The sequence below is a fragment of the Kitasatospora sp. NEAU-69 genome, from assembly GCF_057158765.1.
Genome location: NZ_JBWXUE010000040.1, coordinates 1 through 55,199, shown reverse-complemented (window position 1 = coordinate 55,199; position 55,199 = coordinate 1). Strand labels below are relative to the sequence as shown.

61 protein-coding genes and 2 pseudogenes (1 of these 63 running past the window's edge) are annotated in these 55,199 nt (G+C 70.6%); 28 read left to right on the top strand and 35 right to left on the bottom strand.

Annotated features, from left to right (window positions below; genetic code table 11):
* Positions 1 to 298, bottom strand: partial view of a zinc-binding dehydrogenase gene (locus tag AC060L_RS32285; RefSeq protein ID WP_483802541.1) — the beginning only. It extends 551 nt beyond the left edge of the window; 298 of the gene's 849 nt are visible here — the first part of the coding sequence; the start codon lies at positions 296 to 298; its stop codon lies off the left edge, out of view.
* A gap of 791 nt (positions 299 to 1,089) precedes the next feature.
* Here AC060L_RS32285 and AC060L_RS32280 point away from each other — a divergent pair.
* On the top strand, positions 1,090 to 1,533 hold the full coding sequence (locus tag AC060L_RS32280; RefSeq protein WP_483802529.1) for a hypothetical protein: 444 nt from the start codon (positions 1,090 to 1,092) through the stop codon (positions 1,531 to 1,533).
* A 306-nt stretch (positions 1,534 to 1,839) separates the two neighbouring features.
* Here AC060L_RS32280 and AC060L_RS32275 read toward each other — a convergent pair.
* Positions 1,840 to 1,923 (bottom strand): annotated as a pseudogene (locus AC060L_RS32275) (integrase); the annotation flags it as partial.
* 129 nt (positions 1,924 to 2,052) lie between these two features.
* Here AC060L_RS32275 and AC060L_RS32270 point away from each other — a divergent pair.
* Positions 2,053 to 2,643, top strand: a complete 591-nt coding sequence (locus tag AC060L_RS32270; RefSeq protein WP_483802528.1) for a peptidase inhibitor family I36 protein — start codon at positions 2,053 to 2,055, stop codon at positions 2,641 to 2,643.
* Between the two features lie 60 nt (positions 2,644 to 2,703).
* Here the strand turns inward: AC060L_RS32270 and AC060L_RS32265 are convergent, their stop codons facing one another.
* From AC060L_RS32265 to AC060L_RS32255, 3 genes are all read right to left on the bottom strand, one after another.
* Positions 2,704 to 3,711, bottom strand: a complete 1,008-nt coding sequence (locus AC060L_RS32265) for a helix-turn-helix domain-containing protein (RefSeq protein ID WP_483802527.1) — start codon at positions 3,709 to 3,711, stop codon at positions 2,704 to 2,706.
* 384 nt (positions 3,712 to 4,095) lie between these two features.
* The gene (locus tag AC060L_RS32260; RefSeq protein WP_483802526.1) at positions 4,096 to 4,434 is read right to left on the bottom strand and encodes a hypothetical protein; all 339 of its coding nucleotides are present in this window, start codon (positions 4,432 to 4,434) and stop codon (positions 4,096 to 4,098) included.
* Positions 4,431 to 4,724 carry a hypothetical protein gene (locus tag AC060L_RS32255; protein WP_483802543.1) on the bottom strand — a complete coding sequence of 98 codons (294 nt, stop codon included), beginning with the start codon at positions 4,722 to 4,724 and terminating at the stop codon, positions 4,431 to 4,433. Before AC060L_RS32255 ends, AC060L_RS32260 begins: the two co-directional genes overlap by 4 nt.
* On the opposite strand from AC060L_RS32255, the gene AC060L_RS32250 reads away from it, so the two are divergent.
* Both AC060L_RS32250 and AC060L_RS32245 read left to right on the top strand, forming a co-directional pair.
* On the top strand, positions 4,609 to 5,274 hold the full coding sequence (locus tag AC060L_RS32250) for a transposase (RefSeq protein WP_483802525.1): 666 nt from the start codon (positions 4,609 to 4,611) through the stop codon (positions 5,272 to 5,274). The two genes, AC060L_RS32255 and AC060L_RS32250, sit on opposite strands and share 116 nt — an antisense overlap.
* A gap of 283 nt (positions 5,275 to 5,557) precedes the next feature.
* Positions 5,558 to 5,851 carry a DUF7489 domain-containing protein gene (locus AC060L_RS32245; protein ID WP_483802524.1) on the top strand — a complete coding sequence of 98 codons (294 nt, stop codon included), beginning with the start codon at positions 5,558 to 5,560 and terminating at the stop codon, positions 5,849 to 5,851.
* A 745-nt stretch (positions 5,852 to 6,596) separates the two neighbouring features.
* Here the strand turns inward: AC060L_RS32245 and AC060L_RS32240 are convergent.
* The 4 genes and pseudogenes from AC060L_RS32240 to AC060L_RS32225 form a co-directional block, all read right to left on the bottom strand.
* Positions 6,597 to 7,222 (bottom strand): annotated as a pseudogene (locus tag AC060L_RS32240) (IS5 family transposase); the annotation flags it as partial.
* Positions 7,223 to 7,646: 424 nt separating this feature from the next.
* Positions 7,647 to 9,185 carry an AMP-binding protein gene (locus tag AC060L_RS32235; protein ID WP_483802523.1) on the bottom strand — a complete coding sequence of 513 codons (1,539 nt, stop codon included), beginning with the start codon at positions 9,183 to 9,185 and terminating at the stop codon, positions 7,647 to 7,649.
* Positions 9,182 to 9,778, bottom strand: coding sequence for a terpene synthase family protein (locus AC060L_RS32230; RefSeq protein WP_483802522.1), 597 nt, complete (start codon positions 9,776 to 9,778; stop codon positions 9,182 to 9,184). Before AC060L_RS32230 ends, AC060L_RS32235 begins: the two co-directional genes overlap by 4 nt.
* A 328-nt stretch (positions 9,779 to 10,106) precedes the next feature.
* Complete coding sequence (locus AC060L_RS32225; RefSeq protein ID WP_483802521.1) at positions 10,107 to 10,256, bottom strand: hypothetical protein; 150 nt, start codon at positions 10,254 to 10,256, stop codon at positions 10,107 to 10,109.
* On the opposite strand from AC060L_RS32225, the gene AC060L_RS32220 reads away from it, so the two are divergent.
* From AC060L_RS32220 to AC060L_RS32210, 3 genes are all read left to right on the top strand, one after another.
* Entirely contained in the window at positions 10,255 to 10,620 is a 366-nt protein-coding gene (locus tag AC060L_RS32220; RefSeq protein WP_483802520.1) for a hypothetical protein, read from the top strand. The genes AC060L_RS32225 and AC060L_RS32220 overlap by 2 nt on opposite strands.
* 412 nt (positions 10,621 to 11,032) lie before the next feature.
* Entirely contained in the window at positions 11,033 to 11,209 is a 177-nt protein-coding gene (locus AC060L_RS32215; RefSeq protein WP_483802519.1) for a hypothetical protein, read from the top strand.
* A 232-nt stretch (positions 11,210 to 11,441) separates the two neighbouring features.
* A complete protein-coding gene (locus AC060L_RS32210; RefSeq protein ID WP_483802518.1) occupies positions 11,442 to 11,738 on the top strand; it encodes a DUF3303 family protein in 297 nt (98 codons plus the stop codon).
* A 73-nt stretch (positions 11,739 to 11,811) separates the two neighbouring features.
* Here AC060L_RS32210 and AC060L_RS32205 read toward each other — a convergent pair whose 3' ends face one another.
* From AC060L_RS32205 to AC060L_RS32175, 7 genes are all read right to left on the bottom strand, one after another.
* On the bottom strand, positions 11,812 to 12,537 hold the full coding sequence (locus AC060L_RS32205) for a hypothetical protein (protein ID WP_483802517.1): 726 nt from the start codon (positions 12,535 to 12,537) through the stop codon (positions 11,812 to 11,814).
* 494 nt (positions 12,538 to 13,031) lie between these two features.
* Positions 13,032 to 13,415 carry a hypothetical protein gene (locus AC060L_RS32200; RefSeq protein ID WP_483802516.1) on the bottom strand — a complete coding sequence of 128 codons (384 nt, stop codon included), beginning with the start codon at positions 13,413 to 13,415 and terminating at the stop codon, positions 13,032 to 13,034.
* Positions 13,416 to 13,723: 308 nt separating this feature from the next.
* Complete coding sequence (locus tag AC060L_RS32195) at positions 13,724 to 14,200, bottom strand: hypothetical protein (RefSeq protein WP_483802515.1); 477 nt, start codon at positions 14,198 to 14,200, stop codon at positions 13,724 to 13,726.
* 1,316 nt (positions 14,201 to 15,516) lie between these two features.
* Positions 15,517 to 16,353 (bottom strand): hypothetical protein, encoded by an 837-nt coding sequence (locus AC060L_RS32190; protein WP_483802514.1) that lies wholly within the window; start codon positions 16,351 to 16,353, stop codon positions 15,517 to 15,519.
* Between the two features lie 426 nt (positions 16,354 to 16,779).
* Entirely contained in the window at positions 16,780 to 17,586 is an 807-nt protein-coding gene (locus AC060L_RS32185) for a GrpB family protein (protein WP_483802513.1), read from the bottom strand.
* 74 nt (positions 17,587 to 17,660) lie between these two features.
* Positions 17,661 to 18,431, bottom strand: a complete 771-nt coding sequence (locus tag AC060L_RS32180) for an SDR family NAD(P)-dependent oxidoreductase (protein WP_483802512.1) — start codon at positions 18,429 to 18,431, stop codon at positions 17,661 to 17,663.
* A gap of 43 nt (positions 18,432 to 18,474) precedes the next feature.
* On the bottom strand, positions 18,475 to 19,176 hold the full coding sequence (locus AC060L_RS32175; RefSeq protein ID WP_483802511.1) for a DUF4386 domain-containing protein: 702 nt from the start codon (positions 19,174 to 19,176) through the stop codon (positions 18,475 to 18,477).
* An 86-nt stretch (positions 19,177 to 19,262) separates the two neighbouring features.
* Here AC060L_RS32175 and AC060L_RS32170 point away from each other — a divergent pair, with 86 nt between their 5' ends.
* From AC060L_RS32170 to AC060L_RS32135, 8 genes are all read left to right on the top strand, one after another.
* Complete coding sequence (locus AC060L_RS32170; protein ID WP_483802510.1) at positions 19,263 to 19,784, top strand: MarR family winged helix-turn-helix transcriptional regulator; 522 nt, start codon at positions 19,263 to 19,265, stop codon at positions 19,782 to 19,784.
* Positions 19,785 to 19,853: 69 nt separating this feature from the next.
* Positions 19,854 to 21,002, top strand: coding sequence for a hypothetical protein (locus AC060L_RS32165; protein WP_483802509.1), 1,149 nt, complete (start codon positions 19,854 to 19,856; stop codon positions 21,000 to 21,002).
* A gap of 94 nt (positions 21,003 to 21,096) precedes the next feature.
* Positions 21,097 to 21,540 carry a hypothetical protein gene (locus tag AC060L_RS32160; RefSeq protein ID WP_483802508.1) on the top strand — a complete coding sequence of 148 codons (444 nt, stop codon included), beginning with the start codon at positions 21,097 to 21,099 and terminating at the stop codon, positions 21,538 to 21,540.
* Positions 21,541 to 21,719: 179 nt separating this feature from the next.
* The gene (locus AC060L_RS32155; RefSeq protein WP_483802507.1) at positions 21,720 to 22,319 is read left to right on the top strand and encodes a ferredoxin family protein; all 600 of its coding nucleotides are present in this window, start codon (positions 21,720 to 21,722) and stop codon (positions 22,317 to 22,319) included.
* A 1,345-nt stretch (positions 22,320 to 23,664) separates the two neighbouring features.
* Entirely contained in the window at positions 23,665 to 23,958 is a 294-nt protein-coding gene (locus AC060L_RS32150; protein ID WP_483802506.1) for a transposase family protein, read from the top strand.
* 146 nt (positions 23,959 to 24,104) lie between these two features.
* Entirely contained in the window at positions 24,105 to 24,251 is a 147-nt protein-coding gene (locus tag AC060L_RS32145) for a hypothetical protein (RefSeq protein WP_483802505.1), read from the top strand.
* Positions 24,252 to 24,265: 14 nt separating this feature from the next.
* On the top strand, positions 24,266 to 24,889 hold the full coding sequence (locus AC060L_RS32140; protein WP_483802504.1) for a helix-turn-helix domain-containing protein: 624 nt from the start codon (positions 24,266 to 24,268) through the stop codon (positions 24,887 to 24,889).
* A gap of 30 nt (positions 24,890 to 24,919) precedes the next feature.
* Positions 24,920 to 26,068 carry an NsdA family TPR-like regulatory protein gene (locus AC060L_RS32135; RefSeq protein ID WP_483802503.1) on the top strand — a complete coding sequence of 383 codons (1,149 nt, stop codon included), beginning with the start codon at positions 24,920 to 24,922 and terminating at the stop codon, positions 26,066 to 26,068.
* Here the strand turns inward: AC060L_RS32135 and AC060L_RS32130 are convergent.
* The gene (locus tag AC060L_RS32130; protein ID WP_483802502.1) at positions 25,995 to 26,654 is read right to left on the bottom strand and encodes an HAD family hydrolase; all 660 of its coding nucleotides are present in this window, start codon (positions 26,652 to 26,654) and stop codon (positions 25,995 to 25,997) included. The genes AC060L_RS32135 and AC060L_RS32130 overlap by 74 nt on opposite strands.
* 355 nt (positions 26,655 to 27,009) lie before the next feature.
* On the opposite strand from AC060L_RS32130, the gene AC060L_RS32125 reads away from it, so the two are divergent.
* Both AC060L_RS32125 and AC060L_RS32120 read left to right on the top strand, forming a co-directional pair.
* Complete coding sequence (locus AC060L_RS32125; protein ID WP_483802501.1) at positions 27,010 to 27,816, top strand: hypothetical protein; 807 nt, start codon at positions 27,010 to 27,012, stop codon at positions 27,814 to 27,816.
* Positions 27,817 to 28,096: 280 nt separating this feature from the next.
* Positions 28,097 to 29,161, top strand: a complete 1,065-nt coding sequence (locus AC060L_RS32120) for a tetratricopeptide repeat protein (RefSeq protein WP_483802500.1) — start codon at positions 28,097 to 28,099, stop codon at positions 29,159 to 29,161.
* Positions 29,162 to 29,640: 479 nt separating this feature from the next.
* Here the strand turns inward: AC060L_RS32120 and AC060L_RS32115 are convergent, their stop codons facing one another.
* From AC060L_RS32115 to AC060L_RS32105, 3 genes are all read right to left on the bottom strand, one after another.
* Positions 29,641 to 30,465, bottom strand: coding sequence for a hypothetical protein (locus AC060L_RS32115; protein ID WP_483802499.1), 825 nt, complete (start codon positions 30,463 to 30,465; stop codon positions 29,641 to 29,643).
* Between the two features lie 109 nt (positions 30,466 to 30,574).
* The gene (locus AC060L_RS32110; RefSeq protein WP_483802498.1) at positions 30,575 to 30,955 is read right to left on the bottom strand and encodes a DUF402 domain-containing protein; all 381 of its coding nucleotides are present in this window, start codon (positions 30,953 to 30,955) and stop codon (positions 30,575 to 30,577) included.
* Between the two features lie 534 nt (positions 30,956 to 31,489).
* Positions 31,490 to 31,789, bottom strand: coding sequence for a hypothetical protein (locus AC060L_RS32105; RefSeq protein WP_483802497.1), 300 nt, complete (start codon positions 31,787 to 31,789; stop codon positions 31,490 to 31,492).
* 59 nt (positions 31,790 to 31,848) lie between these two features.
* Between AC060L_RS32105 and AC060L_RS32100 the strand changes: the two genes are divergently transcribed.
* The 4 genes from AC060L_RS32100 (at position 31,849) to AC060L_RS32085 (ending at position 34,371) form a co-directional block, all read left to right on the top strand.
* Positions 31,849 to 32,241, top strand: a complete 393-nt coding sequence (locus tag AC060L_RS32100; RefSeq protein ID WP_483802496.1) for an ATP-binding protein — start codon at positions 31,849 to 31,851, stop codon at positions 32,239 to 32,241.
* A 96-nt stretch (positions 32,242 to 32,337) separates the two neighbouring features.
* On the top strand, positions 32,338 to 32,856 hold the full coding sequence (locus AC060L_RS32095) for an Imm21 family immunity protein (RefSeq protein ID WP_483802495.1): 519 nt from the start codon (positions 32,338 to 32,340) through the stop codon (positions 32,854 to 32,856).
* Positions 32,857 to 33,001: 145 nt separating this feature from the next.
* Positions 33,002 to 33,376 carry a hypothetical protein gene (locus tag AC060L_RS32090; protein ID WP_483802494.1) on the top strand — a complete coding sequence of 125 codons (375 nt, stop codon included), beginning with the start codon at positions 33,002 to 33,004 and terminating at the stop codon, positions 33,374 to 33,376.
* A 26-nt stretch (positions 33,377 to 33,402) separates the two neighbouring features.
* Positions 33,403 to 34,371 carry an SMI1/KNR4 family protein gene (locus AC060L_RS32085; protein WP_483802493.1) on the top strand — a complete coding sequence of 323 codons (969 nt, stop codon included), beginning with the start codon at positions 33,403 to 33,405 and terminating at the stop codon, positions 34,369 to 34,371.
* A gap of 22 nt (positions 34,372 to 34,393) precedes the next feature.
* Here the strand turns inward: AC060L_RS32085 and AC060L_RS32080 are convergent, their stop codons facing one another.
* The 4 genes from AC060L_RS32080 to AC060L_RS32065 all read right to left on the bottom strand — a co-directional run bounded on the left by AC060L_RS32080 (position 34,394) and on the right by AC060L_RS32065 (position 38,258).
* Positions 34,394 to 35,122 (bottom strand): hypothetical protein, encoded by a 729-nt coding sequence (locus AC060L_RS32080; RefSeq protein WP_483802492.1) that lies wholly within the window; start codon positions 35,120 to 35,122, stop codon positions 34,394 to 34,396.
* Between the two features lie 253 nt (positions 35,123 to 35,375).
* The gene (locus tag AC060L_RS32075; protein ID WP_483802491.1) at positions 35,376 to 36,143 is read right to left on the bottom strand and encodes a DUF4097 family beta strand repeat-containing protein; all 768 of its coding nucleotides are present in this window, start codon (positions 36,141 to 36,143) and stop codon (positions 35,376 to 35,378) included.
* A gap of 52 nt (positions 36,144 to 36,195) precedes the next feature.
* The gene (locus AC060L_RS32070; protein ID WP_483802490.1) at positions 36,196 to 37,536 is read right to left on the bottom strand and encodes an FtsX-like permease family protein; all 1,341 of its coding nucleotides are present in this window, start codon (positions 37,534 to 37,536) and stop codon (positions 36,196 to 36,198) included.
* Entirely contained in the window at positions 37,533 to 38,258 is a 726-nt protein-coding gene (locus tag AC060L_RS32065; RefSeq protein WP_483802489.1) for an ABC transporter ATP-binding protein, read from the bottom strand. The genes AC060L_RS32070 and AC060L_RS32065 overlap by 4 nt, the downstream gene beginning before the upstream one ends.
* Before the next feature lie 156 nt (positions 38,259 to 38,414).
* On the opposite strand from AC060L_RS32065, the gene AC060L_RS32060 reads away from it, so the two are divergent.
* The 3 genes from AC060L_RS32060 to AC060L_RS32050 all read left to right on the top strand — a co-directional run bounded on the left by AC060L_RS32060 (position 38,415) and on the right by AC060L_RS32050 (position 40,864).
* Complete coding sequence (locus AC060L_RS32060; protein ID WP_483802488.1) at positions 38,415 to 39,590, top strand: sensor histidine kinase; 1,176 nt, start codon at positions 38,415 to 38,417, stop codon at positions 39,588 to 39,590.
* A gap of 33 nt (positions 39,591 to 39,623) precedes the next feature.
* The gene (locus tag AC060L_RS32055) at positions 39,624 to 40,292 is read left to right on the top strand and encodes a response regulator transcription factor (RefSeq protein ID WP_483802540.1); all 669 of its coding nucleotides are present in this window, start codon (positions 39,624 to 39,626) and stop codon (positions 40,290 to 40,292) included.
* A 254-nt stretch (positions 40,293 to 40,546) separates the two neighbouring features.
* Positions 40,547 to 40,864 carry a hypothetical protein gene (locus AC060L_RS32050; RefSeq protein WP_483802487.1) on the top strand — a complete coding sequence of 106 codons (318 nt, stop codon included), beginning with the start codon at positions 40,547 to 40,549 and terminating at the stop codon, positions 40,862 to 40,864.
* Between the two features lie 313 nt (positions 40,865 to 41,177).
* Here the strand turns inward: AC060L_RS32050 and AC060L_RS32045 are convergent, their stop codons facing one another.
* From AC060L_RS32045 to AC060L_RS32010, 8 genes are all read right to left on the bottom strand, one after another.
* The gene (locus AC060L_RS32045) at positions 41,178 to 42,923 is read right to left on the bottom strand and encodes a M48 family metallopeptidase (protein WP_483802486.1); all 1,746 of its coding nucleotides are present in this window, start codon (positions 42,921 to 42,923) and stop codon (positions 41,178 to 41,180) included.
* Positions 42,924 to 43,076: 153 nt separating this feature from the next.
* The gene (locus AC060L_RS32040) at positions 43,077 to 43,580 is read right to left on the bottom strand and encodes an HIT family protein (RefSeq protein WP_483802485.1); all 504 of its coding nucleotides are present in this window, start codon (positions 43,578 to 43,580) and stop codon (positions 43,077 to 43,079) included.
* A gap of 109 nt (positions 43,581 to 43,689) precedes the next feature.
* Positions 43,690 to 43,917, bottom strand: a complete 228-nt coding sequence (locus AC060L_RS32035; protein WP_483802484.1) for a DUF6087 family protein — start codon at positions 43,915 to 43,917, stop codon at positions 43,690 to 43,692.
* A gap of 35 nt (positions 43,918 to 43,952) precedes the next feature.
* Positions 43,953 to 45,086, bottom strand: a complete 1,134-nt coding sequence (locus AC060L_RS32030; RefSeq protein WP_483802483.1) for a methyltransferase domain-containing protein — start codon at positions 45,084 to 45,086, stop codon at positions 43,953 to 43,955.
* Complete coding sequence (locus AC060L_RS32025; RefSeq protein ID WP_483802482.1) at positions 45,083 to 45,232, bottom strand: hypothetical protein; 150 nt, start codon at positions 45,230 to 45,232, stop codon at positions 45,083 to 45,085. Before AC060L_RS32025 ends, AC060L_RS32030 begins: the two co-directional genes overlap by 4 nt.
* Positions 45,233 to 45,864: 632 nt before the next feature.
* Positions 45,865 to 46,713, bottom strand: coding sequence for a helix-turn-helix domain-containing protein (locus AC060L_RS32020; RefSeq protein ID WP_483802481.1), 849 nt, complete (start codon positions 46,711 to 46,713; stop codon positions 45,865 to 45,867).
* Positions 46,714 to 46,752: 39 nt separating this feature from the next.
* On the bottom strand, positions 46,753 to 47,280 hold the full coding sequence (locus AC060L_RS32015; protein ID WP_483802480.1) for a DUF6879 family protein: 528 nt from the start codon (positions 47,278 to 47,280) through the stop codon (positions 46,753 to 46,755).
* A complete protein-coding gene (locus AC060L_RS32010; RefSeq protein ID WP_483802479.1) occupies positions 47,234 to 47,515 on the bottom strand; it encodes a hypothetical protein in 282 nt (93 codons plus the stop codon). The genes AC060L_RS32015 and AC060L_RS32010 overlap by 47 nt, the downstream gene beginning before the upstream one ends.
* A 765-nt stretch (positions 47,516 to 48,280) precedes the next feature.
* On the opposite strand from AC060L_RS32010, the gene AC060L_RS32005 reads away from it, so the two are divergent.
* Together AC060L_RS32005 and AC060L_RS32000 are read left to right on the top strand one after the other, a co-directional pair.
* Positions 48,281 to 48,715, top strand: coding sequence for a HEAT repeat domain-containing protein (locus AC060L_RS32005; RefSeq protein ID WP_483802478.1), 435 nt, complete (start codon positions 48,281 to 48,283; stop codon positions 48,713 to 48,715).
* Positions 48,716 to 48,759: 44 nt separating this feature from the next.
* On the top strand, positions 48,760 to 49,206 hold the full coding sequence (locus AC060L_RS32000; RefSeq protein WP_483802477.1) for a hypothetical protein: 447 nt from the start codon (positions 48,760 to 48,762) through the stop codon (positions 49,204 to 49,206).
* A gap of 132 nt (positions 49,207 to 49,338) precedes the next feature.
* Here AC060L_RS32000 and AC060L_RS31995 read toward each other — a convergent pair whose 3' ends face one another.
* From AC060L_RS31995 to AC060L_RS31985, 3 genes are all read right to left on the bottom strand, one after another.
* Positions 49,339 to 49,920, bottom strand: a complete 582-nt coding sequence (locus tag AC060L_RS31995; protein ID WP_483802476.1) for a hypothetical protein — start codon at positions 49,918 to 49,920, stop codon at positions 49,339 to 49,341.
* Between the two features lie 6 nt (positions 49,921 to 49,926).
* Positions 49,927 to 50,301, bottom strand: a complete 375-nt coding sequence (locus AC060L_RS31990; protein WP_483802475.1) for a hypothetical protein — start codon at positions 50,299 to 50,301, stop codon at positions 49,927 to 49,929.
* A gap of 396 nt (positions 50,302 to 50,697) precedes the next feature.
* Complete coding sequence (locus AC060L_RS31985; protein ID WP_483802474.1) at positions 50,698 to 51,927, bottom strand: recombinase family protein; 1,230 nt, start codon at positions 51,925 to 51,927, stop codon at positions 50,698 to 50,700.
* 859 nt (positions 51,928 to 52,786) lie between these two features.
* On the opposite strand from AC060L_RS31985, the gene istA reads away from it, so the two are divergent.
* Both istA and istB read left to right on the top strand, forming a co-directional pair.
* Positions 52,787 to 54,262, top strand: a complete 1,476-nt coding sequence (gene istA, locus AC060L_RS31980; protein WP_483799923.1) for an IS21 family transposase — start codon at positions 52,787 to 52,789, stop codon at positions 54,260 to 54,262.
* 60 nt (positions 54,263 to 54,322) lie between these two features.
* Entirely contained in the window at positions 54,323 to 55,096 is a 774-nt protein-coding gene (gene istB, locus AC060L_RS31975) for an IS21-like element helper ATPase IstB (protein ID WP_483799922.1), read from the top strand.
* Positions 55,097 to 55,199: the final 103 nt, after the last annotated feature.

Genomic DNA, 55,199 nt, shown 5'->3' with positions numbered 1-55,199 from the left:
CGCGCAACGCCAGACCCTTGCCGACCGCCGGCCGGCGGAACGCAGCGGGCTCGCCACTGAGACCGCCGTACACCACGACGATGCCACCCGCAGCGGTGGCCCGGGCCAGGGCCGTCTCCACCCAGGGACCGGCCACCGGGCCCAAGACCACCCGCACACCCACGCCGCCGGAGACCCACAGCCGACGCCTCGGCGAGGATCCGGTAGCCGCCGACCATGCACGCGGACCCGCCCCATCGCCACTCCCCCCACCCAGACCGGACCGGACCCGGGGCGACAGCCCCGACCCCACCACCATGAACCGGCCACCCATCCGCCCCCGCACCCGGTTACCGGGCCGACCGGATGGGCCGACCCCCGCCGGTGGCGAAATCGGCATACCGAGCGGGGGCTGGGGCGACTCGACGAGGGGCATGGTGGCGTTCATCAGGAAGCGTGCACCCAGCATGACCCAGCGCCCGCGGTAGCGCCGCCGCCACCTGTCTGCAGGTCCTGCTGGTCGCTACGGTGCAGCACGAAAATCCGGGCCAGCGCCACCAGGCTCGGCCCGCACAGCAACGTCGCCAGCCACCACACGTCCCGCGCCACGAACACCCCCGCGCTGGCTTTGTTCACGGAACATGAATGCCGCCGGGATTCTTCGCGAGGCCCGGTTTCAGCGGATCCGGGACCGCGAGAGCCACGGAAGCGGCAGGTGACCGGAAGGGTCCGTGGGCCGCGCGTCACTGTCACACCCCGACCGGGCGCGCTCCCGGCCCGACACCGGCACCACACGCTCTCCCGCGGCTACCGTTCGCCCCGACCGACACCGGCGAGCAGGCCGCCCGGCAGCGCATCCGCGCCCCCCAGGCCCTCGCCGGCGGCCACCCGCCGGTCCGCCCGGACGCCGGGGCGGGGCGGGGCGGCAGTGCTCGGCGCACTACAGCGTGGGCCGCAGCCATCCGGCGGTGGCGATCGCATGCCGAGATCCACTTCAACTAGCCGCAGGATGTTCAAGTTGACGGTGCCTCACATTCAGATGGCATGTGAAATATCACATTGCAACGGCTCTGGATGGGTCCAGCAGCCCCCACGAACCAGGAGAACCCCATGACTCGCACAATCCTGACGGCGGCCGGCATGCTGGGCGCCATGGGCATCGCTCTGGCCGGCGCGGTTCCGGCCGGTGCCGCGACGGTGTCCTCCGCCACCACCACGACCACGACCTGTGGCAGCTACGGCCTCCAGGCGGGCCTGGGGACCAAGCTGTGTGCCACGGTGACCGACGGCACCGTCCAGCTCACGGGCCGGCTCGGCCTGGCCGGCCCCGCCCCGCTGCAGGAGGACGTCGTGGTCACCCTGACCGGCAACGTCGCCGGCGGGGACACCCTCGGGACGGTTCAGCAGTCGCTTCACTTCCAGGGCCAGACGCTGCAGGTCGCCGGCGTGGGCGGGACCGTGCCATGCGGCTCGACCGTGCACGGCTCGTTCTCGGTCGCCTCCTTCGGGAAGTTCAACACCCCGGTCACCATCGATGTGCCGGTGAACTGCTGAAGTAGCGAGCGAGCGTGTGAAGGTGGCGAGTGAGCGCGGTCGGCGCCGATGCACGGCCGACCGCGCTCACTCGCTTCGCCCACCCCTCCCCCGCCCCTGATGGCCCGGGGGGGTCGGACCCGTCCCGGACAAGGCCGGCGCCCGCTCCCGCCACGCCCGCCGGCGTCCCGCCCGGGGCATTCGGTGGGACACCACACCGGGCCGACTCCGCGCCACTCGTCGCCACCAGGTCTGGAGAGCGCAGCGCGGCGCAGCCCACCGGGGGCCGCGAAGACCGGCCGGGGAACACCCCGAGTCGATTCCGGTGACGTCGAAGTGGCGGGCGTCGGCGTTGCGCCGGCGCAGGTAGGCGTACAACGCGCGGGTCTGGACGGTGTGGTTCGCGTGGTTCGGCGGCGGGCGGGCCGGGGCAGCGCTCTGTGCGAAGGAAGTCTGCGCTCCCTGCTAAGGGCCGGGGCAGTCGGGCGGGGCACAGTGGTGGCCACCACCATGCGCAACCTGACGCAGAAAGGTGACTCCGTGACAGACCACAGCTCCCCCAAGACCACCACGTGGGGCAAGGCCCTCGTCGCCCTGATGATGGCGCTCCTCGCCTTCGCCACCACCGCCGGTACGGCCGGCGCGGCCACCGGCGGCTCCCACCCGGACTTCTCCGCCCAGGCCAGGAGCCTGGGGCTGACGAGTGCCCAGGCCAGGAGCCTGCAGAGCCGGGCCGCCGGATACATCGCCAAGACCGGTGGCACCCAGGTGGCTGTCAACAAGATCGCCCTGGCGGGCGGTGGAGTGCTGCTGCTCGCCCTGCCCGGCGAGCAGCGCGCCCGCGAGCTCACCGCGAACAGCGCCGCACCGTTCGCCTCGACCTGCCCCTACACCTACGTGTGCGCCTACAGCGCCCCGAACTTCCAGGGCGACTCCATCCAGCTCTTCACCTGCAACACCCTGACCCCGATCCCCTGGTATGCCAACGGGTCCTGGATCAACAACCAGCGCTCCACCCTGTACGCGAGGTTCTACCGCAGTGACGGGACCGTCGGCTGGACCTCGCCCGGCGGCTACAGCTCCGACCCCAACGCCCCCTGGAGCTGGGTCTACTGGCTCAGCCCCTGCTGACGGATGTGACCCGACCGGGCCCCGGCTCACCGCTCAGGCGGTGAGCCGGGGCCCCGCCGTTCACCGCCTCGGGTCCACCGGGGCCTGCCTGCGGAACTCGCTGGGCGCCACCCCGTACGCGGCCCGGAAAGCCCGACTGAAGTCGGCCGGATGCCGGAACCCCCAGCGAGCGGCGGTCTCGCCGACCGTCCGGTGACGCAGGCGCCGGTCGGCCAGATCCGCCCGACTGTGTTCCAGCCGCAGACGGCGGATCCTGGCACCGACCGTCTCCGCCTGCTGCCGGAACAAACCGTGCAGGCTGCGGACCGAGATGTGATGGTGCGCCGCGACAACAGCCGGGCTCAGGTTCACATCGGCGAGGTTGTGGTCGATGAAGGCGTCGATCCGCGCAAGCAGCACCCGGGCCCGGGGCTCGGCCGGCAAGGTGGCCGAACCGTCCAGCCGGGCAGCCAGGAAAGCGACGGCCAGGTCGAACCCGACGGCCCCCAGGCGCTGCAACTCGGTCGCCTCGCACTGGGCGGCATCGGCACGCAGCCCCGCCAGGTAGCCCACGAGCAGGGCCCCCGAGCCCGCCCGGACCGGGAGGCGGGTGGCGAGCAAACCATCCACCCGGCCCTGGGGCAGCGGCAGGTCCGCCCTCGACAGTCGGATCAAGGTGACCCGCGACTGCCGGCCATGATCCTCGAACTCGCAGGCCAGCGGATGCGAGGTATCGAAGAGAGTCAGCTCACCACCCCGCAACCTGGTATTGGCGCCGCCCTGCTCCAACCTCACCGGGCTGCCATGGACGAGCAGCAGGAAGTAACTCTCCGAATCCGCCTGCCGGATATGCGCGGGCGTCCGCCGCCACGACATCGGTGAGAACGAGAACGCGGCCACCTCGGTGCGGGCGGCCCGCAACGCGACCGCCGTCCCCCGGAAACAGTCGGCGTAGGCGGTGGAAATCGTCAACGGCGCGACCACCCGCCCCACCATCCGCTGCCACCACACCAATCCCTCCCGCGCGCTGACACCCTCGACAGCGACCGGGCACGGCGGCTCGGGCACATCCGCCCAGCTCGTATCCATACGCACTTTTGCCCCCCGTGGCCGTGCGAACACAGTCCATGGTTCGACGAGGCGCCACCCCCGGAAAGCACCATCCCAGCCAACTCCCAAGCGGCGGAGAGTGGCGGGGATGACCGAATTGCGGCCACCACCGGGTGGCGGCCCCCGCGCGGGGAGCCGGTTCGGGCGGATTTCGCAGGGAATGGGACACGCCGCAAGACCGCAGGGCAGGTCGACTGGTGTCCCCGCGTCAGCCTCCGATGGCCGAAAGCCGCCAGGAGACCGCCCCGCGCAGACGGCGCCGGACCCGACCCGCGGTGGACCGTAGTGGCGGTTCCTGACGAGGAGTCGGATCCCTGCGCCCGCCGCCCCGGGCAAGAGGCCGGGGGGCGGCGGGCCGGGTGGTCAGGCCTGTGCGGTGCCCGGCCGGTGGCCCGGGGCGTCAGCGGCGGCGCGCTTGAGGACGGCGGTATCAGCGGTGACGGTGCCGGGCTTGACCCCATTGGCCTCGGTGACCCGGACGCTGCGCTCGCCCAGGAAGGCGTACGAGGTGCGGTCGAAGACGATCTCATCGCGGGAGCCACTGGCGGTGTCGGTCCGGGCGATGGCGATACCGGTACGGCCGGCGGCATCGGTGGCGGCGTCGACCAGGACGACGCCCGGGATACCGGCCGCAGCCTGGCAGAGCGCGGCGGCGAGCCTGCCGGGCACCGCCTGTTCGCGGATCAGGTCACCGATGGTCACGAAAGCCTCCTGATCCGCACTGCTGCCGGCCCCTCCGTCTCGGCATAGATCTTCCGCAGCAGTTCCCGCGGGCCGGTCGGCAAGGTGCGCAGGCAGTCGTAGGAGGGAACGTTCAGCGAAGCACCGGCACCCGAACCGAGCACCTCGCCGCCCTCCGGGGTCCGGCCCTCCTCCGTGAACCAGCCGGTGCGGCCATCGGCCGAAGACCACACCCGCCGCCGGTGCGGCCTGTCGACCCACACCCGCGACGCGCCACTACTGAAATCGACCGAGCCCGCGAGATGGGACACGGCGCTCCCGACGCAGACCTACCACCCCAAACGCACGACAAGGCCCGGCACCGCCCGCACGGCCAAAGAGACCCCCGCGACCGCCCACGGGCACGACGAGATCCGGAGGATGAAGACCGCAACCGTGGCCAAGCTGCCCTTCCCGCACGCCGCCCAGGCCCTGCAGGCCGTGCGCCGCCGACGCATCGTGGCCACCGGCAGGGTCAGCCTCGAACACGTCTACGCCGTCACCAGCCTGACCGCCGATCAGGCGAGTGCGGGCGAGATCGCCCGCCGGGCGCGGGAACACTGGGGCATCGAGAACAAGATCCACGTCAGGGACGTGACCTACGGCGAGGACGCCTCTCGCGTTCGCCGCGGAAACGCACCCCGCGCCATGGCCGCCCTTCGCAACCTGGCCATCGGCGCACTCCGACTGACCGGCCGCAGCAACATCGCCGCCGGTCTACGCCACCATGCACGCGATGCCACCCGTCCGCTCATCACCTTGGCATCATGTGATCGAACCGGACACACCGCGAGAACGACGCCGCCATGGTCACCGAGGTGATGCCGATCGGTGAAACCAAGCGGCGCATTCACCGTCCGGCAGTCGGCACCGCTGACATCCTCCACGGTCCTCGTCGTTTCCATGTCGCTTCGCACCACCGGGCACCGGCCCCCGTGCCGCCCTCCCCGGCGCGCCACGTCACCGCCCACGCCCCGACTGCCGTACGGGCGCGGCCTGCTGGCCCGGATCGACTCGCCCGCCGAGGATTTAGACTGCCAGGAGTAGCGCCCGTACCGCAGTCGGGGCGTGGGCGGGCGCGGAGAATGCGTGGCAGGGGGCTGTGGTGGTCACAACGAGCGTGGTACTCGTCCTGTGGATCATCCTCCTGTGGGTCCGGAGCGCGCGGGCGCGCGCCCGGCACGAATCGGCCCGGGTCTACGAGGGTGTGGTCGTCGGGCGCCACAGCACTCGCGTCCTGCTGACCAGCGGTAACACCCACACCGAACACCGGCTCCTGGTTCGCTGCGACGATGGCACTGAACAGAGCTACCTGGTGGACAGCGCCACATGGGCCGCCCTCGGGGAAGGCGACCGCATCGTCAAACGCGCGGGGGAGCGCCGGCCGGTGAAGGGCTGACCGCAGGCTCCCAGGCGGCCAGCGCGCGGAGCCGGCGAACCGGCCTTCCGGTGATCATGAGGTGTCGAGTCCCTGATCACCACGACGGAAGACCGTGCCTGCCCGCTCATCATCCCGTGCCCGCCTCCATCTCAGCTTCGGGCAGCCAGCCGCGAAACATCGCAATCTACCTGATCAACCATCAACTCGGACAGAACGCGAGAACGACGCGGCTCTGCCGGCGCTATGAGCTCGTAACAGGAGCAAGATGGTTTTGTGGTCGGGAGCCACCGCAGACGGCCGAGCCCGGAAGCGACGGGGACGCGCCTGGGGTCGGGCTGGTGGAAGGCCGGCCGTGCCGGGGCATGGACATGGCTGCCCGCCCGGTGACCCGGGCTACCGTGGCGGTGGTGCGGAGGCTATACGGGGTGCCCCCGCCGACAGGCGCCGACGGGGATTGGGGGGCTGACATGGCCCGCCGCCTGACCGGCTCGAGCACGCCCACCAGGCGCGACCCGCAGGCGGCGAGCACATGAGCATCCAGCCCCTCCTCGACGTACTCGACCTCCAAGAACAGGCCGCTCAGGGCCTGGCCGACGACCTCCGCACGCAGATCGAGGAGCTGCAGGGCCGGCTACGGGAGGCCGAGACCCAGCTCGAGCACCTCGCGATCACCCGCAAGACCGTCACCGCCCTCGCCGACCGCCTCCCGACCCGCACCATCCCGCCCGAGCATCCGGGCTACCCCCTCATCCTCGCCCCTCGAGGCGTTGTGGAGGTCGAGGCGTCGTTCCCAGCGGACGGCGAGGCGCTTGAACTGGTGGAGCTGGGCGAAGGTCTGCTCGACGACGTGGCGGAGCTTGCCGAGACCGATGATGTCCCAAGGTCCCTTGCGGGAGATGATCGGCAGGATCCGGCGCTTTCGCAGCTCCTGGCGGTTGGGGTCGCTGTCGTAGCCCTTGTCGCCGAGCAGGGCGTCCGGGCGCTTGCGGGGGTGACCGACCCGGCCGGCAGGGGTCTGGGTGACGTCGTTGACGTTGGCAGCGGTGGTGATCACGCGGAACGGGATGCCGCCGCCGTCGCTGATCAGGTGGTGTTTGCTGCCGGTCTTGCGGCGGTCGACCGGCGACGGGCCGGTTGCCTCACCCCTTTTTTCGCGCGCACATGGGAGGCGTCCACACACACGCGCGTCCAGTCGAACACCCCGGCCTCCTTCCAGCGGCCGAGCCGGCGCCAGCAGGTCTGCCCGGAGCCGAAGCCCGGTTCCAGCGGCAACTGCTGCCAGGTGATGCCGGTGTACGGCACGAACAGGATGCCCTGCAAGAACCGCTGGTCGTCCACCGGGCGAGGGCCCGGCGACCGCTCCGGCCAGACTGGCAGCAGCGGCTCGATCCGGGCCTACAGCTCGTCGTCCACGATCCACGGTTTGTTGCTCACGCCATCACGAACGGACGAATCGTCACATCGGTCACGCCCCACCAGCAACGATCAGCAAGATCGTGTTACGAGTTCTTATCACTGCCCCTGGGGTCCGCCCGTCTACCCCTTCCTGAACGGCGCCTCTTCCTGCCCCAGGTCACGGTCGATCCGGTAGGTCTGATACGTCAGGTGTTCTGCCAGTGCGGCAAGGTGGAACACGGCCCCCTTGAAGAAGTGGAAGATCGTGACACGCTGGTGGGCGCCCTGCTTGCCCCCGCCGGCGTGGAGGACGTTGGTCTGCAGGTCCAGCCCGGCGGGTCGGCGCCTCTAGGCATCCGGGACCCGCGCGGGGCCCGGGGCGTTTCCCCGGGAGCCGGAGGATACGCTCCGGGCGGGATCAGTCCGCGAAGGCTTCGCGCAGCTGCTTCTTGTCCGGCTTGCCGACGGACGTCAGCGGGATCTCGGCCACCACGTGCAGGGCCTCCGGTGCGTAGATCCGCCCCTTGTTCGCCGTGACGAACGCGCGGATGTCGTCCAGCTCCGGCCGCTGCCCCGGCTTCGGAACGACCGCGACGTGCACGTGCTCCGTCTCCTGGGCGTCACGCAGGCCGAAGACCGAGCACTGGGCGATCGCGGGGTGACTGAGGAGCAGCTCCTCCACCTCGGACGGGTAGACGTGCCCGCCGACGACGATGATCTTCTCTTTGAGCCGGTCGGCCAGGTAGAGGTAGCCGTCCTCGTCGAAGTAGCCGATGTCACCCGTCTTCAGCCAGCCGTCGCGCAGCACCTCGGCGGTGGCCTCGGGGTGCTTCCAGTACCCGGCCATCAGGTGGGCCGAGCGGACGCAGACCTCGCCCTGCTCGCCGACCGGCAGCCACTCACCCTCGATCGAGCGGATCACCACCTCGACGTACGGGAAGGGCCGGCCGACCGGGATCTGGCCGCGACCGTCGAACTGGGCGAACTCGCTCGGGAGGAGCACGGCGATCTTCTGGGCCTCCGACATCCCGTAGATGCTCACCAGGACCGGCCCGAACACCTTGATCGCCTCGCGTGTCCGGGTCGGCGACGAGGTGCTGCCGCCGTAGGAGATCCGCCGCAGGCTGGACAGGTCGGTACGGCCGATCGCGGGGTGGTCGAGCAGCCGGTAGAGCAGCGGCGGCAGGACCCAGAGGTCGGTGATGCGCTCGCGCTCGATCGCCGCCAGCACGTCCCCGGGCTCGAAGGTGCGCTGGATGACGACCGAGCCGCCGTGGTACAGCGTCACATCGGCGAACAAGCCCGCGAGATGGGCGAGCGAGGAGGCCGCGAGGAGGCGGGGCGCCTCGCCGTACGGACGGCCGTCGAACGGCGTGTCGAACAGGCTGCGGTAGGGGCCGTGCAGGCTGAGGATGCCCTTGGGGATGCCCGTGGTGCCGCCGGTGTGGCGAATGCCGAGGTCGTCCTCCGGAGTGATCCGGACGGCCGGCGGCTCGGCGGGCCGGCCTGCGGAGGCGGCGATCACGTCCTCGCCGACGGTCTCGGGGCCGGGGCCCAGGGTGAGGACGGTCGGCACGTCGAGCAGTGGCAGCAACCCGGCGGCGTCCGCGTACCGTTCGGCATCCACGAGCAGGACGGCGGTGTCGACGCTGGCCGTGATCTCGGCCAGCACCGGGGCGCTCATGCCGTCGTACAGGTTCACCACCCGCGCGCCCACAAGGGTGGCGGCGTAGCGGGCACTCAGGGCCTCGGCGGTGTTGCCGGTAAGTAAGGTGACGGTCGTGCCGCGCACCGCACCCCGAGCCAGGAGCTCGTGGGCGAGGCGGTAGGTGGCGGCGGCGAAGTCACCGGCGCTGATCTCGACGCCGTCGGCGGTGGTGATGGCCCGTCGGCCAGGATCGGAGCAGAGGGACCGCAGGATCAGGGCGGTTCCGCTGATGAACTCCGAGTCACTCATGGCCACTTCTTGTTGCTTGTCGTCTGCACCCATGTCGCCAGGCTAAGCGGGCACCAGTGCGGGGACGGAGCATTTGAGCCATCCGGCGGTCGGCCGTCCCGAAGCCCGAACGTGAGGTGCAGCGATGACCTTCCGAGCCCGACAGGCTCGGCTCTCCCTTCAGCCGAGCGGGGAACCAGCCGTGCCGGGGGTGTCGCGAAGCCACTGCTGGACGCCTGCCACGTGGACCGTCGCCCAGGAGTGCGCGAGGTCGGAAGCCCGGCGGGTGACGGCGTCGAGGAGGGCGTGGTGCTGCCGGCGGGTGCGGGGACCTCGAAATGCCCGACCCGCTCACACAGGTCGATCGAGGGCCTGACACCGATCACCTTGCGGCGCAGGCGCATCCACTCCCAGCTGCCCGGGCGGATGCCGGCTTGGCGGTCCGCGGCCTCGGTCAGGTTCGCGGCCAGGTACTCGATGCCCGGCGGAAAGTGCAGCAGCTCGATCAGGTCCTCGCGGACCGACAGCGCCGGCGGACTCACCCCCACGGGAACGTCGATCTGGTCGTCGAACAGGAAGAACCCGGCGCGGCCGAAGACCCCGACGCACGTCATACGAACCTCCCCACGCCAGCCACGACCGAACCCCCGTTCGGCGAAGCAGGCGAACGGAGCCGGGTGGTGACCACAAGAGCGACCACGCACCGCAGGTGGCAACGGAGGGCCAACGGAGCCGGCGTGGGCTCCTCGCGCCGCCGTCCTGGCCGCGGCCGCCGTCCCGGCCCAGGCTTCGTCCACTGCGACAAGTACGGCCGGCGGAGCGCTGCCCGAGCCCCCGCCGGTCGACGTCGCCCGCGGTGAACTCGCCAAGCCGCCTGCGCGCCCTCATCCCCGAAGAATCAGAACCATGGGAATCAACCTCGGAATGGCAATGGCCGGCTCCTCAGACGGCTACGGCCTCCTCCATCTCCTCCTCGCCGTCCCCGGCGGTCTCGTTCGTCCGGCCGGTTCCACTCGCCGGAGTCTGCTGCAGCGCGCTGCCGCCCGCGCCCGCTGACCACACCAACGACACCTTCCGCGAGGAGATCGCCATGCTCCGACCTGCCACCGGCCCGCTGACCGTGCCTCAAAGCGGCTCGACGCCAGTCAGCGTCCAGGCGCAGCTCGTCGCGCCCGGCCTGTACATCCACCCCACCCCCGCCGCTGAAGGTGACCGCCCGTCGGTCCAGTGGCGACTCACACACCACTCCGGCCGGCTGATTGCCTACTTCCCTGCCGAGGAACAGGCACGTCGTGCCGGGTTCATCGCGGCGCAGCTCGCCGACTGGACGCGCACCGCCGATGAACTCGTCAGCCTCGCCAACACGGGCGAGGTCGATCTGTTCCAGCTGTCCGACCTCGTCCGGGACTGCGGCGGCGCGTTTCTCCGTCGCTCCGACGGCGCGCACGCCACCTGATCCAGGGAGTCAGTGGCCCAGCAGCCACCGCACGAACAGCACCAAGCCGACCACGCACACCAAGCCGACCACCACCAGCGCCGCCGGCCCCTCATCATCGCCATCCACCGCGCACCTCCGGCCCGGCCCCCATGCGGCCAGCGTGCTCCCGATGCTCGGCGCCCGGAACCCAAAGCGACCGGCTATCACCCGGACGGCCCCGGGACGACCCTCGTGTCCGGTCCTACGGCGCCGCGACACCGCACCCACCCACCTGACCACCGGCCGTCGCACTCCGCCGCGGCCTTGGAGGACACCACGAACCACCACCTCGCTCGGCACCGCCGAGCTGCTCGCGTCGGGCCGCGTTGACGGTGACGTCACGGTCGCCCGGTTGGCCGCGCACCGGGCAAACGCCGGGCATGACTGAGCCGTGATCGACCCAGACGACGGCCGTGGCGCGATCGAGGTGCAGATCTCGCCGCGGCCCGGGTTGGGTGCCGCCGCATTGGTGAGGCAGAGTGCCCGTATCGCGGTGTCCGACCGGCTCGACCAGACCCGCGAGGGGCTGCACGTCATCGGCATGATTGTCGGACCCGCTTCCCTCTGAAGGGGATCTGACGGGCGGACACGGCCCCGCGCCCGGGTCGAGAACTACCGCGGCGTGCACGTGACGATCGCTGCCGACCCGTGACGACTGATCGGCATCAAGAGGATGGCCCCATGAAGTATCTGGACACTCGTCCCCCCGATGCCATACCCCGGGTGCCGAGGCCCCGCGGCGCGGTCACGATGTGCAGGAGGCACGGGTGTGCCAAACGCCAACCAGAGGTGGAACAACCATGAGGGTGCTGCTGACGGTCCAGATGGATACCGACAAGGCGAACGAGGCGATCACCGGCAAGACGCTGGCCCACACCATGAAGTCCGTATTCGAGCGGATCAAGCCGGAGGCCGCGTACTTCGGCGCGAAGGACGGGCAGCGCACCGGATACATCGTCTTCGACCTCAAGGAGCCGTCCGACATCCCGAGCATCGCTGAACCGTTCTTCCAGCACCTCGGCGCCAAGATCACCTTCGTACCGGTGATGAACTTCGACGATGTCCAAGCCGGCTTGCAGAAGTTCGAGGCGAGCTGAACCCGACCGCACCGGCGAAGGCGATGTCGGCAGGGTCGGCTTCGGCCCAGATGGGGCGGAGCGACGAGGGCGGTTACCTCGAACGGGTCGGCCTGGCGTCGTTGCGGACGCTCGCCAGGCCGAGGCCGTCCAGCTCGGCGATGGTGTGCGCGTGCGCGACGGGGTGCAGTGGGACGACGGCGACCTCGGGGTAGGACAGATGGCGCAGGGCCTCCTCCTGCAGCAGGGCCCGCAGCAGGTGGTTCGCGACCGGGCCGGGCGAGTCCTCGTCCACGGCGACGTGCAGCAGGAGCTGGGGTTCGAGCGAGTCGGAGTCCGGCCAGTGGGCCCGGGACAGCCAGGCGGCGCAGACCGCCGGGAACCCGGATACCCGGCGGGTCAGCGCTTCGTGCAGGGCCCGGGCGTCCGGGCCGGTGACCGGGTCGAGCCGCAGCCGGTCGCCGGGGAAGCTGTCCGCCCAGCGCTCCAGTGCCAGCCGGGGCAGGCGGGCCTGACCGTGCCGGGAGCGCAGCACCAGCTCGACGGCGCCGGTCCCCGCCAGCATCGCCATCAGCTCGGCCGCGTCGCAGTACGAGGTGCCGACGGCCGCCGGCACGTCCCGGCCCAGCCCGGCGTCGGCGAACCCGAGCAGGATGCGCTCACCCGCCGGGTTACAGCCCGTGATCACCTGGCCGGGGGCGGCGATCGGGACGTACATCCCGCCGTCGAACAACGCGATGAACACGTCCATGGCGCCGGAATCCCCCTCAGCGGACTGGTCGAGGAGCTGGGCGAGGTGCGGGTTCGAGGGTGCGATCACGGACGGAGTCTAGGAGCCGTCCGGCGCCGGCCCGGCGCCGGGTTCACGGTGCCGGGCCGGATCCGGTGTCAGGGCGACTGTTCCCGCGCGCAGGTCAGGCCACCGGTGGTCCGCAGGCTGCCGAAGAGCCGCGTGAAGGCGCGTTCCCCGAGCCGGACGGAGTGCCGGTCTGCACAGCCGCGGCACGCCACGCTGAAGATCAGGCAGCACCCCACCACCGACAGCCGCCCACACCACGCATGCCGCCCCCCCGGCCGTGGCCTGCCACCCCTACAAGCCGAGCACTGAAAACAACTGACGTACCCGCACCGAAAACCAACCGTCGCCTATCACACCAAGCGCAGCGAGACGGCCTGGCGGCCGACCAGGAGCGCGGCCGGCCGGCCGACCAGCGGGTGCATCACGGCGGCGCAGGGTCTCGCCCGGATGGCGGTGGCCCTTCCCTCGGTGTCTGCGAGAGACGGGCCACCGCCGTTCGGGGCTGTTGGCAGTGGCTATCGGACGGTCAAGGTGGTTGCCGAAGAGATGCGGTCCGTTACCAGGTGGCCGCCCCGTGGGACAAGGAGACGGACGCGGAACTGCTCCGTGCCGCGGTGGTCGGCACGGGAGTTGACGGTCAGCCGGCGGTCTGCGTAGGGGCTGCAGGCGAGCTGGTGCCAGGCGCCCGAGCCGATCCGCTGGTCGATGCAGGCGTAGGTGGTACGGGCCGCGTCGTCGTCGCCCCAGGCGGTCAGCTTGACGGACTGGCCGACGCGCAGGGCATGGGTACCCACGGAGAGGGTCACGTCGGACTTGGCGGAGGCGGTCCCGGCGGCGATGCCGACCAGGCCGGCCGCCACCACGGTGGCGGCGACGGTACGGCGAAGAGCGATGTTCATTGGTCCCCCCAATGTGTCGAAAACGCTTACGTGTTGCTGATGAGGGCACGCCCACGACGGCACGTTCGGTTGCACGGATTCGCAGGAAGTTCCCAGGAATCGTGTTCGGGCAGGTCGGAGGCGGGGGTCAGGCACCGCCCGGCCGACGGTCTCCTGTGCGCATCACTGGAGAGGGGGCCTCCGACAGACAGACAGCCGCCCCCCGAACAGGACCAGAACGCGGCACCCGGCCGAGCCCTCAACCCGCAGCTGCAGCCGGCGGCCACCAGCCACGCGATGGCCTCGGCGCCCGCCGTGGGGCTGCGAACCTACTTCGTGGCTGCTGCCGTGGCGACGCGCCAGGTGGTGACGAGGCCGGCGGTCTTGGCCTCGAAATCGGGGTCCCGCCAGCTGCCCTGGAGACCCACGAGCACCGGCAGGTCGTACATGCCGCGGACCCGGTGCGTGATCCGTACGATCTCCGGGGCACTGGCGCGCTCGTTCTTCTTCACCACCTCGACGTGCGTGATGTCCGCCCAGACGAACCGCTTGCGGCGGCCCGACAGGGTGGTCCACCGCAGCTCGTGCTCGTCGAAGCTCACGCTGGTGAGGAGGGCGAGCAGCTGAACGATGCCGATGACGGCCAGCGCGGGAACGGCGGTGGTCTCGACCATGGCCGTGCGTGCGCCCAGGGGCCGGCTGAGGGCGAGGTGCAGGAGGTAGGCCGAGCCCGCCAGGAAGAGCGGTCCGCTGATCCACTGGCGCCGCTTCTGCGCGGGGGTGAGACGGTGCGTCGTGTGTTTCACCTGCGGATTCTGTCAGCACCGAGGGACTTGAGGAAACGTCGACCCGTGCCGCCAACCGGGTGCGGCGCAGTGCGGGACCGGCCCAGCGAGGTGTCAGCAAGCCCGGACGACGACGCAGCAGCCGGCAGCCCGACACGGACCTGGACAGCGGCGCGGGCAGAGGCCAACCCGGACCCGGACGGGGTGGTCTGGTGGCCGGCGCTGCCCGCGCCGCCGTCGCCCGGCGCCAAGGCGGAGGCACAGCCCGGCACCGCCGACGAACACAGCGGCACGAGGGGCGCAGCACCGCCGACGAACACAGCGGCACGAGGGGCGCAGCACCGCCCTCCCCGAGCGACGGGCACGGCACCAGCACGGCCCGACCACCCGAACCCGGACGCCAACTTCCCGGCGCCAGGCACCCGGACGACGGCTCAGCCCCGCCCCACCAAAAGCAGCACGGAATACCTGGCGGAATTCCGCCCGTATTACAGGGCCCCAACACCCGCTGACCCCACTCGGCGAGGCCGACGGCCCCCGGATCCACCCACCAGCACACACAGTCACCGAACCAGCCACCCATCCACCGCCCCAACAGGTCCAATCAAAGGTCCAGACAGTCTGGCAATAACGGTCAAAATATGGCTAAACCACACCCGCACATGCCAACAGGTCACACCCGGCCTCGCCGGGTAGAGCTTCGCGTGGAGTACCCGGTCCACCCACCACGCATGGCCCGGAGCCGAGACCAGCGCAGCCATAAACCCCCCGGCTGGTCGGGGCGGGCAGCATCAACAGGTCCAAGTCCCCTGCCGTGCAAGCCTGTTCACAACCCTGGCACTCCAGCCGGCGGCAGGCCGGGCTTCTTCCGCAGCTCCAGCAGCGGCCGGCGTACCCCCGGGCGCCCCCTACTCGGGGCATCGCCGCAGTCGATGCGGGCCAGGGAGTCCATCAGCTCCTGGTAGGCCTTGCGCGGCTCGCACTCGCGGACAGCCTGGCGCCGGCGCGTAGGCGACGCGGGTGGAGGGGCTGTCCAGCGACTCGGTGAGGGAGTGCCGGCCGGGCAGCGCCACCACCCGGGACAGGCACCCGGAACTGGCCCGCTACCTGGGCAACAAATCGAACGAGGGCGCAGTGGGCGGTGCCGGTCGGGCCGAGGCGGCTGAAGGCCCATCGGAGTACCTCCTGGTCGACCACGGGTGCGGCTGGTGCGCCGGAGGGCCGTGTGGGCGTGGGCGGTCAGACGGGCCCAGTTGCGGAAGTTGCCGTGGGCCGCGTGGTGGCCGGCGAAGGCGATGTCGCCGGGTCAGCGAACCGATGAACCGTCAATGACCGTGTCAGGAAGGATAGATGAGCGACCCGAGCGGCGGACAGGGACTGACCAGCGTGCTGACGCCAGGGCGCTCGACGAAGGCGCGGGCGGCGGCGGCCTGGCGGCGTTGGGAGTCCAGGTCGTCGGCGCGCCAGGCATCCCGCCGGGCGCGGGCGTCGTCCCAGTTGTAGGAGACGGCGCTGACCGAGGCGTTGCCGGCGGCGCGGCTGATGTCCGCTTTCATGATGGCGCGTTGGAGCACGGTCTGCGTGGCGGCGAGGTCGATCCGGGTGATCAGGACCCCTGGGGTGTTCGGTACCCGGGTCGGAACGGGGGCCTTGGGGAGCAGGGAGATCCCGGTGTCGTGGCGGCCGATGTTCTCGGTGGAGGCCCTCGCGGCGTCCCGGGACATGAGGTGTATCTCCCGGTGTATCCAGAGGAGTTCGTCGAGGTCGGCCACGGAGATACGGATCCGCTGGTAGATCGCGCGGAAGCGGGGGTCGTCGTGCAGCGGCCGGAGCGGGGCGGCGTGGAGGGCGACGCAGTCGTTGAAGCCGGCCGTGACGGCGGCGTCGAGGTGGAAGAGCGCCCGATCGATCTGACTGTGTCTGAAGGCCAGGGCGGCGAGCCCGCTGTGCCCGGCGCCCACCAGCCAGGCCGCGTCCGGGCCAAGCGCGGTGGCGCGCGCGATGACGTCGTGGAAGCCAGTGGCGACGTCGACGCCCTGCGGGGCGCCCATGAGCGCGCGGGCGAGGGTGGAGAGAGCCCCCTGCCCGGGGACGGCCGAGGCCGCCGGACCGGTCAGGTTCGCCACCAGCAGTTCCTGGACGCGGGAGGCGAGCGAGTTGATGGTGTCGGCCATGGATCTCCTCGGACGGGGGTGGCGCACACGGTCGACACGAACGTACGGCAATGGCCCGACACCGAGCCCCTCTCCGTGACCAGCCCCACCCAGAACACGGCCGCACCACAGCCCGGTTCTTCTCAACCAACCCATGCCCCCCAGCCCGCCGACGCCGACGCCCGACCCGGCCTGCGGCACGATGACCGGCGTGGACCTGACCCCGCCGCCGCTGCAGCGGCTCCCGCCGATCGCCCACGCCGGCTCCGACGACTCCCCGCCACCGGGGCCGGACGAGTTCAAGAGGGCCACCGGCCAGGACGGCTCCAACCGGCCTGCCGGAGGCCCGTGGTGCGCCCCGTCACCTCCCGCGCCGCCGACGGCTCTGCGGCCACGACGGCCTGGACCGAGTGGCCGGCCACCCCGGCCCCGTACACCGGGACGCCCTCACGCCATCAGGGCGACTACACCCGCCTCACCGAGGTGGAACCGCTGCACCACGCCCGGATCCACCCGGTCGGCACCGCGCAGCACCTGGACGACCTCGTCGAGGCGTACCGGCTCCCGGCCGGACACCCGATGCGGCGCACCACGCCCGGCCGGGCCGCGGCCGCCGGGGATCGGCGAGCGATCCGGCCGTGGCGGGGACGGAGGTGGGGTGGCTTCGCCGGTCGCGGTGTCGGTCCTGGTGACCGAGTGGGTGCGGGCGAGGAGTTCGCGGTGGACCGCGGGGGCGTTGCCGCGCCAGTAGGCCGGCAGCACCCGGACCTCAGGGGTGATCTCGAACCGGTCGGCACGGCGCGCCCCGGGGTCGTCCGCACTGGCGGGCGTGACGGTGGCGTCGGCCGGCCACCGCCACACCGTCCGGTCCGAGAGCGCCAGGCACTGCGCTGTGGTGTGGACGTGCGCACGGGTGAGCCGGCCCCCGCACGCAGGGCGAGCAGACGGCGCACCGCGGGGGCCCGCAAGGCCTTCAACGACACGGCGTCCAGGGCAGGCTCGGCCTCGGTCGGCGCGGGCGCCGGGATGGTGGCGGTAGCCCTGGGCGGACATCAGCGGCACGATGCGGTCGTGCTGAACGGCTGCGACGTGCACCTGCATGCTGATGCGGTCCTTGGCCGACAGCCCGGGTACGGAGGTCGACCCCACGTGGTCGACCGTCAGCGCGAGCGGTCCGAGCAGACCGGCGAGCCGGCGTGGGAGGCGCTCGAACTCAGGTGGCCACATAGGGTCGTAGTCGGTAGTCGGAGACAACCACGCCGGAGGAGAACTTCTCGTCGGGGAAGGTCACTTGTGAGCCCTACCGCCTGAGGCGGTGTCAGTTGATGTCAGTTGGTGATGCGTCCGCCCGCGACGTCGATGGTCAGGCCGGTCAGGTAGGCGGCCGCGTCGGAGGCGAGGAAGAGTGCCGTCTGGGCCACGTCCTCCATGGTGCCCAGGCGGCGCAGCGGGTGGGCGGCGGCGACCTGGTCCTGGACCGCGGGCGGCATGGTGGCGCGGGCCTTCTCGGTGAGGATCGAGGAGGGGGCGATGCAGTTGACCCGGATGCCCTGCGGGCCGAGCTCGGTGGCGAGGTGGCGGGTGAGCATCACCAGGCCCGCGTTGGCCGCCCCGTAGGCCAGGTTGGCCAGGCTGGGCTGGCGGCCGGCCGCGGAGGACATGGTGATGATCGAGCCGGCGCCGCGCTCCAACATGTCCGGCAGGAAGGCCTGGATGGTGAGGAAGGCGGAGGTCAGGTTCGCGTCCAGCGACTCGCGCCAGAGCTGCTCGGTGAGTTCGGTGGACTTCACCGGGAACCCGACCCCGCCGGCGAAGGCGGCCAGCACGTCGACCGGCCCGAACCGGTCCGCGACGGTGCGGTGCAGGGTGGCGAGCGCGGCGGCGTCGGTGACGTCCGCGGTGGCGGCGAGCGCGGTGCCGCCGGCGCCGGTGATGCCGTCGGCGACGGCGGCCAGCGCGGCGGCGTCCCGGCCGACCACGCAGACCTGGGCGCCCTGGTCGGCGAAGGCCCGCGCGGTCCGCGCGCCGATGCCGCGCGAGCCACCGGTGATGACGACGGTCCTGCCCCGCAGGCTGGGGTGAGCGGTGGTGACTGACATGGAGTGCTCCAAGGAGGGTTGGCCGGATGGGAGTGGCGGTGCGTCAGGCGTTGGTGCGGCGCCGGGTGCGCGGCAGCTTCCAGGCGGCGAGCAGCAGCCAGACCAGCCCGCCGAACCGCACGGCGGGCAGCAGGTAGCCGAACCCGCCGACCAGCAGCGCGACCAGACCGAGCAGGCCCAGGGCGGTGATCAGTACGCCGCTCCAGGCGAGGGCGCGCGGCAGCAGGCCGGTCTTCAGCGCCGAGACCGAGACCCCGGCGGCGAGCAGGGCGAACCCGGCGGCGAACACGGGGCCGCCGCAGACGAACGACAGGTCGGCCAGCGTGCGGGCCAGCGCCGGGGGTGAGTCGGCGGCCAGTCGGCTGCCCGCCCAGGCCGTCGCGGCGCTCAGGCTCAGCGCGCCGCCCGCCAGCACTCCGCCGACCAGGGCGATCGCCGCGCCCGGCCCGGTGACCCCGAGCGTGCGCAGCCGCTGGTTGAGCACGGCGGAGAGCAGCAGCACCGGCATCGCGGCGGCGAGCAGCAGGAACGCACCCAGCCGCATGGTGCTCCCGTGCTGCTCGGCGTACCGGAGCACGGCGGAGGCCGGGGCGTCGGGGTGCGGGGTGGCCCGGTTGACCACGGTGTAGGCGACGGTCAGCACGGCGAGCGAGGTGGCGGGCAGCAGCAGCGGCGGCCCGGGCTGAGGTCGGCGTCCGGTGCGGGTGGGGGGTGAGGTGGCGGGGGCGGCGGGGGTGGCACTCATGAGGGGCTCCGGCTCGTCGACGGCATCGCTATACAGAAAATAATGATTACAAAATGGAACGGTTGTCAAGCGGATACCATGTCTGCATGACTACGAATCCTGGGAGTGCAGCCGGCGCGGCCGGCCCACAGGGTGCCCCCCGCCCCCCGACGCACGGCGGTGTGGCCTTCCTGCTCGCCCAGCTCGGCGCCCACGCGACCGAGCTCTTCGCCCAGCGGATCGCCGCCCTCGACCTGACCCCGCCGCAGGCCGGCCTGCTCCGGATGCTGGCGACGACACCCGGACGCAGCCAGCGCGAGCTGGCCGACGACCTGGGCATGCCGCCGAGCCGGTTCGTGCCGTTCGCCGACGGGCTGGAGCAGCGCGGCCTGATCGAGCGCCGCCGCAACGCCGAGGACCGCCGCCTCTACGCGCTGCACCTGACCGACCAGGGTTTCGCCCTGCTCGGCGAGCTGGCCGGGGTGGCGGTGGCGCACGAGCAGCAGGTCTGCGGGGCGCTCTCGGACCAGGAGCGCGAGCAACTGCTCGGCCTGCTGCGCCGGGTGGCCCAGGAGCAGGGCCTCACCCCGGGCGTGCACCCCGGATTCCGGTCGCTCCGGGGGAAGTAGTCCGGCAGACAGACCGCGGCCATGACAGGGGAGACCACTGGGGAGCCGAGCGGGGGCCCGACCGAGGACATGACTGATGATCAGCTGATCGTTCGTGCGCGTGGTTTGTGGTGCGAGACGGCGTCGCTGCCGGGCATCGAGTTCGCCGCCGCGGGGCGGCCGGTGCCCGCCGTCGCGCCGGACGCGGGCCCCTGGCCGGCGGGCTGGGCTGGCGTGATCAAGGTCAGCGGCGCCCGGATCGCCACCGCGCCCGACGAGCGCGCGGCCGCCCTGCTGCGCGAGCGGCCGGCCGCAGTGGCCCCGGGCCGGCCGGCCGACCCCGGGGCGGCCGGGGCGGCCCTCCCCGACGCCCGGATCCTCGGCCCGGTCGCCCTGACCTACTCGGCGACGGAGAACTTCCGCCCGGTCGGGCCGGATGCCTGGGAGCCGGTGGAGCCGCCCGCCGACCATCCCGGGCTGCGCCGCCCGGAGGAGCTGGCCGGGGACGAGGACCGCCGGGAGGCCGGGCTTCACGAAATCACCGCGCCAGCCTTCGCGGTCCGGGTCGGCCGCGAGGCCGTGGCGGCGGCCAGCCACCGGCACCGGCACAGCCCCACCGCGCACACCAGCGTGCCCACCGCGCCGGCCTGGCACGGGCACCAACTGGCCCGGGTCACCGGCACCGCCGCAGCCGCCCACACCCTCGCCGACGACCCACCGCCGCCCGACCGGACCGGGGCCGGCGGCCATCCGGCGCGGACCGGGGGGCGCCCGAGGCCGACCGACCGAGCGGCTGGTGCAACACGGGATGCAACACGCCCCCACTCCCGACCACACGACACCAGGTCAGAACCGCAACGGGCCCCGTGTTGCAACCCACACTCCCCCACCACCGAGCGCCACCACCAGGCCGCCGAACACCACCAGACCACCGGCCACCCGGAAACCGAGCACCACCAGGCGAAGGCCGGCCTCGACAGCGGCCGCCGTCCTGGCCATGCCCGGCCCACCCCGGACAGCGGGCCCCGGACCGCGGCCCCGGACGGCGGCCAAGAAGGCGGGCCCGGCGCAGCGGGCACGGCCTGGCGGCCGACCCGGACGGCGGCCGGGGCGCAGCAGCGGGGTACGGGCGGGCGGCGGGGAGCCGCCGAGGGGCGGGCAGACCAGACAGCGGCCGGAGCACGGCGGCGGGCCGCGAACGCGGCCCGCGGACGGACCAGACACTGCGGAACGGCCTGACGGCCGACCAGGTGGCCGGGTCAGGCACGAGCGCGGCCTGGACAACGGGCGAACCCGGTCGCGAGGGGGACTCCCGATGCCGGAAGATCTACGGATGGACTTCGACGACCTGTTGATCGGCCACTGGAGCAGCATCCCGTTCTCCTACGGCATCATGGAAGCCTCCGAGCTCGGGTTCCTGGGTGACGGACGTGGATGGAGCTCATGGTTCAACGTCGGCGCCCTGTGTGTCACGCGCTTCAACTGGCGGTGCCCGGAGCCGGGGGTCTTGGAACTGCGATCTCAGTGGCTGGTGGAGGGGACGCCCGGCGAGGGAGTCGGTTCCCCGGCCTTCTCTTCGGCCAAGCCTGCTGAGCGGTGGAACGAGGTCACGCGTCATCACTACGCCATCGGCCCCGCTGTACCGATGCCCGGTGCGGAAGCGTTGATGTCGATCAGCTTCGAGGAACCGGTCGAGTTCTGCCATGAATTCGCCAGGGGAACGACCCGGATCAGGCCTGAGGAGGATCCCACCCACCTCGTAGTGCCGTACCAGTAGCCACTCGACCGCGTTTGACGAGCCGGCGACCGGGCTGCGTGAGAACGGACAACGGCCTGCCCGGACCACCACCAGAACAGCCTCCAGGGCAGCCTGACGGCCGATCAGGATCGCGAGACGGCCGGGCCGGGTCCCACCCGGCCCAAAACCGAGAGCCAGGGGCCGGGCAGGATAGGGCCATGACCGGCTACTGGAATCCCCTACCCACGGCGCGGCGGGTGGTCGAGAACCTTGGGGAGCACGCGGAGCAGCTCTTCACGGGCGTGTGGGAACAGCGGAACTGGCGCAACGTTCCCGGCCCCTTCTACGCCGCCGAGACCGACAGCATGGCCACCGGACGTCTGGAAGCTCCGGACCACATCGCCTACGACGACGATCTCGGTGGCGGTTTCGGCTCGGAGTTCATCTACCGCCAGCCGGTGAACGAACCCGAGGCCACGGCCGTGATCCATGGCTGTCGGATGGAGTTGTACCGCGGCTACAACTGGGACGGCGACGACCATTGGACGGTGGAGACCGTCCGCGACTGGTGGCGCAGCCGAGCCCGCGTTCGGGAATGGGCCGTCGCGACAGCCACCGACTGGGGCGCCGACACCCACCCCCACTGGAGCTTCAACGCCGACCCCCGCTACCTCGGCCACTACCACGATGCAGCACAAGGACACCGGGACTTCATCACCTACATCGACGACGGCCTGGAGAACCACCTGCGCGGCTACCTCTTCTGGCTCGACCAACGACGCGAACCACGCGACAGCGAAGCCCTCCCCCACCTCTAAACCAAACGGCAGCCGGACGGGCCCGCCGGGCCCCGGCCGGCCACACAGCTGCCAGCGGTCCAGACGCGGCAGCCTGACGGCCACCCAGCTATCAGTCCCCCCGGGCCCGACCGCGCAGCCGGGCAGGCGGCGCGGCCAAGCCGCCCGAAGCACGGCAGGACGGCGACGACGGGCACCCGACAGCACCGCCCGGAGCGGGGCGCAGCAGCCCGCACCCGAACGGCAAGCACGGCAACGAGGCGCCGCCGGGACGGAGGCGGCCCGGACCGCAGCCACCCGCCGACGGGCACGGCGGCCCAGCCCAGCGCCACCAAACCGAACACCAACCCCCGCCACCACCCCACTCCCGAAATTCCAACCCGAATTCAGACCACCACAGGAAGCGAATCCATAAAAGCAGCAGCACGGAATATCCGGCGGAATTCACGCCCGAATACAGGCCCAAAACCCGCCGACCCCACCCAGTGAACCCGACCGGACCCCCAACCCCACCCACCACCACACAAAGTCACCACCCCAGCCAGCCGCCGGATACTCAACAGCCCAAACCAAAGGTCCAGACAACTAGGCGCGAGGGGCCATCCCACGTCACCATTGGCCAACAGGTCACACCCTCGGTCCCTCACCGGGTAGAGCCTGGCGTGCAGCACACGGTCCTCCCACCACAGATCACCCGGAGCGGAGACCAGGCGGCCATCTGCTCACGCTTGGTCGGGGCGGGCAGCATCAGCGGGCCCGGCTTCTCCGTCTCCCGATCGCTGACGCACCGCGGACACCCCAACCGGTCCGGGCCGGCCTCCTCGGTCAGCTCCAGCTCCGAACCCGCCTTCCCGCCAATCGAACACCGACACTTCCAGCACGGGCGCAGCGCGGCGTTCGCCGTGCGGGCGGCCTCCAACTTCTTCCTCGCCGTCTCGGCCTCGACCGACTGGCGGCCGAGCTCATAGACGTAGGAGTGCCCTGCGGCTCATGCACCTGGCCTGCGTGTTCGTGAGGGGGTCTGACTACCACAATCTGTGTTAGTTAGAGGCCCTTTCGCTCTCCATCATGGTCCTCGAAGCAGCTCAGCAGGGATTCCTCGAAGGAGAGTTGATGGACGGGCAGGGATGGATGGTGTTAGCCACAGCGATCAGCGCGGGCATCACCGTGTCAGGGCAGGTCGCAGTAGAAGTTGTCCGGGCGCGATACCGGTTGAAGGAAGCCCAACTGGCAAACGCTTGCCCAGGCGGGACACACCCCTTCCCGCCTGGGCAAGCCGCATGTCAACGCTCCCTGAACCTTGGTTCTGACCCACTTTCAGTGCCGGAGCCACGGAGCGTCACCGGAACCGCGATCATGAACGGTCGTGGCTGACGATCTCCTCCAAGACCTCTGGCTCCACCAGACCACTGGCGTCACGGTCAACACTCTCACCGTCCACCCGCACCACATCACCGTCCACGCCGCCACGACCAGCGGTTCGGCTGCCTGCCCGTCCTGCGGCACCACTTCGGCCCGGGTCCACAGCTGCTACGAACGTCGACTCGACGACGCGTCCGTGGGCGGCCGGCCGGTGGTGATCGAGTTACGGGTCCGACGTTTCCGCTGCCGTGAGGCGGCCTGTCCTCGGACCACGTTCGCCGAGCAGGTACCGGGTTGACATTCCGCCACGGCCGGCGGAGCCAGGGACTGCAGACGGTTTTGCGGCGGGTCGCGTTGATGCTGGCCGGCCGAGCCGGGGCCCGGCTCGCGGACGCGCTGGCCGCGCCGGTGAGCCGCTCGACCTTGCTGAGACTCATACGCACCTTGCCCGAGACTGCGCCGACCACCCCGCGGGTGCTGGGCGTCGACGAGTTCGCCTTGCGCAAGGGCCACGTCTACGCCACGGTCCTGGTCGACATCGAGACCCGCAGCCCGGTCCGCTGCCGCCCAGCCCGCCGTTGCCGGAACTGAGCGCCCGTCCCGCCATGAACCTCCTTGCTTCGAAGCTCTCGATGCTCGCCTGCGGATCCGGGCTCTCCCAGCGTGAGATCAGCCGCCGTTGCGGCTTCTCCGCTTCCTACCTCTCGCGCATCCTCAGCGGCGAGCGCATCCCCACCTGGCACCGCACCGAGGCGCTCGTCAAGGTGTGCAAAGGCGACCCGGTCGTCGTGCGCACGCCATGGGAGCGCGAACGGTTGCGGGAGTTCGCCGACGCCTGCCAACCCCAGCCGGAGGCCCCGGCACTTCCCGCCGAGCAAGCCCCGGAAGCGTTGAAGACCGACCTCGCGACCCTTCACGTACGCGCCGGCAGCCCAACCGCGCGCGAGATCGCCGTCGCCACTGGGTGGCGCCTGACCCCTGACCGGATCACCGCCGTGATCATCTGCGATGACATCACCAACTGGGAGGACATGGCCCACGTCCTCGACGTCCTCGGCGGGGACAGAACCTACTTCCGCATGCTGTGGAAGGCCGCCACCAGCACAACCCCCACCGCATCCGCACCCAGCCCTGAACATGCGGCCCACCACGCCCAGCCCACAGACGGACTGCCCTCCGCCCACTCCCACGACCCGAACGGCAATCCCGAAACCGCATCGGCGGCGTGAAGACCCGGCGTCGAGAACGGGAACCGGCCGGTGACGGCCTCTGTCACAGCCGCCTACGACCTGGTACTCAGGACTGGTGGGGCGTTAGCGAGCGCGTTCGCGGACGCCCCGGCGGTCACCGGCACTCACACGCCGTGGACCGGGGCGGCCCTGGCGGTTCTCACCGAGCTGGTGGACGGGAGAAGAGTGGATCGCAGAAGCTTCATCACAGCGGGGATCGCCCTGTCGGCCTCCGCGAGCAACTGGTCCAAGGCGATAGCTGCGACGGCGCGCGATCGGCCTGCGGCCTACGACGGTCCGCGCCTGCTGGTGCATCTTGAGGATCGGCTGGACTATCTTCGCCGCGTCGACGACGAGCTCGGCAGCGGCGAAGTCCACAAGCAGGCCGGCGGTGAACTGTCTTTGGCCGTACGGCTGATCAAGGCGGGCCGGCACACCGACGCCGACCTTCGCCGCCTGTACGCGATCACGGCCGAGGCCTCCCGCCAGGTCGCCTGGACCGCCTTCGATCAGAGCCGTTTCGGGATCGCCCAGCGCTACTTCGACGCGGCCCTGCGTGCCTCCGTCGAAGCGGAAGACGTGCTCGCCGGCGCCTACGCACTCTCCTTCGCCGCCATCCAGTGCTACTCCACCGGGCAGGCCGGCCAGGCCGTCTCCCTCCTCGACACCGCCCGGGCCCAGGTCAAGGGGCGGGCCACCCCGAGGATGGACGCCATGCTGGCCGCCCGCACCGCCCGGGCGCTGTCCAAGACCGGCGCGAAAGCGGACACCGCCCACCAGCTCCACCTCGCCCGGACCGCCCTGGACAAGGGCCGGCACGACGACGACCCGAAGACCCTCTACTGGGTGGACTACGGTGAGGTCGAGATGATCGCCGGCTCCGCGGCCCTCGACCTCGGAGACCCCGCCGAGGCCCTGCGGCGATTCGCCGCCGGCATGGAGGCATACCCGGGCGACGAGGAATACCCCCGCACTCACGCGATCTACCTGGCTCGGGCCGCCGAGGCACACCTCGCGCTCGACGACCTCGACGGCGCGGTGGCCGCCGCTCACCACGCGGCGGCTTGCCTAAGCTCGGTGGATTCCGCCCGCTCGGCCTCCCAGCTCAAGGGGCTGCGGGACAAGCTTGCCCCGCACGCCAACTACCGACCCGTCGCCGAGTTCCTACAACCCGGGTAGGTGGAGCAGCTCCCGCAGTTGCCGTGCCACCACCTGCTCGTCCAGCCCCAGCAGCGCGGTGAACCCCCATATTGGCGGCGGCCTCGACGTTCGCCTCGGAGTCGTCCACGAACATGCACTCCCCGGCCGCCAGTCCGAGGCGATCCAGCACCACCTGGAACAGCGCGGCATCCGGCTTGCGGACGCCGTGGTCGCCGGAGAGCACCACGGCGTCGAAGGCCCCGTCCAGGTCGAACCCGGCGTACGGGTCGTACGGCTGCCGACCGAGGGAATTCGACAGTACGGCCGTCCTGATTCCCGCGGCCCGGGCCTGCCGCGCAACCGTCAACACCGGGTAGGCGGGGAAGGCGTCGTGAAGGTAACGCGCCATCAGGCCTTCGGACTCCACCCCCATCAGAGCCGCGAACCCCGAGTTCCACTCCGTCTGCGTGATCCTGTCCAGCTCAAGCTGACGGAACAGCTCCTGCCCGCTGGGATCGGCCCACGCTCGCAGAAACGTCCCCCGGGGGATCTTCTCCCTGGCCTCGAACGAGGTGATGACCTCAACCATGTTGAAGGTCAGCACACCGAAGAAGTCGAAGATCACGCCACGGACCTTCCCCACGCCTACCATTCCCGCAGCCTACGACGCGGCGCAGCTCGGATGTGACCCGCCAGGGGAATTGGGCAGCGGCTTGAGATGGCCTCGCAGATCCGCGCCACTCGTCGGCGCCGTCCGAGCTCCAATCCGACGGTCTTCGGGCTGCACCATGAGCGCCGGGTCCCGGGCGAGACCGTCCCCGGCCTGATGGCATACGGCGGGATCCGGCGGCGAGGCATTCTGTATGGTCCGTCAGCGCGTCTCCCGGCCGCCGGGCGGCCCTTGTTCGCGGGAAGTCAGTGGGCATACTGATCCACTGATCAGTCAGATCACACCGCCACTCACTTGAAGGATCGCCGCCTTGTTCTCGAATCGTCTCGTCCATGCCGCGGTGCTCTGCGCGCTGCTCGCCACCGGTGCTGTCGCATGCGGTAACTCGAAGGGCGCCTCCGGTCAGTCCGCAGCCCCCAGCCCCTCGGCTCCCGCTCCTGCGAGCGCGAGTTCCTCGCCTATGGGTATCGACGCGTTGAGCGCGGACCAGGTCGAGCAGCAGTCGAAGGTCGCGATGGGCTCGCTCAGCTCGGTACGGGTGTCCGGCAACATAGTTTCCACCGGCCAGAAGATCACCTTCGATCTCACCATCGACAAGGACAGGAACTGTCAGGGCAAGATCACCGATAGCGGACACGGCACCCTGGAGCTGCTTCACAACGCCGCTGGCACCTGGATGCGGCCGGACGCCACCTTCTGGCAGAACCTCGCGGCCCAGCAGGGCGATCCGCAGGCCGGCCCGCAGGCCGCCGAGATGTTCAAGGGCAAGTACCTGACCGGTGGCCAGGATGACCCGAACATGAAGAAGATGACCGCGATGTGCGACATGCTCCCGAGCATCACCGACACCACCTTCAAGGACAACCCCAGCGCCACCAAGGCCGGGCCCGCCACGATCAACGGCGTGGAGACGCAAAGCATCAAGGGGACTGACGAGGTTGGCTCCACCACCACCGCCTACGTCGCCGCCCAGGGCGCGCCCTACATCATCCGTCTGGACACTGGTGCCGACCAGATCGACTTCAGCGACTTCAACAAGCCGCTGATCGTCCAGGCCCCGCCCGCCGACCAGGTGATCACCTACTCCGACATCCAGCAGAAGCTCAAGTCCGCCTGAAGCCCCGCTGCCCAGTCGGCGTCGTAGAAGGCGTGGGCGCGATGGGGATGGGGGCCAGACGGGTGGGCCGGGCGGGCGTGCCGGCGGCAGCGCCGTTCTGACGCCGGTGGGCGGTGAGTACCACCGCGCCCGACGCCCGCTCACTTGCTCAGCGCGGACCTGCGCACTGCCGGTCGCTGTGACGCCGTCCGGCTCTTACCCAAGCGTCGGGGCCCACCCACAGCCGACGCCGTGGCCAGCTCTATGCTCGTCGTCGTTTGCCCTGGGAGAGGAACTAGCGGTGGGTTGGTTTGAGCGTCGGTGGCTGAACCGCCGGCTGGAGTCGGCTGAGTACCTGTACAAGCAGCGGCGCTGGGCGGACGCGGAGCGGGAACTGCGCGGGCTCTTGGAGGCCGCCCCGGCCGGGACGAGCCCGCTGGTGGCGTCGGCACACACCCTGCTCGCACAGGCGCTTCGTGTGCAGGGCCTCCTGCAGGACGCGGAGGTGGAGGCCAGGGCCGCGATCGGCGCACAGCCGGTGGCCGGCCGGACGGACTCGAGGGACGCGCAGGATGTTCTGGCCCTGGTCCTCGGCGATCTGGGCCGCCACCGTGAGGCAGCCGACCTGCTGGCCGCCACCGCCGCGGCGCGAGCCCACATCACCGGCTCCCACAGTGCGCCGGTCCTCAAGGGCCGCAGCGACCGCCTCCAGCACCTGGCCTACCTCGGCCTGCACGACGAAGTCGTCGCCGAAGCAGGTGCCCTGAAGCGCGCTGCCAGGGGTACCGAAGGAATCCACCGGGTCCTGCTACCACTGGCCGTCAGCAACGGCGAGGCCTTCAGCCTCTCGCTCCACGGGCACTACGAGCAGGCCGAGCACCTGCTGATGCCGGCGATCGATGAGGCACGCCGGCAGCGCCAGGACAGGTTCCTGACGGTGCTGCACCTCGGTGTGGCCCGGGCACTGACCGGCCAGGGGCGCGGCCAGGAAGCGCTTGCCGCCGTCGAGGTGGCACAGGCCACCTTCGACCGGGCCCCGCATCCCGGCGGGCTCGTACACGATCTGGCTGCGATCCACCTGGCCAGGGCCGCGGCACTGCTCGCACTCCAGAAGCACGCCGATGCCGAGCACGAGGCTCGACGTTGTCTGGGCCGGTGCGAGCGCCACCTCGGGCCCACCCACCATCGCGCGCTGGAGGCCGCCACCGTGCTCGCAGCCGCCCTCGCTGTCCTGCACCGGAACAACGAGGCAGCCGAACTCCTGCGCGAGACGCACGACGCCTGGCATACCCACTTCGGCTATGAGCACCACGGCACCATTCGAGCCCGCCAAGCCATGGCCGACCTCGCGGACCAACCAGGCTGACACTCCCGCCGGGCCAGGTGATTGGGACAGCCTGCCCTGATTCTGGGTCCACCCAGGGCTCGTCAGCCTCCGTCGGCTGCAGGTGTTTCTCCGGGAAACGGCCGTAACGACCGGGGCGGTGGCCCGGTGGACGGCCGACGTGTCAGGCGAGGCGGAGCGTGCGTTGGGCGACGTAGGCCAGGCGCTGGGCGAACTTCGCCTCGGCGTCGTCGCTGACGGTCTCCGGAGCGGGTCGGGAGGTCGGGCCGCCGCCGAACGCAGCCCTGGTGGCAGGCCTCCGAGCGGCCGTCGTGGCCTGGTGCGTGGATCCCTGCGAGCTCGGGTAAGCAGCACCTCGGTCCCGTCCGCGTCGACGGTGGGGATCGGGTCGTAGCGGCCTCTCTCCCAGGCGGCGCGTCCGTCGGCGCGGATCACGCCCAGGTAGCTGCCGAGCTGGTCGAGCTGCGCACCGTCGAAGCGTCGGCTGGTCGGGTGCGGCTTCAGGCGACGACGTGTCGCCAGTCCCGGTCCTGGTGGAAGGTCACCCGGGGCAAGCTCGCGAACATGCCTGCCGCACCGAGGGCGATCACCGCGCCACCGAGCACCGCCAGTTCCTCCCACGCACGACGGGATTCCAGAGCCGGGCGCAGCACGGCGGCGGTGCTTGGCGTGAGGGCCCAGTCGTTGTCCTCGTCGGCTTCCCCGTCCCAGTCACCCGGGTCCTTCGGACCCTCGTCTGCGAGATCGTGAAGGCGCTGGCGAACTCGGTGCGCTGCCTTCTCCGGGCTGGCCAGGCTGGTGTCGATGAGGAGCAGGTCGTCGCCGATTTCCTCGGAGGTCAGCAGGGCGGCGGCCTGGGCGAGGAGCGCGGAGCCGGAGACCGAGGTGCTCGATGCCCCGGGAAGGGCAACCGTGTAGGCGTTGTCGGTGAAGCGGTCGAGGGCGGCGGCAACGAGTGCGGCGGCGATGACGGGGCGCTGCCACGGCGACGGAAGATCGAGATGGTCGATCACGAGCAAGTTGCCCGGGATGTCGACGGCTTCCGCGAAGTCGGGGGTGGCCTCTCCGTCCGGGGTGAAGAACCGCGTGGCCGCGACGGCGAGGAAGCCTCCCTCGTCGATCATGCGGTCGTGGATGTTGCCGCACTTCCAGAACGCGCAGCGGACGGCTCGCATCGTGCCGTCGGTCTGGCCGGCCGCGTCGATGCGGGCCGTCCAGATCTGCAGGCCATCGCCGGCGCGGTCGAGGAGACCGGCCCGGTGGCGGAACTCCAGGGTCAGGAGTGCGGGGTCCGCGGCGGCGGTGACGGTCAGCTGCGGTGTCATCGTGCTCCTGACGGGGCAGGACCTTCCGGATTGTGCGGATCGGGGCCGTTGTGGACCAGCAGCGCGCGCACCCGCTCCCGGACCGGCCCGCTTGCCGTGCCGCAGCTCGTCATGGCCGGTACGGGGTCGCCGGCGTGATCGCTTCGTCGGCGCCGGGCGGCAGCGTCGGCAGCGGCCAGGACGGATCCGCCTCCCAGGTCGGCCAGCCGCCGGCGAACGGCCCGGTGCGGTCGCCCAGCATGCCGATCGCCCGGCCTCGGGCCCGCTCGACCTGGCGGCCCACGTGGTCATCGACCACGCCGAGGCGGCGCAGCTGGGCGTACTCCGCGCTGTCCTTCCAGTGGTGTCCCGACAGGTCGGGGGCGATGACCAGGTCGAGGGCGAGGTCCATGGTGTCGATGCCGCGCCCGGGGCGGTGCTGGTAGGGCGTCTCGAAGTTCACATACCAGCACAGTGGTTGCTTCGTGGCGGCGTCCTGAAAGCAGTGCACGGAGAACCATCCGCCGGCCAGGAAGTGCGAGAGCAGCTCCGTCCCCCTCCCACCGGTACGGGCTGAGGGTCCAGGTGCCGGCCGCCAGGTCGGCCAGGCCCTGCCGGCGGGCGGCGTCGTCGCCGGTGCGCGTGGAGGTGATCCAGGTCGTCGGGGCCAGGCTCTCGATCCCCGGCCAGTAGGCCAGGGTCAGCACGTGGCCGGTGTCGTCGATCACCCGCTGCGGCATCGCGGTCCACACCCGGCCGGCGTGGACGTCGCGGCGGATAACGGTGGTGCCGGGCTGGAACAGGGTGGTGTCGGTCACCGTGGCAGCCTTCCCGGCCCCGGGGCCGGGGAGTCCACTCGAAGGAGTGACGGCAAGTCAGGACTCAGGGAAGCCGTGGCGGTCACCCCCACCCGCCCCACTGCTTCGGCCGCTGCAGGGTTGGTTTCCCGGCGGGGCGCGAGCCGAACGTTCGAGCGGGGCTGAACGGCGGAAGGTGCGTGTGCGCGCCCCACGCCGCCTGGGACGTCGGCGTGGGGCGCGGGGAGTCACGCGGCGACGGCCAGGTGCGGCAGTCGGCCGGGAAGCCACCCTCGCCGCCGAAGCCCCGGGGCCCGGCGACCACACCAGTCAGTGCGGTAGCGGCGGGCCCGGCCGGTGGAGGCCGGCGGCACCACCTGGGCGCAGACCGGACAGTGGCCCGCCGGGACGGTGGTGACAAGGCGTTCCAGGAGGCGCTGGACGCGGTGCTGCGCGTCGAGTTCGAGGGGTTCCTGGTCGGCGGGGCAGTTGATGAGCAGCTGGGTGAGGTCGCGGCAGCGGGCGCCGAGCAGGGCGAGGTAGTCCACGACGGGCCAAGTGGCCGGGGTGGCGGTGCGGGTAGGTAGAGGCCGACGGTGTCGATGCGGTGGTGGTCGGGGAGAACCTGCAGGTCGCCTGGGTCACCCTGGAGTCGCTGACCGCGACGCCGGGCCGGGCCGCGGTCGACAGTTCGGTCTCCAAGGCGGTCGCGAAGATCACCCGGTGCGATGTGATCGTGGTGGACGAAATCGGCCTGCTGCCCTGCGGCCAGGCCGCAGCGGAGGCGTTCTACCGCGTGATCGACGCCGCCTACGAACGCCGTTCGGTAGTCGTGACCAGCAACATCCACCCTGCCGGCTTCGACATGATCATGCCCAAGACGATCGCCACTGCGGCGGTCGGCCGGCTCCTGCACCACGCGCACATCGTGCTGACCGAAGGCACCGGCCTCCGCCCCCAGCAGGCCACCAACGGTCAGGGCGTCATCCCGCTCGCCTGACCGGCCACTAGCCCAAGGCTGACCGGACCCAATCTCACCGTGCTGAGGCGCCAAGCTCAGCCGCTGGTCGTCAGGCCTGGTGTGTAGGTTGCGCTCATGGTCATGTACGGAGAGCCAGGAGCGGTCACGTGGGTGGAGTCCCTGGGAGGGCCGCTCATCGTGGTTCCTGAAGTCGTGTTGGAGGCATGGTTGGGATCGGCTGGGAACGACGACGCCGTAGACGACTACGACAGGGCCTGTGCCGTCGAGGGCTACATCGGCTTGCTCCAGGTCGGCTCAGCCGAGGGCCTGGTCCTCGGAGACGAACCCGCCTCGACCGCTTACCTGCCGGCGCAGGGCGTGTTCGTGCGCTGGTCAGCGGCGGAGTCCGAGGAGGCCATGCTCGCCAGCGTGGACGCGGCGATGTGTGCCGCTCGATGGGAGCCGGAGCTGACCTGGCAGGTGCCGGGACCGGTCGTTCTATTCGACTCGGCCTGGACGGGCGAAGAGTCTCGCCAGCAAGATCACGTACTGGTCGACCTGGAGGCCGGGTCCTACGCCGTTCGTGTGGCCTACGTCGAACCCGACCCGCAAACCGGGCTCACGCTGGTCGCGTTGCGCCGCCTCCCCGGGTGATGTCTTCGAACCGCGGCAGGTGACGAAAAGTCATACTGCGACGGGAGATGAACTGTCCGCCGGCATGGACCACGAAGGCTCTGCTCGCGATTTCGTGACAGACCGGTCCGCATGAGGAACGGCTCAGCCGCCTAGAATCCCAGTCATGAAGGTGCATCTGACCAGGGACAGCGTCGCAATGGGGGACGATGCCGACGCCCCGCACAGTGCGACCAGAGACCTACCTGCCAAGATGCCAGCCCTTGACGCGATCACCTCTGTCGTCAAGGGCGGTTACCTCGCTTCGATCGCCGGGGGCGAGGCCACCTGGATCCTGACCAATGCCGGCGCCTCGATCGCCGTAGTTGCCCAACAGTGGAAGGAACCGCGGCTCATCACCCCGGGGGACGCCTCGCTGGCTTCGCTCGCCATCGAGGACGAGGCCATCCACTGGCACTTCCGTTACCTGGCGCAACGAGACCCAGGAGCGATCTTCGAAGAGCTGAGGACAACACCAGCGATGCCCAACCTCGGCCGCTGACACCCCAGTGAGGCAAACTGCCCGCCATGACATCGGCTGATCACAACGTCCCGACCTCCTGGAATCGCATCGACACCTGGCTCACCGCTCACACGCGGCGCAGCCCGGCGAGACCTGCGTCCGATGCCGCCCGCCTGGACGCGTTCGAGGCGGACCTCGGCCTGCCACTGCCCGCCGACCTGCGGGCCTGGTGGCTGCTGCCCGACCTCGCCGCGAGTTATTGGATTCCGGACGCGTTCGCCCCGGTCTCGCTGGACGAGGCCCTGGAGACCCACGAGATCTGGCTCCTGGTCGCAGAGCAGGAAGGCGACTCACTCGACGGGAACGGCCGTCCCGAGAGCCGCTACCAGCGGGCGTTCATGCCGATCGCGCTGAGCCCCGGCAGCGACGGACTGATCGTCGACATGCGCCCCGGCGACAGCCACGGCACCGTCCTTCTCTGGGACCACGAGACCTGGACCCTGGACGTCCCCCAGTGGGTCTCGGTCACCTCAATGCTCCACGACATCGCCCAAGCCCTGGAGGCTGGCACGCCTGCGCTACTGGACCACGCAGCCGGCGGTGGCTCCCGGGAACCCAGCACAGCCGCAGTCAACGACGCACTCGATCTCACCTGGCAACCCACCCGCCGCGCGACCCGTCAGAGCACCATGCCTCAGCCCGCGCCAGCGACTGATCATTCGCGGATGAGACCAGAAGTGCAGGCGTTCGTAGCCGACGGCCCCCTCCCCGACTGGGATGCCGAGGGCGAGGAGATCGACCGGCGAGTCGAGCAGCTCGAAGCCATCGCCAAGCCCGTCACTGGCGAGGAAGCCAAAGCACTGGTCGCCTGCTTCGGCCCGGACGACTGTTACGGCGTCGCCTGGACCCTGCTGCACCTTATCGAGACCGGCCCGAACCCGGTCCTGACCACCGAGCCCGCTCCCGACGCCAATGAGTGGCACCACACCCTCTGGGCCCGCATCGTCAACAGCGGGCTTGCCCCCTCAGCTTGACGCACTAACACCGTGCGAGGTCTCACAGCGAGGCCACCACCGGGAGCGGGCGCGGTGCGGGCGCCGCCGCTTCGACGGGCGCGGACCGCAGAGAGCCGGACTCGTCGGGCAGTGGCACGTCGGCCTCCGCTCGACGGCCCGCAAGCGCGCCGCGGCCCGTCACCTCGACGGTGGCCCGGCGCCCGGACAGCAGCCCGTGCCCGGGCCCCAGCCCCGTCCACCGTTTCTGCCCCACCGACAGGCGCAGGCGGGAGCCGGGCCACGGCCCGGTGGTCAGCACCAGCGCAGGGCACCAGCGCACGGCCCCGACGCAGGACGCCGTCGAGCCGGCGGGCGGTGTGCGGGGTGATCGCCCCTCCACCGCACCCAGCAGGATGACATCCACCGCCGGGGCCGGCGCGGCCACAACATCGCTCCACTTCGGCCCCGGGGTATCGACGATCAGCAACCGGGCCGGGTCCAGGCCCGCCCCGGTCGCGGCGAGCAACCCCAGGCCCGGCAGCGCCACCGCCGCACACCAGCCCGGCCCGCGCACCGGGTCGGCCAGCGCGGCGCCCGCCAGCGCCAGGAGCAGCGGAACGTCGCGTTCGACCTCCACCACGGTGCCGCGTCGAAGCCCGCGCTCGGGCAGCAGGTGCGCGATAGCTGCCGGCGCTGGCAGCAACCGCTCGCCCGTCGGCGCTCCGGTGTCGTCGGGGGCGGTGGCGTCCAGCAGCGCGGCCAGCCGCTGCGCCGCGGCCGTGGTGGTCACGGCCCGACCGGCGGCTGCGGGATGGGCGGGGCGTCGTCCGGTCGGCACGCGCGGGGCACGCTGCGCATCGCCCGGCACGACGGAGGGCCGAATGGGACGAGCAGAGGAGGAATCGGACGGCACCCCCTCAGCATGCTGGTGACAAGCAGCGCGATTCGGCACAAGCCTCTGCTGCAGCACGATAGGTGTCATTGAGGCGCGGAAGTTGTCACCAGGATCATGGCTCGTCTTTGCGGTGCCAAGAGGGGGCGTGTCAGGACTTCCCGCCCTTGCCGATGGCGATGCTGCCGTTGCGGGTCCGGACGGCCACGGAATGGCCGCTCATGTCGTCTTTCGCGACGTTCACGGTGACGTCGCCCTTCTTCGCGGCCGTGCGGACCGCGTACTTCGATTCCGGCAGGCCCAGCTCGACGTTGCCGTCCCTGCTCTGCACGTCGACCAGGTCGGGCACGGCGGCCAGGCCCAGGTCGACGTTGCCGTTCCGCGAGGTGACGCTGACGGACCGGGCCGAGATCCCGTCGCTCTCGATGCTTCCGTCGCCGCCTGCCAGGGCCAGCTTGGCTCCGTGGAGGTCCGACAATCGGACGTCGCCGCCGGCGGTCCTGGCCGAGAAGTCCGCAGTGAAGCCGGTGGCCTCGATGCGCCCCTTGCCGCTCTCGGCGGTGACGGCGACGGCGCGCGGCACCTTCACGGTGTACTTCGCGCTGCAGTCCACCGAGATCCCCGTGCAGTCCAGCGAGAGTGTGAGCGTGCCCCCTTCGAGCTGCCAGCCGGCCCCCACCTCCCCGCCGGCCTCCCTGCCGCTGACCCGTCGTTCCACCCGAACGCCCTCGACGTCGGCGGCCACCAGCGCCAGGTCGGTGGAACCGGAGTTGACGGTCAGGCTGCCGCCGGCGAAGTCGAAGGACTTCGATTCCACGGTCGCGTCGGCCGATGCGCCGTCCGTGGCGCAGGCCGTGGCGGCGAGGCCGAGGAGCGCGGCTCCGCCGAAGGCGAGAAGCGTGCGCGTGGTCGGTTCCATCGAATTCTTCCTTCGTCAACGAGCATGGTGGTGTGGATTCCCGCACCCCGGTTCACGAGCGCAGCGCCCGGACCGCGACCGTGCGCGACACCCGGGCCGCCTGCAGGACCAGCGCGAGGCAGATGGTGACCAGCGTCCCGGCGGCGAGCGCCCCGAGCGTGGCCCAGGGCAGGCCCGCCAGGACCCGGACGACGTCGATCCGGGCGCCCAGGGAGATGGTGAGACTCGACACGGCGAGGAACAGCGCGCCGAAGACGATGGCCGTCCCCGCGTAGATCACCCCCTCGTAGACCATCGACCGGGTGACCACGCCCGGCCGCGCACCGGCCACCGTCACGACGGCGGAGTCACGGGCGCGCTCCCGCCCGACGAGGGCGATCACGGTGAGGCCCCCGACCCAGGACACGACGAAGACCCAGCCCAGCACGACCAGGATGTTGTCCGGCCCGGCGCTGCCTCCGGGCATGACCTTCCCGATCACCATGAAGAAGCCGACGAACGACAGGGAGAGCGCGAAGGGCAGCACCGTGGTGACGCTCCTCGTCGCGCGGGCCCGGCACGACTGCACGGCAAGGTGCCAGGCGACGCCGCGCGAGGGCACCAGCGCCGTCCAGAGCTTCATCAGCGGGGTGAACACCCACGGCCCCATCAGCAGCAGCAGGCAGAGGAGGAAGAGGTTCCCGGTGAACGCGAAGGCCGTCCGCTGGGCGAGCCCACCCTTGAGTTCGAGGCCCAGGCCGGGGACCCACATCCCGACCACACCGGCGAGCAGGCACAGGGCGAGGCCACCGCGGGCTACGCCCGGCCGCGCCGGGGGATCGGAGAAGTCCCGGAAGGCGCGCATCTCCGGCGTCCTGGCGGCCCGCCGGGTGACGCCCCAGCCCCCGAGCAGGCACGGAACCAGTCCGAACAGCACGCTCACGCCGACGTACCAGAACCGGAACCCGACCGAGGCCCCGTGCAGTTCGAGACCCGTCCCCTTCCACTGCGCGAGGGTGACACCCGCGACCAGCAGGGCGAGCGGTGCGGCCAGCGCGCCGGCCACCGCGCCCAGCACCACCATCTCCATCCGCAGGATGAACCTGACCCGGTGGCGCGGAATCCCGAGGATCACCCACAGGGCGTGCTCGCGCCGCTGCGTCGTCAGCGTCAGACCGACCGCGGAGGCGACGATGCCCACGGCGGCGAGCACGGTGAAGAAGACGATGTTGCCGCCGAGGGCGATCGACGCGGAGACCATCCGTGCGTCACCTGCCGCCCGCGCCGCCGAGACGGCGGTGAACATCGCGATGGCCGAGCCCGCCGAGCACGCCGCGCCGACCGTGGCGCACAGGAGCGTCCACCACCACATCGACGCCTGCAGGCGGATGTCCGACAGCACGAGCCGGATCACGACTCCTCCCCGCCCGCTTCGTCCGCCGACTGCGCCGCGAGGACGGCCTCGCCCACCGCGCGGGAGTCGCCACCGGGGATGACGGCGTGTACCCGCCCGGACCCCATCACCACGACCTGATCGGCCCGCGCGGCCGCATGAGGGTCGTGGGTGACCATGAGCACCGTGCTCCCCTGCGCGGGAAGCGCCTGCAGCCAGTCGAGCACCACATGACCCGACTTGAGGTCGAGCGCACCCGTCGGCTCGTCGGCGAAGACGATCCGCGGCTGGTTCGCCACCACCCGGGCCACCGCGACGCGCTGGCGTTCGCCACCGGAGAGGCGGTCGGGGCGTCGCCGCGCGTGCTTGGCGATGCCGAGCCGCGCCATGGCGTCCTCGACCCGCGCCCTGGGCACCCGTCGGCCGGCGAGCCGCGCCGGCAGGGCGATGTTGTCCTCGACCGTCAGCGAGCTGACGAGGTTGTACTCCTGGAAGACGAAGCCGATGTTCTCGCTGCGGAACGCGGCCTGCTTGCGGGGGCTGAGGGAGCGGACGTCCGTCCCGAGGATCTCGACGGACCCCGCGCTCGCCCGCTCCAGCCCGGCTGTGCAGAGCAGGAGCGTCGACTTGCCCGAACCGGAGGGGCCGACGACGGCGGTCAGCCGGCCTTCGGGAATCTCCAGGTCGATGTCGTGCAGTACGCGCGTCGACTCGCCCCGGCGGCCGGGAATGGGGAATTCCATCCGAAGGCCGCGCAAACGAATGCACGACACGGAAGCAGTAGTGGAAAATGGCATGACTCAAGGAAAGCAGGGCCGGGCAGTGGAGTGCACGGGTGCCTGCACTGCTATTGGCGGTAGACCTGGATCTACCGCCCGACCGATCCGAACTGTGCGAAAATGTTGATCATGGCGCAGATTCGTGTTGCCCGGAGACTGCTGACCGAATCCGTCGCAGCGGCCGCCTTTCCGATCCTCCTGATCTCCGTTCTCGCTGCGCCGGTCTCGGTTCCGGTGGTGGCCGAACTGGACCGCTCCAGGGCGCAGTGGTGCGGAGTCCTGACAATGCCGCTGCGACCCGCCAGCCGCAGCTGGCCGCAGTGGGTGGCCGGTCGGCTGCGGACACGGTCGGTGTGGCGGACCGACCTCCCCGTGTTCGTCACCGCCGCACTCCTGTCCGCGCTCTCGCTGTTGGTGGGCTTCTTCGGATTCGTCGGCGCTCTGGCGCTTGTTTTCTCCCCCGTCTTCTGGGGTTTCGGAATCGCCGCGCAAGTCGGCCCGTTCACCCCGGCCGCCCTGTGGGAAACCCTCGTGGCGGTGCCCGCGGGAATCGCCCTCGGTGCGGTCACCGTGGGCGCGCTGGCCGGCATCTCCCTGCTCCGCGACCTGCTCCTGCGGGCCTTCTCGGGGAGCCGGAACCCCGACTTGCTCGCGAAGCTGGAGGAACTCCGCGCCAGCCGGGCCTCGCTGACGGCGGCCTTCGAGAACGAGCGCCGGCGCATCGAGCGTGACCTGCACGACGGCGCCCAGCAGGAACTCGTCGCCCTCGTCATGCGCCTGGGAATCCTGGAAGCCGCAGCGACGGCCACCGACCAGGAACGGATCGTCCAGCTGGCACGCCAGGCCCAGGCGCAGGCGGAGCGCGCGCTCGAACGGCTGAGGGAGACGGTGCGCGACATCCACCCCAGCGAACTGAGCGATCTCGGTCTCATCGCCGCCGTCCGGGAACTGGTGGCCAGATCACCGTTGCAGGTCGATCTGACCAGCACCGGTACGGACGCTTGGCTCACCTCGCCGATTGCCACGGCCGTGTACTTCACGGTCTCCGAGGCCCTGACGAACATCGCCAAGCACGCGGGCGTCGGGAGCGCCCGGATCGAGATGCGGTGCACCGAGAGCGGCGTCCGCGTCCGGGTGGTCGACGGCGGCGCCGGCGGCGCGCGGATCAGCAGCGGATCCGGGCTCTCCGGGCTGCGTGAGCGGATGCGAAGCGTCGGTGGGAACCTCGAAATCATCAGCCCGCCGGGCGGCGGAACGGAGGTCCTGGCATCCGCCCCGGCCCAACCCCCGTGGTGACGGAATTCGACAGGGAAAAGCGATGGGAAATCGATTGTGAGAATCATCCTGGCGGACGACAGCCTGCTGATACGCGCCGGAATCCGGGAGATCCTGGTTTCCAGTGCCCACGACGTGATCCGCGAATGCGCGGACGCCGACGAACTGGTCGCCGCGGTCGACGACCTCGCCGCCGCCGGAGCCGCCCCCGACCTGGTGATCACGGATGTTCGCATGCCGCCCGGGAACACCGACGACGGACTCCGGGCCGCGATCGACATTCGGTCGCGGCACCAGGACCTGCCGGTACTGGTCCTCTCCGCCTACGTCACGGGCCCGTACGTGCGCGAACTCCTGAATGGCCCGGGCGCCGACGGGGCAGTCGGCTACCTGCTCAAGGAGAAGGTGGGCAGAGTGGCGGACTTCCTGCGGGCCGTCGAGACGGTCTCCGGCGGCGGGGTGGTGATCGACCCCGAGGTGGTTCGCCACGTCACCCGCGCCGACCCGCCGCGGGGCCCGCTCGCCCGGCTCACGGCCCGCGAACAGGAGGTGCTCGCTCTCATGGCCGAAGGCCGCTCCAACGCGGAGATCGCGGCAGAGCTGTTCCTCTCGGGCGCCGCCGTGGCCAAACACGTGGGGAACGTCTTCCTGAAACTCGGCATGCCCTCCGGCGAGGACAACCGCCGGGTGAAGGCCATCCTGACCTGGTTCGAATACAACTAGGACTTCAATGCCGCTGCGTTTACCGGCGGCGGCGTGATGCGAGTCCGTCTTCCATGACGAGGATCTCGACAGAAAGGGCGTAGGTCCGGGTGGGTTGCGGGTGTTTCCCTGCATCTAGCGCGCGTAATCGGTGACAACCATCATGCTTCGAGCCACGGATTCACCCAGGCACCCAGGCAGGCAGGCGCTCCGGGACATCTACCGTGCTTCGGCACACCCGCACCCAATCGGTCCCCACGGCCGTTGATCAGGCCGTGCTGACTACCTGCTCGCGCCGACTCGCCGCCGTCATCACTGCCGGCCTGCTCGCCGCCACCACCACCCCCGCGCACGCCGCGGCCCGCACCATCCAGCGCGGGGTCGACGGCTGCATCGCGTGGTCCTGGGACGACGAGAACTTCTTCGGCGCCACGGTGTACCTGCACAATCGGTGCGACGGCACCCACGTCGCCAAGATCGCCTGGCAGTCGCCAACGGTGGCGCTGACCGTCATCACGCTCAAGCCCGACGCCAAGGACAACGTCTTCCGGATGTCCGACCCCAAGTCGATCTGGGACGCCGGCCGCCCGTGAACCGCGCAAAACGTGCTTGCGATCGCCTACAAGGCCCCACCGGCGGGGCACCGATCTTCCGATCGGAAAAAACGACGGCCAGCGGGTACAGGAGACGGAAGGATGAGCCCATAACTGACTCTCAGGGCATTCGGCTCGACCCGCTCTCGTTGGGCGCACTTCACGAACTGGGCCGGCCTGGACGACATTGCCGTCGAGGCGCTGTTCGACGGCGCGCAGGGGGACGGGATCCCGATCGCCTGGGTACCTCCGGGTCCGGTCCAGCGTCGCCTCACCGAGGTCTCAGGCCATGGTGAGCGCTTGGCAGTTCTGGTCAAGGAGGAGACCGAGATCCTGGAGGCGTGCACGCGCGTGGTCGCCTCGTGTGACGACCCGTGGATCGCGGAGTCAAGGGAGATCGGGGAGCGGGTGATCGCGGCGTGGCGGGACGGCCCTTTCCAGGCCGCGGGGTGCCGCGCTGTGCTGGCGGCCGAGCCCCCGCATCCTGCTGCTTCCGGAGACGGGGTTGGCTATGGCCGCGGCTTCCTGGAGCGGCCGCGAGGACGAGGCACCGCCTATCCCGCGACGGCGGCGATCGATGCGCGACGTGCTCCCTCGGTGGCTCGGCGGCCGGTAGCCCGCGACGCCTGGCACGCACTCTCGCTGCCGCCGGGCGAAAGCCCAAGTACGTCCAGTACGAGGACTTCCGCCAGGCACGCCGAGAGCACGCACCAGACGCCGCTGGGCCGCCCTTCGGGCGACGACGGGAGTTTGACGACAGGACCCAGCCGAGCGATGCTCCGCCGAAGGCGAACCCCAGCACGATCAGCAGCAGGATCAGCGCTGCGGCCGTTTTGATGACCGGGTGCTTCTGGCGAAGGGGCTCGTCGTCCTCCGGCCCACCGTGCGGTACGAGTTCGGCCGGCAGCTCGATCTGTTCGTCGGGCTCGGCGAGCGGCACCTCCTCCTGGCGCACCGAGCGCCGAACGAGCACCGGCGCCGCGAGATCGACGGGCAGCGTCCGCAGGAATGCCTCCAACCGCTGGGAGTCGTCGGTCACGGTCAGCTCGTGCAGTTCGGACAGCAGGGTCTGGTCGGCGGCCGGGCGACTCTGCCCGACCCAGGACAGCCGCCAGCCGGTGGCCGGCCCGTCACGAACGAGCACCTGGTCGAGCAGTGCGCGCAGGGCACCGGGCAGCGAGCGGGCAGGAGCCAGGGTCTCCGGGGCCTTGGCGAGGGCCTCCAGAACGGTCCCCAGGCTGGGCCGCGTGGTGTGGCAGCTGCGTCCGGCGGCTCGGGCCAGGGCCTGGGCACTCTCGCTGGCAAGCGTCGCCGCCGCGGTGGAGGCCCAGGCTGCCGGCGCCAACCAGGTCCTGTCCGGGGTGTCGGCGTGTCGCGGCAAGGCCGTCAGGCTGAGTTCGGCGGTCCGCTGGTCGAGGTCGGTCAGCACGCCGATCGCGGGAACCGGTTCGCGGCACGGCGCGGTTCCGTCCGCGCGGTGCGCCAGGGAGTGCGAGTTGCGCAGGGCGTCGGCCATCACCGCCGCTCCGACAACCTGGGCCGACATCCGGTCCGCCTCGAACTCCTGGCGTCGCCCGACGGCCGTGGTCAGCCGGGTGTAGACCCAGGCGTAGCCGGAGAACAGGCAATACCGGTTGTACGCCGGATGGTGGCCGTTCTTGGCCTGGACCATCCGGTGCCGACCAAGGCGTTCGAGGATGGCTTCGAGCGCGGTGGCCCCACGGCGGGTGACGGACGACAGGGCGGTGTGGCGTCCCGCGTAGTGGCCGAGCTCGTGGCAGATCACCGCCTCCAGCTCGTCCCGTGTCAGCCCCACCAGCAGGGGCATCCGGGTGCCTCCGAGCAGCCCGAGCGGCGTGGCGTGTTCGAGGACCATGGCGTTGGCCTGGGGAATCAGGTACAGCCGGGTCGGCGGGCGCACTCGCAGGCGCTCGGCGAGCTCGGAGACGGTGTCCCACAGGGCCGGTTCCTCCTCCGGGGTCACCTCGACCGAGCCCTCCGGGCCCCTGGCCGGACGACCCGCCGCGTACAACGCGAGAAGAACGGAGTGCTGCGACACAGCACCAGGACTCGGCTCCGCCCTATGACGGCGGCCGTGCGAAGCTCCCCGTTGTGCAGTCCCACAGAGGTCTACTTGTCCCTGCCGTAGCTACCCGAGCGCAGGGCCATCAAAGAGACACGCCCTGGTCGGACAACCACGCCTGGCGCAGCGTCATCTGGCCTGCGACCGTTCGGCGATGGCCCGGCGCAGCTGGTCGGCGAGGTCGGCGCGCTCGGTGGAGGTGTAGGCGAGGACGCCGTTGGTGAAGGCGAGGGCGTCGAACTGCTGGCGCTCGTAGGGCACGCCGTGCGGGAGGCGGGCGATGTGCCAGTGGAGGTGGCTGTTGCCGGCCTGGGAGCCGAGGGAGAACAGGTAGGTGCGCTCTCCGCCGAGCACGTCTTCGGCAGCGAGGGCGACCAGCCGTACGGTGCGCATGATGGCGAGGTAGTCCTGCTCGGTCAGGTCGGTGACGACGTGCTCCAGGTGCTGCTTCGGCACGACCAGGAGCTTGCCGGGCAGCACGGGCCACTTGTCGAGGAAGGCCAGGTGCTGCTCGGTCTCGTAGACGATCTCGTGCGCGTAGGCCGGATCGCCCTCGACCAGGCGGCAGATGAAGCACGGCCCGGTCTGAGCCTGCTCGCTGTAGGTGGCCAGGTCCATCGGCTGCCGTTCCATGCGGTTCCCTCCTCTGATCCCCGCCGGACGGCGGGTCGGGCTTCGAGCGGGCCGGCTGCGGATCAGGCCCGCCCGGCCTTCGTGGATCGAGCGGGTGCGGGTGCGGGGGTCAGGGTCGGGGTCGGCGGTGGCGGCCGGAGCCGGTTGCCACCGCGGTCGTCGGTGGTTCGTCGGTGAGCGCCACCGCCACCCAGCCGTGCCCGTCCCACTCCTGCAGCAGCCGCGGGGCGATGGGGTCGATGTGCGCGGCGGCCGTGGTGACGACCCGTCGGGTTCCGACCGGACGCAGGCGCCGGGTGCGGCGCGCGGCCCACTCGCTCAGCGGCTCATCGTCCACTGCCCACTGCCCCTCTCGCTGGGTGGTCGGTGCGGTCAGCGTGGCAGGGGCTGGGCGGGGTCGTCCAGCCACAGGTGCTGTCCGGCCGGGGTGACGGTGAGGCCGAAGCGGGCCAGGCCGGGCCGGCCCGCTGCGGTCCACCAGGCGTAGGCGGTCTCGAACTCCTCCCACAGCCGCCTGGTTCCGTACTGGCGCACCTGGTGCCCGCGCTCGCCGTCGCGGAACGTCGTCGCCGACCAGGCCGGTTCGGTCAGCGAGTACAGCCACAGGGTGCGGGCGCCGTCGTCGTGCGGCTGGACCGCGTGCGTGACGCCGTCCAGGAGCAGCCCCATCAGGAAGGTGAAGGCGGCATGCCGGCCGTGCTCAGCTGGCGTGGTCGCTGTGCGGCTCTCGGTGAGGGTGGCGCCGTTGGCGGGCGGCTTGGGCCAGATGAGGCGCTGGGAGCGCAGCTTCATGAACTCCACCGGCTCCAGGAAGCGGCCCGAGGCGGTCGTGCCGTCGTCGTGGACCGTCAGGCGCAGCAGGGCGTCGAGGTTGCTGTAGTGGGTGCCCCAGGGGGTGAGGATGAGGGCGTCGGGGCGGGCTTGGCGGATCCAGGCGTGGGGGATCTCGCGTAGCGCGCAGGTGGCCACGATCCGGTCGTACGGGGCGCCGGGCGGCCAGCCGGCGGCGCCGTCGCCGCAGACCACCGTCGGGCGGTAGCCGGCGGCGGTCAGGGCGGTGCGGGCCCGGGCGGTGAGGTCGGGGTCGATCTCGACGGTGACCACGTTGGCGTCGCCGAGCCGGTGGGACAGGAGTGCGCTGTTCCATCCCGTGCCGGTGCCGACCTCGAGGACGCGCTGCCCGGCCTGGATGTCCAGGTGCTCCAGCATCGTGGCGACCACCGAGGGCTGGGAGGCCGAGCTGGTCGGCACGCTGCCGGGCTGCTCGCCGTGGTGCCGGCCGTCGTCCCACTGCGTGACGATCGGGATGTCGGCTGCGGCGGCTGCCGCCCAGCCGTCCGGGTCCGCGGTCCTGCTGACGGGTCGGCTGGTGTTGGTGGCCAGGTCGTGCGCCCACATCAGGTCGGGCAGGAACAGGGAGCGGGGAACGGCGGTGAAGGCTGCGTCCCAGGGGCGGGCGGGCCGCCCCGGGCAGGGGCGGCCCTCCTTCTGCGTGGTGCTGGTCACTTGCGGTGGCCTCCGTCACCGGGCGGCGTGCTGCCGTCGGGGTTCGGCGGGTCCGAGGGCGGTGTCCACGGGGTGCCCGGGTGGCCGTCCCCCTCGCCGCCACCGCCGCCCGAGCCTGCGCCGCCGTGGCCTGCATCGTGGTCCATGATGAGCTCCTTCCGTCCTTGTGATGGTGCCCTCCCGGGCCCGGGAGGAGTAGAGGGCCGGCCCCGGCCCGCGGGCTACACCGGGCCGGGGGTACGGGCGCGCAGATCCGCGTGGACGGTCTTGCCGAAGGTCTCCAGGGCCGCGCCCCAGCGCCCGTCATCTTCCGTCGGCAGCCGGTCTTCGCGGCGTTGCCGGCCGGCTCGCTCACGATCAGCTCCCCCGCTTCGACCAGGTCCTCCAGCCCCCACCCACGCAGCGTGGCGCGCACCAGGCGCCGGGCCACGGCGGCAGACTGCGGCTCGTACGGCAGCAGCGCCCCGGCGGTGTCGGCGGCCGGGGTCGGTGTCGGGGTTCTCGACGGCAGCGGTCACCGCGGACCTCGCACCCGCCGACGCCGCCCGGAAGCAGCCGCAGCCGCAGCCGGTGAGCGGGATATGGGGTGCGCTGCCACGGCGGTACTCCGTTCTCTCGACGGCGGTGACGGCTGCGCGGACCCGAGGAGGGCAGGCCCGCGCGGCGGCCCCGGCTCGCCCGCCAGGGCCAGGTTTCCGGTCCGTCACGGCGGGCGACGGTTAGACGGTAGGGGGTGCGCGGCCTGGCCCTCAACGAGGTTGCGCCATCTTGCGCGACGTCACCCGAGAGTGGCTATCGCCGCCGTGATCAGCTGACGGGCCCCGGCGCCGTGGACGGCCATGGACGCCAGGTCGGTGAAGGTGCGCACGTAGTCGGCGATCTCGCGGGGCTGGGTGATCCGCAGGTAGCCGGAGGTCAGCTCGACGGCCACCTCGGCCTCGTCGAACATGTAGAAGTCCTCGACCGGCAGATGCGGCCGGTCCGGCCCGGTCGGGATGACGCCGACGCTGACGAACGGGCTGGAGGAGACGGCGAGCAGGTGGCCGAGTTGAGCCGCCATCGTCTCCGGGTCGCACACCGCGGCGCGCAGCACCCACTCCTCGATGAGCAGGCCGAAGCGGTGCCGGCCGGAGAACAGCATCCGCTGGCGCTCCAGGCGGGCCTCCACGGCGTCGGCGACGTCGTCGACCTCGACGCGGGCGCGCTGGATCGAGCGCAGGACGGCGGTGGTGTACTCGGGGCTCTGCACCATGCCCGGCATGACCCGGCTGGCGTAGACCCGGAACAAGCCGGTGCGGCGGTAGAGGGCGGCCACGGATTCCTGGGCGGCGCGTAGCCCGCCGCGCTCCATGCGGCGCCACTCGGTGTACATGGAGTCGACCGTGCGGGCGGCGGCGATCAGGTCGGGGACCTGGTCGCCGGCGTCGCAGGCGGTGCACCAGGCGCGAAGGTCGTCCTCGGAGGGGGCGGACTTGCCGCTCTGGATCCGGGAGGTCTTCGCCGGGTGCCACCCGCAGCGGGCGGACAGCTCGTCGCCGGTCAGGCCCGCGTCCTTGCGCAGGCCGACCAGGCGGCCTGCGAGCGCCTTGCGCGCCTCGATGACGCTGGACGACGGGGACGACGACATAGTGCTGGCTGCCCGGGCGGGTAGTGGTGGACAGGGCGGTCAGACGGCGTACCGGGCGTGCGGGACAGCCCGCTCCCACACCGCCTCGAAGGCGCCGGTCACCATCTTCACCACCGCCGGATCCTCGGTGACCTCGTGGCCGGCCCACTCGCCGTCACCGGTGAACCAGTGGAAGAGCACCAGGCGCTCGTCGACCAGCCACAGGTCGTTACCCGGCAGCGCGAGGTCCGATGCCTTCGACCGGGGCAGCCAGCGGACCTGCTCGCCGAGCGCGACGTTGTGCCGCTCGGTGATCGCGTGCTCCCACCGGATGTAGGCAGTCACCGGCTCCGAGACGATCCGGGCGCGGCGCATCACCACCCCGCGGCCGACCGTCTCCCGCACCAGAGCGGCCCAGGTGGCGTACTCCTCGGGCAGGTCGTAGGCCTCGGGCCGATCCACCGGAAGCCCGGCCCGCCAGTCGGCGAAGACGGGGTCGTCCATGTAGGAGTCGCGCATCTCCAGGTGGCAGGCGGAGTGCTCAGCACTCCTCAGCAGGGCGCCAAAGTCCGGCACGCTCGGCCTCATCGCACACCTTCCTCAAAAACGGGATCATCCGGACCGGGATCCGCACAACGCCCTCGTGGTCCGGGACGCCGATCGGGTGACCCTCCACCCACTCGGTCTCGCTGATCACGCGGTACATCTCCATCTCGGGCAGCCACCCCTGGATGACGATCTCCGCCTTCTCGTCCTCCAACCACACGGTCGGAGACCCACCGTTCGGCGTGTCCGGATCGATGCCCCTGAACCGTAGTGCCATGACCGCTCCTTGTGCCAAGCCGGTTGCGGATCCTTGCGCCCACCACCGTTCCGCTCAGCTGACGAACCGTCAAGGACGCACGGGTGCAACCGTGCGACACGCGCCGACCGGGGCGGACCCGAGGGGAACTGCCGCCTCCGGCCCGGCGCTCGGTCAGGCGGTGCGGATCTTCCCGTCAGCGGTCACGCCGCCGGCTCGTCGTAGGCGCCTCAGTGCACCAGGATCATCCCGTCAGCCGTGATGGTGACCGTGCACCGGCCCGGCCGGGCGCGCCTCGACCAACTTTTTCGACAGCGCCCAATCGATCGAAGACGGGCTGCCCCCGGCGAGCCGACAGACCTCGCCCGGAGCACCCGGTCAGTTCGGAACTGACCACCCGTCGGCCAGGCGCCCGGCCGTCCGCGGGAGCGGTGCGCGGGTCACTCGTCATCGGCTGGGTCGGCGGCAGCGGGGTCGCTGATCCCCAACTTGGCCTCCGCCGTCGTTCAGTCGGCGGCGACCGCCTGCTGAGCGGCAGTCAGGGTCACCTGGCCCTTGCAGACAGCGGTGTGCAGGTGGGTCTCGGTCTTGTTCTTGTCGTTGTTGGGGCCCTTGCCGGGAACGTGATCGGGGCTCGGCGGATGTGGAACTGTCCGGGGATTCCTGAGTCGGGCATGCATTTTCCGATGTGCCCACCGACCGGTCGACCTGCCTCGGCCCGGTTCCCTGCTCCGCGCTCGTGTGCTCCGAGATCGGCATCCTGGTGGAGCCCTTGGAGATGGCAGCATGAAGGACATGCTCTCTGCCCTGGAAGCGCTGACCAGCCGCGATGCGAGCCAGCGGGACGTCGCCGCCGCGGAGCTCGGAGATCTCCTGCGCGGCACCGCGCTCGACGCGGACGCCGCCCACTTGATCGTCGGGCGACTGGTCGACCTGGCCCTCAACGAACCCGTGACCAAGGTCCGCGAGTCCGCGCTGAACTCGATCAGCGAGGCGTTCAACCGCCGCAGCCTGCCCCTGGACCTCGTCGAACCGCTGACCGCCGCCATGCCGACAATGGAGCGCGAGCTTCTCCAACACGCCCTCTTCATCCTCGGCGCCACACACGCCCCGCAGGCCCAGTCGCTGATCGAGCCCTTCCTTCACCACTCCGACCCTGAGGTCCGCGAGGAAGCCCGACACGCAGCAGCCGAGATCACCGCCAGCCTTGCGGGGCCTTGAGGAAATCAGTCGGCAGGGCAGGACCCAGCAGGCAGGATGGCGGGATGGCTGATCTGCTGTGGGACGACCAGGTTGCGTGGCTGCTCGATCCCACCGATGGGGGCTGCCTGCCCGATGCGTTCATTGAGGACACGACGGCGGCGGCCTGGCAGGCCGTGCTCGACCTGATCGAGGAACAGGGCTGGGCCTTCGAGTACGCCGAGGGCGAGGCGGTGTTGCCGCTGCCCCGAGCCGAGGCCGTGCTGTCCCGCCCGGCCGACGCCGAGTGCCCGAGCCTGCGCGTGTGGCCCGATTTCGAGGTCTGCGCGATCTTCCGGTTCCTCGGGGACGAGCAGATCGACTTCGATGTCGACCTGCGGGAGCTCCAAGTGCAGGAGCGGCTGGACGTCCTGTGCGGGTTCCTGGCCGCGATCGGGCGCCGCCCTGAAGGCCGTACTGAGGCCAAGCGGGAACTGGCCGGGCGACCACTGGGGCCGTTCTCCTACGCGTGACCCCACGCGTTGATCGCTTGCCGAAAATCGCAGGCAGCCCAACCAGCGGCACAGCCGCATAATCACTGCGGCCCTCAAGCTGGGCAACATCGCAAACGTGCCCGCAGACAATATTCCGAGTAGCAGAATTCACTACTTTGACCTGGGGAGCTTGTCCCTCAGAAAGCCAATAAGCGTAAGATCCTGCTTCAAGTCCCCATAGACAACGAGAAGGCTGATAATTCCCGCAGGGACTCCCCACCTTGGCCCCGTAAGGTCCCATGCCGCAGAACATAGAGAAAATATTATTGCACTGAAGCCAATGTAAACTGCGGACTCGCGTACCGCATAGCTGAAGAATAGGGCGTCGGCCTTCGCCGCCACAGGCCCTGCAATCAGAACAAAGGAGCCAATTAGCAGCAATCCAAGACTAAATCCCGATATTGCAAACTTGTCACCGCCGTGCGCCGCATATAAGCCACTCCAGGCTGTTATGCCGAGCGTGCCACCCAGCAGGCAGGTCTCGAACTGGCGTTGCGCTGCCTGGATGTAGCCTTGCTGCTTGACTCTTGCAGTAAGTTGAGTGTCGTCGGCGTTATATATCTGCACTCTAGTCTTTCGGAGAGATTTCTCAAGGGTGCGATAGTGGCCCCGGTATCTCCGAAAGTACTCCTCGATCCACACAAGCCGCCCAAATGCGACGATGGAGAGGAATACGATCAGCGCAATGGTCATATTCGATCACCCTGGCCACTGGCAGGGGTGCACCGGGCATTCCGAATCCGGGCTGGCGAGGCCGCACAGGCAGTACTCGGCGCCCATCCGTACAATATCCGCCAGCCCATTGAGCTCGCGCATGGTGCTGTCCTTGTCGCCGGAAATTGCATGTGCAGTTCCCAGATCTGCCCGCAGTGCAATCACCTGTAGCGTCAGCGGAGCACTAGGACGGACTCGTGGCAGCACCTCAGCGGACCATTTTGCTGCCTCCCCCAGGACCTTGATTGCCTCTTCGAGGCCTTCTGATTGAATTAGTGATTCAGCCTCCTTTCGGCAGGAGGCAATCAGGTCAAGGGCTTCTGCCTCAGAAACTGACTCAACATCGGGGAAGTTCTCCATTTGGCGACTACCTCATCTCGCCGGGGTGGGGAGCTCTCGCCAGTCGATGCGAGCCACAGCATGCGGCGGAAACGACGTCAGCAACACCAGCCCATGCTGCTTCATAACATGCACCCACCCGCACGCATCGATGCTTACGATGCCCTTGACTTCTCCCCCGAACGTGACAATAGGGTTGATGCGCTCCGTGCCATGGACTAGGTGCACTGTTCCCCTGCCCCAGCTACGGTCATCAGCCATGGTGAAATCTCCCATGATCCGATTCTCCAAGCCCAAGCCCGGATCCGCCATCGGAGCCCGTCATGTCTCCTCCGTCCAGCCCCACGCCTGGGCGAGCAGCATCATCCGTTCGCCCTTTCTCACCCGCTCTGCGATGGGTGGTCGGCGCGGCGGCGGTCAGCCGATGGCGATCCTTTCTCTCGACCGGGTGTCGGCAGTCAGGGTTCTGTCCGCCGGGTCGTAAGTGACGGTGACGCTGGCAGCGCGCAGCCGCACGACGACCTCCTGGGCCGTAGGAAGGCTCTGGCCTGCCCGCGTGTATCCCTGCGGGCGTTCGGCGTGGGTGAGCCTGATCCATAGTGCTGGTAGGTGAGGCGTGACGTGGTCCTCGCGCAGGTACAGGTTGCGCGGACCGTCGGGCCTCGGCCCGGCGGCGCTGGAGCGGCCGTGCCCGCATCGATAGGCCGGGCGGTTGTGGGACCAGCACGAGTCCATCAGGCGGCCGCACAGGCCGCAGTGCAGCAGCCCGGCCAGCAGGTACACGCGGCCCGGGGTTGTTTCGCGTGGGACGCGGAGGTTCTGGACGGCGATGAAGTCGACTTCGCTGACCAGCGCCGGGTGCGCGGGAGTGGTGGAGATGACCCAGTCGTCGGGGGTGTTCCAGCGCATGACGTCGCGGTGGCCGAGGGTGGTGTTGTCCGGGTCGATCGGCTCGTGGTCGGTGCGCTGGCGGTTCCACACCTCGCGTCCGGTGTAGCGGGGGTTGGCCAGGACGGCACGCACCGTGGTCAACGTCCACCCCTCGGCGCTGCGGTGCGCGTTGCGATCGGGGTCGGCGGCCGACGGACACGGAATGGCCGCGTCGTTCAGGCCACGGGTGATCCGCGCGATGCTGTGCCCAGCCAGGCGCTGGGTGAAGATCCACCGCACGACCGGAGCGCACTGCGGATCCGTGTCGAGACGCTGCAGGGGCACGCCCCGGCGAGCCCACGCCCGATTCGGGTGCGGGCCGGCATCGACGAGGCGGTACCCGTAGGGTGGTCGGCCGCCCAGGTAACGGCCCTGGTCACGCGCCTGGACGGTCATGGCGGTGCGCACTCGTATGCGAGTGCGGGTGATCTCGCGTTTTGCCAGGATGCCAAGCAGGACCATCAGTTCCTCATGTCCGGCGATCTCCGGGTCGGCGGCGCCGCCCGGCTCCGGGATCCACACCGCGATGCCGTCGTGCTCGAACAGCGGCGCCATCGCGGTGAACTGGTTGCCGTGGAAGGCCCGTTCGCCGGAACCGATCACGATCGCGTCGAACTCCCGGTCCGGGTCAGCCATCGCGGCGAGTAGCGCGGCGGCCTCCGGCCGGCGGGCCCAGGGCAGGGTCCGACTGTGACCGATGTCGAAGAACTCGACCACGATCCTGCCATGACCGGCTATCAGGGACTGCGCTCGCAGCAACTGCCACGCCCGTGAGGTGACCGGATCCTGATGATCCTCGGTGGAGACCCGCCCATGGAACGCGAACCGCAGACCACAACGCTGCGGATGGCCAGCCTCAGGTCGAAGCTGAGCGAACCCATCGGCCCACCGCGCCAACGAGCCAGCGTGACCCGCTCCACGAGGCAAAGGGAACAGCGGTGTCGTCGTAGCTTCCGCTGCCATGGCCGACACCTCCCACACGTGCGCCCCGTCGTCTGGGGTAGCCGCCAGCGCGTCAGGCAAACCAGAGCACAGCACAGTTAACCCGACAGGATGAACATCAGCTTGGATCTCGCCCAGACCGCTGCCTGTCGCCGACCACGTAGTACCAGTACCGGAGGAGAACGAGACTGGCGAACCTGAGGAGGCCACCGACACCGTCCGGCAGTCCGCCTCCCCCTGGCCGGAGAGACGATCGGCGCCCTGGGAAACGGCCGTCGACTGCCCCGCCTTACGGAATCCACCTGCGCCTCCAGCGGAAGGTAGCAAGGACGGGCGAGGAGATCGTCGGGAGCCGCCTCGACACTTGTGCTTGTCTGCCTTACTCTCCTCGACTATGCGCACCCCGGAGCGCCCAATGTGTCTATTGTTGTCGGCGGCCGTGGCAAAGTCCAGGTGTGTGGCCAGCCGGGTCCAGGCTGATGGCCACCGGAATTCCAGGTGGATGGCCGTCTGACCTGTGGTGTTCCTGATCGCTTCCTTATCGAAGGAGACCCCTCCGTCCGGTTTGCTGGTGTTTGCGAAGCATCAGCGAACCGGTCGGAGAGGTCCTGTGACGAAGTCTGACAGAGAGATCATGGAAATCCTTGAGGCGTACGACCTGACCGGGACGGTCTGGTCGGCGGCGAGCTTGGCGGGGCACGACCCGAAGACGGTCAAGCGGTATGTCGAGGCCCGCGACGGCGGGCGCAATCCTTATGAGCGAGAGCCGCGGCCGAAGATGATCGACGCGTTCCTGGAGAAGGTCGAGGAGTGGGTCGAGCAGTCGAAGGCGACGATCCGCGCCGATGTGGTCCACGAGAAGCTCGTGAAGATGGGCTACCGGGGAAGTGCGCGCTCGACGAGGCGGGCGGTGAACGCGGCGAAGACCGCGTGGAAGACGGGCAAGCGCCGGACGTACCGACCCTGGATTCCCGAGCCGGGCCGGTGGCTGCAGTTCGACTGGGGCGAGGGGCCGCGGATCGGCGGCCGGCGGACCTGGCTGTTCTGCGCGTGGCTGTCCTGGTCGCGGTTCCGGGTCGTGATCCCGGTCTGGGACTGCACGTTGGGCACGCTGGTGGCCTGCCTGGACACCGCGTTGCGGCGGATTGGCGGGGCGCCGACGTATGTACTGACGGACAACGCGAAGACGGTCACCGTCGAGCACATCGCCGGGATCCCGGTACGTCATCCACAGATGGTCGCCGCGGGTCGGCATTACGGCTGCCAGGTGGTCAGTTGCGTGCCCTACGACCCCGAGTCGAAGGGCGGCGCGGAGGCCACGGTCCGTATCGCGAAGGCCGACCTGGTGCCCACGGATGCGAACCTGTTGCCCGCCTACGACTCCTTCGCCGAGCTCACCGATGCCTGCCGCACCTGGTGCGAGCAGGTGAACTCCCGTCGTCACCGGGCGACCGGGCAGATACCCGCGAGCCGCCTGGACGTGGAGCGCACCACCCTGCACGTCCTGCCCATCGAGCCGCTCGCGCTCGCGCTGGGCGAGGAGAGGCTGGTCGGCTCGGACCGCACGATCAGCTTCAACTCGGTGCGCTACTCGACCCCGCCGGGCTATACCGGCGCGAGGGTGTGGTGCCGGGTCGTCGGCGAGGAACTCTCCATCACCGCCCGCACCGAATCCGGGGACCTGTCGGAGATCTGGCGCCACCAGCTGTCCACCCCGGGTGTTCCGCAGATCATCGACGCGCACTATCCCGACCACCCGGACGGCCGCAGCGTTCACCAGCCGCGGCTGCGGCCGCGCTCGGAGGCGGAGATCGCGTTCGTGGGCATCGGGCCCGGGGCCGGGCGCTGGCTCAAGGAGGCCGGACCCGCCGGCGCGATCCGCATCCGCGCCAAGATGGCCCGCGCGGTCGAGCTGGCCACTGTCCTGGGCAACGACAAAGTCGACCAGGCCCTCGGTCTGGCGGCCACGGCCGGGCGCTTCGCCGACGACGACCTGCTCTCGATCCTGGGACACATCGCGGACAGCAAGCCCGCCGGCGAGGTCGTGCGCGCGGACGAGGCCCACTCCGTCCAGAACGGAACCATCGGCTGGCAGGCCCTGGGCCGCTGAGCCAACACGCCGCCCACCACAGCATTCTGACTGCACGTCACCCAAGAGAACGGCACCCCCATGAGCTTTCCCAGCCCGCCCGCCATCCCCGAGGAACTCGACAAACTCATGCGCCGCATGCGCCTGCCCTACATGCGCAAAGCGGCCCCGGACGTCCTGGCCACCGCCCGAGCCCAGCGTTGGGACCCCGCCGAGGTCCTGCGGCTGCTGATAGCCGAGGAGGTCACCGGCCGCGACGCGGCCACCCGGCGCCTTCGCCGCCACTCGGCGAACTTCCCCACCGGCAAAACCCTGGGCTCCTGGCGGGCCGAGGACTCCACCATCCCCGAACCCACCCAGAACTCCCTGATCACCCTGGAGTGGATCGGCCGCGCCGAGAATTTGGTGATCGCCGGCCCGTCGGGGACGGGCAAGAGCCACTTCACCGAGGGCCTGGCCCAGGCCGCGATCGAGAAGGACCTGCGGGTGTCCTGGTTCACCCTGGAGACGCTGAGCGCCGCGATCGGGAAGTCGAAGGTCGACGGGTCCACCGCCCGGACCGTCGCCCGGATCTGCCGCGCGGACCTCATCGTCATCGACGACATCGGCCTGCTGCCGGTCGGCGAGGACGCCGCCGAGGCGTTCTACCGGATCATCGACGCTGCCTACGAACGCCGGTCCATCGCGGTGACCAGCAACATTCACCCCTCAGGCTTCGACACGATCATGCCCAAGACTCTCGCCGGCGCCAGCACCGACCGCCTCATGCACCACGCTCACCTCGTGACCACCACTGGCGACTCACACCGCCTCGCCGAGGCCCTCGCCGGGAAGGGAGTGGTCCCCTTGAACTGACCCCCACCCCAGGAACACCACTGGCCACCCACCTGGGCATCTGATGGCCACCAGCCTGGACACCCAACGGCCACCCACCTGGGCATCTCAATGGCCGTTGACA

Excerpts from the sequence above, each read along its gene's own strand:
- AC060L_RS32155 (WP_483802507.1), top strand. The coding sequence starts at position 21,720 with ATGACCGGCTACTGGAATCCCCTACCCACGGCGCGGCGGGTGGTCGAG.
- AC060L_RS32085 (WP_483802493.1), top strand. The coding sequence starts at position 33,403 with ATGACATCGGCTGATCACAACGTCCCGACCTCCTGGAATCGCATCGAC.
- AC060L_RS32095 (WP_483802495.1), top strand. The coding sequence starts at position 32,338 with ATGGTCATGTACGGAGAGCCAGGAGCGGTCACGTGGGTGGAGTCCCTG.
- AC060L_RS31995 (WP_483802476.1), bottom strand. The coding sequence starts at position 49,920 with ATGACCATTGCGCTGATCGTATTCCTCTCCATCGTCGCATTTGGGCGG.
- AC060L_RS32115 (WP_483802499.1), bottom strand. The coding sequence starts at position 30,465 with ATGACACCGCAGCTGACCGTCACCGCCGCCGCGGACCCCGCACTCCTG.
- AC060L_RS32210 (WP_483802518.1), top strand. The coding sequence starts at position 11,442 with ATGAGGGTGCTGCTGACGGTCCAGATGGATACCGACAAGGCGAACGAG.
- AC060L_RS32065 (WP_483802489.1), bottom strand. The coding sequence starts at position 38,258 with ATGGAATTCCCCATTCCCGGCCGCCGGGGCGAGTCGACGCGCGTACTG.
- AC060L_RS32175 (WP_483802511.1), bottom strand. The coding sequence starts at position 19,176 with ATGAGTGCCACCCCCGCCGCCCCCGCCACCTCACCCCCCACCCGCACC.
- AC060L_RS32165 (WP_483802509.1), top strand. The coding sequence starts at position 19,854 with ATGACTGATGATCAGCTGATCGTTCGTGCGCGTGGTTTGTGGTGCGAG.
- istA (WP_483799923.1), top strand. The coding sequence starts at position 52,787 with ATGGAAATCCTTGAGGCGTACGACCTGACCGGGACGGTCTGGTCGGCG.
- AC060L_RS32225 (WP_483802521.1), bottom strand. The coding sequence starts at position 10,256 with ATGGCGATCTCCTCGCGGAAGGTGTCGTTGGTGTGGTCAGCGGGCGCG.
- AC060L_RS32060 (WP_483802488.1), top strand. The coding sequence starts at position 38,415 with ATGTTGATCATGGCGCAGATTCGTGTTGCCCGGAGACTGCTGACCGAA.
- AC060L_RS32230 (WP_483802522.1), bottom strand. The coding sequence starts at position 9,778 with ATGACGTGCGTCGGGGTCTTCGGCCGCGCCGGGTTCTTCCTGTTCGAC.
- AC060L_RS32005 (WP_483802478.1), top strand. The coding sequence starts at position 48,281 with ATGAAGGACATGCTCTCTGCCCTGGAAGCGCTGACCAGCCGCGATGCG.
- AC060L_RS32160 (WP_483802508.1), top strand. The coding sequence starts at position 21,097 with ATGGACTTCGACGACCTGTTGATCGGCCACTGGAGCAGCATCCCGTTC.
- AC060L_RS32140 (WP_483802504.1), top strand. The coding sequence starts at position 24,266 with ATGAACCTCCTTGCTTCGAAGCTCTCGATGCTCGCCTGCGGATCCGGG.
- AC060L_RS32235 (WP_483802523.1), bottom strand. The coding sequence starts at position 9,185 with ATGAGTGACTCGGAGTTCATCAGCGGAACCGCCCTGATCCTGCGGTCC.
- AC060L_RS32040 (WP_483802485.1), bottom strand. The coding sequence starts at position 43,580 with ATGGAACGGCAGCCGATGGACCTGGCCACCTACAGCGAGCAGGCTCAG.
- AC060L_RS32200 (WP_483802516.1), bottom strand. The coding sequence starts at position 13,415 with ATGAACATCGCTCTTCGCCGTACCGTCGCCGCCACCGTGGTGGCGGCC.
- AC060L_RS32090 (WP_483802494.1), top strand. The coding sequence starts at position 33,002 with ATGAAGGTGCATCTGACCAGGGACAGCGTCGCAATGGGGGACGATGCC.
- AC060L_RS32190 (WP_483802514.1), bottom strand. The coding sequence starts at position 16,353 with ATGGCCGACACCATCAACTCGCTCGCCTCCCGCGTCCAGGAACTGCTG.
- AC060L_RS32010 (WP_483802479.1), bottom strand. The coding sequence starts at position 47,515 with ATGGCACTACGGTTCAGGGGCATCGATCCGGACACGCCGAACGGTGGG.
- AC060L_RS31990 (WP_483802475.1), bottom strand. The coding sequence starts at position 50,301 with ATGGAGAACTTCCCCGATGTTGAGTCAGTTTCTGAGGCAGAAGCCCTT.
- AC060L_RS32170 (WP_483802510.1), top strand. The coding sequence starts at position 19,263 with ATGACTACGAATCCTGGGAGTGCAGCCGGCGCGGCCGGCCCACAGGGT.
- AC060L_RS32015 (WP_483802480.1), bottom strand. The coding sequence starts at position 47,280 with ATGAGGCCGAGCGTGCCGGACTTTGGCGCCCTGCTGAGGAGTGCTGAG.
- AC060L_RS32000 (WP_483802477.1), top strand. The coding sequence starts at position 48,760 with ATGGCTGATCTGCTGTGGGACGACCAGGTTGCGTGGCTGCTCGATCCC.
- AC060L_RS32265 (WP_483802527.1), bottom strand. The coding sequence starts at position 3,711 with ATGGATACGAGCTGGGCGGATGTGCCCGAGCCGCCGTGCCCGGTCGCT.
- AC060L_RS32280 (WP_483802529.1), top strand. The coding sequence starts at position 1,090 with ATGACTCGCACAATCCTGACGGCGGCCGGCATGCTGGGCGCCATGGGC.
- AC060L_RS32025 (WP_483802482.1), bottom strand. The coding sequence starts at position 45,232 with ATGGACCACGATGCAGGCCACGGCGGCGCAGGCTCGGGCGGCGGTGGC.
- istB (WP_483799922.1), top strand. The coding sequence starts at position 54,323 with ATGAGCTTTCCCAGCCCGCCCGCCATCCCCGAGGAACTCGACAAACTC.
- AC060L_RS32020 (WP_483802481.1), bottom strand. The coding sequence starts at position 46,713 with ATGTCGTCGTCCCCGTCGTCCAGCGTCATCGAGGCGCGCAAGGCGCTC.
- AC060L_RS32075 (WP_483802491.1), bottom strand. The coding sequence starts at position 36,143 with ATGGAACCGACCACGCGCACGCTTCTCGCCTTCGGCGGAGCCGCGCTC.
- AC060L_RS32180 (WP_483802512.1), bottom strand. The coding sequence starts at position 18,431 with ATGTCAGTCACCACCGCTCACCCCAGCCTGCGGGGCAGGACCGTCGTC.
- AC060L_RS32220 (WP_483802520.1), top strand. The coding sequence starts at position 10,255 with ATGCTCCGACCTGCCACCGGCCCGCTGACCGTGCCTCAAAGCGGCTCG.